Annotated in this window: 49 protein-coding genes; 14 read left to right on the top strand and 35 right to left on the bottom strand. The window is 65.6% G+C overall.

Features of this window, described 5'->3' with window-relative positions; genetic code table 11:
• Positions 1-529: twin-arginine translocation signal domain-containing protein (locus EAO80_RS07910; RefSeq protein WP_122089386.1), on the bottom strand; the 529-nt coding region annotated here is incomplete at its 3' end.
• 295 nt (positions 530-824) lie between these two features.
• Between EAO80_RS07910 and EAO80_RS07905 the strand changes: the two genes are divergently transcribed.
• Positions 825-1313, top strand: a complete 489-nt coding sequence (locus tag EAO80_RS07905; protein WP_122089384.1) for a metal-dependent hydrolase — start codon at positions 825-827, stop codon at positions 1311-1313.
• Here the strand turns inward: EAO80_RS07905 and EAO80_RS07900 are convergent.
• The 10 genes from EAO80_RS07900 to EAO80_RS07855 form a co-directional block, all read right to left on the bottom strand.
• Positions 1310-2086, bottom strand: coding sequence for an HAD-IIA family hydrolase (locus tag EAO80_RS07900; protein ID WP_122089383.1), 777 nt, complete (start codon positions 2084-2086; stop codon positions 1310-1312). The genes EAO80_RS07905 and EAO80_RS07900 overlap by 4 nt on opposite strands.
• Positions 2087-2905: an aldo/keto reductase gene (locus EAO80_RS07895; RefSeq protein WP_122089382.1), complete on the bottom strand. Its 819-nt coding sequence runs from the start codon at positions 2903-2905 to the stop codon at positions 2087-2089.
• 68 nt (positions 2906-2973) lie between these two features.
• Positions 2974-3348: a hypothetical protein gene (locus EAO80_RS07890; protein ID WP_122089381.1), complete on the bottom strand. Its 375-nt coding sequence runs from the start codon at positions 3346-3348 to the stop codon at positions 2974-2976.
• Between the two features lie 49 nt (positions 3349-3397).
• Complete coding sequence (locus EAO80_RS07885) at positions 3398-3958, bottom strand: DUF998 domain-containing protein (protein WP_122089380.1); 561 nt, start codon at positions 3956-3958, stop codon at positions 3398-3400.
• The gene (locus tag EAO80_RS07880; protein WP_122089379.1) at positions 3955-5475 is read right to left on the bottom strand and encodes a PH domain-containing protein; all 1521 of its coding nucleotides are present in this window, start codon (positions 5473-5475) and stop codon (positions 3955-3957) included. Before EAO80_RS07880 ends, EAO80_RS07885 begins: the two co-directional genes overlap by 4 nt.
• Positions 5472-5933: a PH domain-containing protein gene (locus EAO80_RS07875; protein WP_122089378.1), complete on the bottom strand. Its 462-nt coding sequence runs from the start codon at positions 5931-5933 to the stop codon at positions 5472-5474. The genes EAO80_RS07880 and EAO80_RS07875 overlap by 4 nt, the downstream gene beginning before the upstream one ends.
• A 39-nt stretch (positions 5934-5972) precedes the next feature.
• A complete protein-coding gene (locus EAO80_RS07870; protein WP_122089377.1) occupies positions 5973-6674 on the bottom strand; it encodes an MBL fold metallo-hydrolase in 702 nt (233 codons plus the stop codon).
• A 103-nt stretch (positions 6675-6777) separates the two neighbouring features.
• Positions 6778-7983 (bottom strand): ABC transporter substrate-binding protein, encoded by a 1206-nt coding sequence (locus tag EAO80_RS07865; RefSeq protein ID WP_122089376.1) that lies wholly within the window; start codon positions 7981-7983, stop codon positions 6778-6780.
• A 67-nt stretch (positions 7984-8050) separates the two neighbouring features.
• Positions 8051-9079, bottom strand: coding sequence for an LLM class flavin-dependent oxidoreductase (locus tag EAO80_RS07860; protein WP_122089375.1), 1029 nt, complete (start codon positions 9077-9079; stop codon positions 8051-8053).
• Between the two features lie 93 nt (positions 9080-9172).
• Positions 9173-9460: an SIR2 family NAD-dependent protein deacylase gene (locus EAO80_RS07855; RefSeq protein WP_122089374.1), complete on the bottom strand. Its 288-nt coding sequence runs from the start codon at positions 9458-9460 to the stop codon at positions 9173-9175.
• Positions 9461-9543: 83 nt separating this feature from the next.
• Here EAO80_RS07855 and EAO80_RS07850 point away from each other — a divergent pair, with 83 nt between their 5' ends.
• On the top strand, positions 9544-10053 hold the full coding sequence (locus EAO80_RS07850) for a macro domain-containing protein (RefSeq protein ID WP_122089373.1): 510 nt from the start codon (positions 9544-9546) through the stop codon (positions 10051-10053).
• An 81-nt stretch (positions 10054-10134) separates the two neighbouring features.
• Here EAO80_RS07850 and EAO80_RS07845 read toward each other — a convergent pair whose 3' ends face one another.
• Positions 10135-11112: an aldo/keto reductase gene (locus tag EAO80_RS07845; protein ID WP_122089372.1), complete on the bottom strand. Its 978-nt coding sequence runs from the start codon at positions 11110-11112 to the stop codon at positions 10135-10137.
• Positions 11113-11272: 160 nt separating this feature from the next.
• Here EAO80_RS07845 and EAO80_RS07840 point away from each other — a divergent pair, with 160 nt between their 5' ends.
• Both EAO80_RS07840 and EAO80_RS19600 read left to right on the top strand, forming a co-directional pair.
• A complete protein-coding gene (locus EAO80_RS07840; RefSeq protein ID WP_122089371.1) occupies positions 11273-11518 on the top strand; it encodes a hypothetical protein in 246 nt (81 codons plus the stop codon).
• A 42-nt stretch (positions 11519-11560) separates the two neighbouring features.
• A complete protein-coding gene (locus EAO80_RS19600; RefSeq protein WP_162993920.1) occupies positions 11561-11716 on the top strand; it encodes a hypothetical protein in 156 nt (51 codons plus the stop codon).
• On the opposite strand, the gene EAO80_RS07835 is transcribed toward EAO80_RS19600, so the two are convergent.
• The 5 genes from EAO80_RS07835 to ggt all read right to left on the bottom strand — a co-directional run bounded on the left by EAO80_RS07835 (position 11713) and on the right by ggt (position 18497).
• Positions 11713-12177 (bottom strand): transporter, encoded by a 465-nt coding sequence (locus EAO80_RS07835; protein WP_122089370.1) that lies wholly within the window; start codon positions 12175-12177, stop codon positions 11713-11715. The two genes, EAO80_RS19600 and EAO80_RS07835, sit on opposite strands and share 4 nt — an antisense overlap.
• 45 nt (positions 12178-12222) lie before the next feature.
• Positions 12223-14922, bottom strand: a complete 2700-nt coding sequence (locus tag EAO80_RS07830) for a TRAP transporter permease (RefSeq protein WP_122089369.1) — start codon at positions 14920-14922, stop codon at positions 12223-12225.
• On the bottom strand, positions 14912-15379 hold the full coding sequence (locus EAO80_RS07825; RefSeq protein ID WP_211330663.1) for a DUF1850 domain-containing protein: 468 nt from the start codon (positions 15377-15379) through the stop codon (positions 14912-14914). The genes EAO80_RS07830 and EAO80_RS07825 overlap by 11 nt, the downstream gene beginning before the upstream one ends.
• A 102-nt stretch (positions 15380-15481) precedes the next feature.
• On the bottom strand, positions 15482-16576 hold the full coding sequence (locus EAO80_RS07820) for a TAXI family TRAP transporter solute-binding subunit (protein WP_122089368.1): 1095 nt from the start codon (positions 16574-16576) through the stop codon (positions 15482-15484).
• A gap of 145 nt (positions 16577-16721) precedes the next feature.
• Positions 16722-18497, bottom strand: a complete 1776-nt coding sequence (ggt, locus tag EAO80_RS07815) for a gamma-glutamyltransferase (RefSeq protein ID WP_122089367.1) — start codon at positions 18495-18497, stop codon at positions 16722-16724.
• Between the two features lie 115 nt (positions 18498-18612).
• Here ggt and EAO80_RS07810 point away from each other — a divergent pair, with 115 nt between their 5' ends.
• Positions 18613-18981 carry a hypothetical protein gene (locus tag EAO80_RS07810; protein WP_122089366.1) on the top strand — a complete coding sequence of 123 codons (369 nt, stop codon included), beginning with the start codon at positions 18613-18615 and terminating at the stop codon, positions 18979-18981.
• Here EAO80_RS07810 and EAO80_RS07805 read toward each other — a convergent pair.
• Both EAO80_RS07805 and EAO80_RS07800 read right to left on the bottom strand, forming a co-directional pair.
• The gene (locus EAO80_RS07805) at positions 18978-19187 is read right to left on the bottom strand and encodes a hypothetical protein (protein WP_122089365.1); all 210 of its coding nucleotides are present in this window, start codon (positions 19185-19187) and stop codon (positions 18978-18980) included. The genes EAO80_RS07810 and EAO80_RS07805 overlap by 4 nt on opposite strands.
• Positions 19188-19210: 23 nt before the next feature.
• The gene (locus EAO80_RS07800) at positions 19211-19438 is read right to left on the bottom strand and encodes a hypothetical protein (protein WP_122089364.1); all 228 of its coding nucleotides are present in this window, start codon (positions 19436-19438) and stop codon (positions 19211-19213) included.
• A gap of 70 nt (positions 19439-19508) precedes the next feature.
• Here EAO80_RS07800 and EAO80_RS07795 point away from each other — a divergent pair, with 70 nt between their 5' ends.
• A complete protein-coding gene (locus tag EAO80_RS07795) occupies positions 19509-20057 on the top strand; it encodes a DUF6663 family protein (RefSeq protein WP_122089363.1) in 549 nt (182 codons plus the stop codon).
• Positions 20058-20102: 45 nt separating this feature from the next.
• Complete coding sequence (locus tag EAO80_RS07790) at positions 20103-20549, top strand: peroxiredoxin (protein ID WP_122089362.1); 447 nt, start codon at positions 20103-20105, stop codon at positions 20547-20549.
• A 105-nt stretch (positions 20550-20654) separates the two neighbouring features.
• On the opposite strand, the gene EAO80_RS07785 is transcribed toward EAO80_RS07790, so the two are convergent.
• Together EAO80_RS07785 and EAO80_RS07780 are read right to left on the bottom strand one after the other, a co-directional pair.
• Positions 20655-21020: a hypothetical protein gene (locus EAO80_RS07785; RefSeq protein WP_122089361.1), complete on the bottom strand. Its 366-nt coding sequence runs from the start codon at positions 21018-21020 to the stop codon at positions 20655-20657.
• Between the two features lie 27 nt (positions 21021-21047).
• Complete coding sequence (locus EAO80_RS07780; protein ID WP_122089360.1) at positions 21048-23372, bottom strand: ATP-dependent DNA helicase; 2325 nt, start codon at positions 23370-23372, stop codon at positions 21048-21050.
• Between the two features lie 85 nt (positions 23373-23457).
• On the opposite strand from EAO80_RS07780, the gene EAO80_RS07775 reads away from it, so the two are divergent.
• Positions 23458-23865 (top strand): SRPBCC family protein, encoded by a 408-nt coding sequence (locus tag EAO80_RS07775; RefSeq protein ID WP_122089359.1) that lies wholly within the window; start codon positions 23458-23460, stop codon positions 23863-23865.
• A 149-nt stretch (positions 23866-24014) separates the two neighbouring features.
• The gene (locus EAO80_RS07770) at positions 24015-26303 is read left to right on the top strand and encodes a heavy metal translocating P-type ATPase (protein ID WP_122089358.1); all 2289 of its coding nucleotides are present in this window, start codon (positions 24015-24017) and stop codon (positions 26301-26303) included.
• Between the two features lie 40 nt (positions 26304-26343).
• Here the strand turns inward: EAO80_RS07770 and EAO80_RS07765 are convergent, their stop codons facing one another.
• Genes EAO80_RS07765 through EAO80_RS07750 form a run of 4 tightly spaced genes read right to left on the bottom strand, consistent with a single transcriptional unit; the run spans position 26344 to position 29126 of the window.
• Positions 26344-27387, bottom strand: coding sequence for a hypothetical protein (locus tag EAO80_RS07765; protein WP_122089357.1), 1044 nt, complete (start codon positions 27385-27387; stop codon positions 26344-26346).
• Between the two features lie 35 nt (positions 27388-27422).
• Positions 27423-27998 carry a flavin reductase family protein gene (locus tag EAO80_RS07760; protein WP_122089356.1) on the bottom strand — a complete coding sequence of 192 codons (576 nt, stop codon included), beginning with the start codon at positions 27996-27998 and terminating at the stop codon, positions 27423-27425.
• Position 27999: 1 nt separating this feature from the next.
• Positions 28000-28476, bottom strand: a complete 477-nt coding sequence (locus EAO80_RS07755; RefSeq protein WP_122089355.1) for a VOC family protein — start codon at positions 28474-28476, stop codon at positions 28000-28002.
• A gap of 29 nt (positions 28477-28505) precedes the next feature.
• Positions 28506-29126, bottom strand: coding sequence for a VOC family protein (locus EAO80_RS07750; protein ID WP_122089354.1), 621 nt, complete (start codon positions 29124-29126; stop codon positions 28506-28508).
• A gap of 155 nt (positions 29127-29281) precedes the next feature.
• Between EAO80_RS07750 and EAO80_RS07745 the strand changes: the two genes are divergently transcribed.
• Positions 29282-29614 (top strand): winged helix-turn-helix transcriptional regulator, encoded by a 333-nt coding sequence (locus tag EAO80_RS07745; RefSeq protein ID WP_122089353.1) that lies wholly within the window; start codon positions 29282-29284, stop codon positions 29612-29614.
• A 7-nt stretch (positions 29615-29621) separates the two neighbouring features.
• Here the strand turns inward: EAO80_RS07745 and EAO80_RS07740 are convergent, their stop codons facing one another.
• From EAO80_RS07740 to EAO80_RS07730, 3 genes are all read right to left on the bottom strand, one after another.
• Positions 29622-30083 carry a DoxX family membrane protein gene (locus tag EAO80_RS07740; RefSeq protein WP_122089352.1) on the bottom strand — a complete coding sequence of 154 codons (462 nt, stop codon included), beginning with the start codon at positions 30081-30083 and terminating at the stop codon, positions 29622-29624.
• Positions 30084-30144: 61 nt separating this feature from the next.
• Complete coding sequence (locus EAO80_RS07735) at positions 30145-30549, bottom strand: CBS domain-containing protein (RefSeq protein WP_245998528.1); 405 nt, start codon at positions 30547-30549, stop codon at positions 30145-30147.
• Between the two features lie 98 nt (positions 30550-30647).
• Complete coding sequence (locus EAO80_RS07730) at positions 30648-31682, bottom strand: tyrosine--tRNA ligase (protein ID WP_122089350.1); 1035 nt, start codon at positions 31680-31682, stop codon at positions 30648-30650.
• Positions 31683-31780: 98 nt separating this feature from the next.
• Between EAO80_RS07730 and EAO80_RS07725 the strand changes: the two genes are divergently transcribed.
• Both EAO80_RS07725 and EAO80_RS07720 read left to right on the top strand, forming a co-directional pair.
• Positions 31781-33052 (top strand): MFS transporter, encoded by a 1272-nt coding sequence (locus EAO80_RS07725; protein ID WP_122089349.1) that lies wholly within the window; start codon positions 31781-31783, stop codon positions 33050-33052.
• A 202-nt stretch (positions 33053-33254) separates the two neighbouring features.
• Positions 33255-33836 (top strand): HalX domain-containing protein, encoded by a 582-nt coding sequence (locus EAO80_RS07720; protein WP_122089348.1) that lies wholly within the window; start codon positions 33255-33257, stop codon positions 33834-33836.
• A gap of 4 nt (positions 33837-33840) precedes the next feature.
• Here EAO80_RS07720 and EAO80_RS07715 read toward each other — a convergent pair whose 3' ends face one another.
• From EAO80_RS07715 to EAO80_RS07700, 4 genes are all read right to left on the bottom strand, one after another.
• On the bottom strand, positions 33841-34986 hold the full coding sequence (locus EAO80_RS07715; protein ID WP_122089347.1) for an acyl-CoA dehydrogenase family protein: 1146 nt from the start codon (positions 34984-34986) through the stop codon (positions 33841-33843).
• A gap of 135 nt (positions 34987-35121) precedes the next feature.
• Entirely contained in the window at positions 35122-36384 is a 1263-nt protein-coding gene (locus EAO80_RS07710; protein ID WP_122089346.1) for a Zn-dependent hydrolase, read from the bottom strand.
• A 58-nt stretch (positions 36385-36442) separates the two neighbouring features.
• A complete protein-coding gene (locus EAO80_RS07705) occupies positions 36443-37678 on the bottom strand; it encodes a PQQ-dependent sugar dehydrogenase (RefSeq protein WP_245998526.1) in 1236 nt (411 codons plus the stop codon).
• Positions 37679-37721: 43 nt separating this feature from the next.
• Positions 37722-38759, bottom strand: a complete 1038-nt coding sequence (locus EAO80_RS07700; protein ID WP_122089344.1) for an NAD(P)-dependent alcohol dehydrogenase — start codon at positions 38757-38759, stop codon at positions 37722-37724.
• A gap of 113 nt (positions 38760-38872) precedes the next feature.
• Here EAO80_RS07700 and EAO80_RS07695 point away from each other — a divergent pair, with 113 nt between their 5' ends.
• A complete protein-coding gene (locus EAO80_RS07695; protein WP_122089343.1) occupies positions 38873-39934 on the top strand; it encodes an amidohydrolase family protein in 1062 nt (353 codons plus the stop codon).
• A gap of 1 nt (position 39935) precedes the next feature.
• The gene (locus EAO80_RS07690; protein WP_122089342.1) at positions 39936-40685 is read left to right on the top strand and encodes an iron-sulfur cluster assembly protein; all 750 of its coding nucleotides are present in this window, start codon (positions 39936-39938) and stop codon (positions 40683-40685) included.
• A gap of 4 nt (positions 40686-40689) precedes the next feature.
• Here EAO80_RS07690 and EAO80_RS07685 read toward each other — a convergent pair whose 3' ends face one another.
• From EAO80_RS07685 to EAO80_RS07675, 3 genes are all read right to left on the bottom strand, one after another.
• A complete protein-coding gene (locus EAO80_RS07685; RefSeq protein ID WP_122089341.1) occupies positions 40690-40872 on the bottom strand; it encodes a hypothetical protein in 183 nt (60 codons plus the stop codon).
• A gap of 265 nt (positions 40873-41137) precedes the next feature.
• Positions 41138-41575 (bottom strand): PTS fructose transporter subunit IIB, encoded by a 438-nt coding sequence (locus EAO80_RS07680; protein ID WP_122089340.1) that lies wholly within the window; start codon positions 41573-41575, stop codon positions 41138-41140.
• Positions 41572-41794, bottom strand: a 223-nt coding sequence (locus EAO80_RS07675) for a putative PEP-binding protein (protein WP_303645840.1), incomplete at its 5' end; no start/stop codon positions are given. The genes EAO80_RS07675 and EAO80_RS07680, both read right to left, overlap by 4 nt.

Raw genomic sequence — 41794 nt, 5'->3', positions numbered from 1 at the left:
ACCACGCGGCCCGGCGCAGCGGAAAGCTCCCGTCGCGCGTCAGGAGGTACTCGCCGGGTTCGAGAGCCATGTCGAGATCGATCGTGTTGAGTCCCGCCTCAACGCTGATGTCGCGTTCGTGGACGGCATCGAAGTTGGTGCCGTCGTACTCACCGACGACGGCATTGAAGGTGCCGGCCTGGTCGGCGTCGACGGTCGCCTCGCCGAGATGAATCGCGTGTTCGGTTTCGAAGTGGATACCCCAGTGGGTCGCGCCGTGCTGGGTGCCCCGGGGGTTAGCGCCGATGCGTCGGGCGGGGAATTCGAGGGCGTCAGCGGCGGCTTCGAGCCGTCCGAGCACCTCGTCGAACGCCCGTAGATCCACGTTGCCGTCGGTCGCCGTCTCGGCGTTCGCGAGGGCGTCCCCGTCCTGGGCCTGTACGCTCGCCGTCGAGCCCGCGACGCCGGCCGCACCGGCCGCGCTCATGAACGTTCGACGCGTCCACTCGTTATTCGGTTCCGTCTCGTCGGTAAATGCTTGTCGTGGCATATTTTCCACACAGTTATAAAAAGTATAATAGCATATAAGTATAAGATAACTAATGAGTTGTTTCGGACATTACCTTCGGGTAACCGATGTTACAGCCAGCCACGCCGGCCCAGAAAGACGAGGACGACATACCCAATCGCCCCCGCAGCGAAGACGGCGACCGGGATGAGAAACGGACCGAACAGTTCGAGGATCGACTCGATCATCGGTGGCAGTTCGGTCGGGAGTTCCCTAACGCTACTGATCGTCCGGAGGGGGTGACAACGTGATATATCTCGCACGATCAGGTGTCCGTATGTACAAGACGGGTCACGTCGGCGTCGGGCTGCTTGTGTACTCGCCGGTCGGGTTCGTACTCTTGCTCGCGGGGCTCGACGAGCTCGCCGTCCTCGGTGGGGTCGGAACGGTCGCGCTCGCGACGCTTCCGGACTGCGATCACCGGCTCCCGCTCGTCGCTCATCGCGGTCCCACCCACTCGCTCGCGTTCGCCCTCGCGCTCGGTGTGGTGTTGGGGGGTGCGGGCGTCGCGTTCGGCGAGGCGATCTTCGGGATCGCGGCGACGACGATGGGCGCGTTCGCCTTCGGGGTCGGCGCCCTCGCGGTCCTCTCGCACCTGGCGGCCGATTCGATCACACCCATGGGAATCCGCCCGCTGTGGCCCCTCTCGCGGTGGCGCTACTCGGCGAACGTCGTCCGCGCGAACAACCCGATCGCGAACCTCCTGTTGCTCGCGGCGGGGATCGCGGCGGCGACGGCCGCACTGGCCCTCGCCACCATTATCTAGAGCAGCGAGTCGAGTTCGGCGACCGAATCGAGAACGTGATCGGGTTCGATCTCCGATTCGGCGAGGGTCCGCTCGTCGGTGACGCCGGTTCGAACGAGGGCGGTCGTCATCCCCGCGCGTTCGCCCATCTCGATGTCGGTATCGAGGCGGTCGCCGACGATCAGACAGTCCGCGGCGTCGAGTCCGAGAGTTCGTTCGAGGGCCTCGACCGCGCTCGGGGCAGGTTTGCCCATGATCGCGTCGGGTTCTCTCCCCGCGACACCCGCGACCGCGTTGATGATCGCGCCCGAACCCGGCACCTCGCGATCCTCCGTGGGAATCGTCCGGTCGGGGTCGGTGCCGATGAAGCGCGTCGAACCCGACAGCGCCCACAGCGCGTGGGTCAGGTCGTCGTAGGAGAACTCCCGGTCGATCGAGGCGATCAGCGCGTCCGCCCGGTCGTACTCGTCGGTGAGCGTGAGGCCCGCCTCGCGAAGCTGGATCTCGAGGCCCGTCTCGCCGATCACGTACAACTCGTCGGCGGCGTGCTCGCGTGCGAGGTACTCGGCAGTGATCGTCCCGGCGGTGATCAGTTCGTCGGGGGAAAGCGAGAAGCCGTGACTGGTCAGTCGATCAGCGTAGGCCTCGCGGGTCCGAATCGGGTTGTTCGAGACGAACGCAACCGGGAGACCGCGCTCGCGGATGGTCTCGACGGCCTCGATCGCACCCGCGATGGGCTCACTGCCCCGGATCAGCGTGCCGTCGACGTCGAGGACGACTCCATTGTAGTCCATTCACTCGGCGGCCGGCGGCTCGTTCCACGGCGCGCTCTCGGGGTCGATCAGGCGCTCGCGGTCGTCGAGCCCGTTGATCTTCGCCATGTCGCCCTCTGAGAGGTCGTCGACGATATCGAGCGCGCGGTAGTTCTCCTCGATGTGGTCGCCGCTGGCCTTCGGGATGGGGTAGATCCTCCGGTTGATCAGCCACGCCAACGCGACCTGCGTGGCCGTGGCGTTGTGCTTGCCCGCGATGTCGTTGATCTCGGGGATCTCGGTCACCTCGCCGCGGGCGATCGGCGAGTACGCCACGAGGCGGTGGTCGTTGTCCTCGGCGAACCCCGCGAGGCGGTCCTGTGGAAGCAGGGGATGACACTCGACCTGATGGGCGAAGATCGGCGCATCGAGGATCCGTTTGGCCTCTTCGAGCTGGTCGACCCGGAAGTTGCTCAGGCCGACGTGCTCGATTGTGCCGTTCGCGACGAGGTCGTCGAACGCCGCGAGCGTGTCCTCGGCGTCGTACTCGCCGGTCGGCCAGTGGACGTAGAGGAGATCGATCGTGTCGACGCCGAGTTTGTCACGGCTGTTCTCGACCGATTCGAGGACGTCCTCGTAGGCGAGGTTCTCGGTGTCGACCTTCGTCGCGAGGAAGACCTCCTCGTGCGGGACGTCGCTTTCGGCGATCGCGTCGCCGACGTAGGCCTCGTTCTCGTAGACCTGTGCGGTGTCGACGTGTCGATAGCCGGCGTCGAGCGCACGTGTGACGTTCTCGACGCAGTCCTCGGGGTCTTCGAGCTTGTACGTCCCGAAACCGAGTGCAGGAAACGAGCGTGACATGGCTCGAAATGGGGGCGCGATTCATAAACCGACTGTGGTTGCAAGGTCAACCGGACGGCCCGAAGAACTCAATCGGCCGTCACATCCGGGTTGGACGACCTCTCGACGGAGTGGCGACCGATCTCGACGCCGATCAACATCGCGGCCAGACCGATCCCCATGACGAGAAACCACAGCGCTATCCTGAGGTCCGAATCGATCGGGAGGTTCATGTGGATCCCGAACTGGGATCCCCCGACGATCAGAAGCACGAAGAGGGTGTTCCATCGTCGATCACCACCACGCAACACGGCGCGACGGCGAACCAGCAACCACCCGGCGATCGTAAAGGATACCCACACGAAAAAGACGAGCCACGGGTCCCAGAACCCGTCGAGAGAGAGTACAAATGGGGGGATGATCCCGATCACGAGCCCACCGGTGAGGGCTTCGTTGTCGATCATATTTCGGTATATTTCGTATGGATTAAATAACCTACCCAACGCTTCACAATCAGTCCACACGCCCGAGCACCCAGACCGCGAACAGGGCTGCGCCGATCGTCTCGGGGATCGCGAGGCCCGGCCCCACCCGGAGGCCGGCGGCCCACGCGAGCCACTGGAGGACGTGTAGGTTCGCGAGCCAGATCGCCGCGAGCCCGAATCGTGGCTCGTCGGTCAGGACCCCGGTCGTCCCGTCGATCCAGAGCGTGAGCGTCGCCCCCAGATAGAAGCCGGCGGCGACCGGGAGGTGGTACGGATGACCGCTCGGAAAGAGGCCAACGCCCGCCAGTGTCCCGAGGGTGAGAGCCAGCACTGCGGCGACGAGCCAATCGAGGCGGTGGCGGGCACTCGCGACGAGGACCGCCGCGAACGGGAGACCCAGCACGCCGGCGACGATCAGCCCGCCGTTGAACAGCCACGCGGTCGGCGCGCCCGGTGCGCCGAGATCCGAGAGGGCGTCGCCCGCCCACGAGAACTCCGGGGCCGAAAGCGTCGCACCGACGATGGCGACGGCCGCGACCGCGGGCGCGAGGAGCGCCGAGACTCGGCCCGCCAGAACGCACCGGCTCATGCGTCCTCGAATCGCGGAATCGCCCGGTCGATCCGTCGCTCTCGCCCGGCGCGTGCGCTGTCGCGCTTTCGCTTTCGAAGGGCCGTCTGAAGCCGGTCGCCGACCGTCTCCCGGAGTCCGGTGGCCCCTCCGCTGTCGAGGTCGAGCGCGCGGGCGTCACCGCCGACGAGACCGCTCGTGCCCGCGGTGTCGACGAGCACTGACGCGAGGCGCCACCGGCGCTGGAGGAACGTCTGGGTCTCGATGACGTTCTGGACGCGGTAGTAGGGTACGACCCGCGTAGTGCGGTTCCAGAACCCCGTCCGGGTACCGACGTGGTCGGCCCCCAGAAAGTACCCGCGCGAGGCCCACTTGTAGTGGGCGGCGACCGGTGCGAGGGGCACTCCCAGGAGGGGAACGTACCAGTACATCTCGAACCCGAGCGCCCAGGTGGCCGCGTAGACAGCCGTCGCGAGCACCGCGAGGACGAGCAGGTAACGGAACGCGTAGCGTCTGCGTGCGCGCTTTGGCGGGCGCGTGATCTCGACCTCCTCGAACGGTTCGATCTCGCGGGCGATTCCCAAGGTCGTCTCCCGGTCGGCGATCGGGACGGCGGATTCGGAGCCGACGCTGCCCTCCTGTCCGGGCGCGTAGCCCGCGGTCTCGACCGAGAGGCTCGCATAGCCCAGTAGACGCTTGAGGAGGTTCTCGCGCACCACGAGCGACTGGACCTTATCGAGGGGAATCGAACCGTCGTAGCGCTGGATCAGCCCGCGTTCGTAGCGCAGTTCGTCGCCCGACCGGGAGAGCCGAAAGCCGTAGGTGTTGAGGACGGCGTTGGCGCCGCTCAGAAGCGCCGAGGCGACCACCACGAGGACGATCACCGCTCCGAGGACGAGGAAGGGACTGACCGGCAGATCCGTCAGGAGTTCGATCAACACCGGCGGCCCGGCAAAGGAGAGCGCCACCGAGAGAAACGAGGCCAGCCGGAGGTCGAAGGAGGCGATCGCGAGCACGCCCAGGTCCTCGGGCGTGATCGCGTAGAGCAACGCCTCGTCTTCGTCAGGCCGGTCCTCGTCGGTCGTCGCCGTGGAGTCGGCGCGCTTTCGCCGCCGAAGCTCGTCCTGAAGGCGTTTGGCCTCCTCGTAGCCGACATACCGGAGGACCGCCTCGGTCTCGCCGCCGCCGGCGGTCTCGATCCGGAGTTCAGCGATGTCGAGGGCTCGCTGGACGACGTTTCGCGAGATATCGACGTTCTGGACGCGCCGGTAGGGGATCTCTCGGTTGCGCCGGGAGATCACGCCCGACCGGATGTCGAACGTGTCGGGCGTGGTCACGTACTCGAAGCGCCGGTAGTAGGCGACCTGCCAGCCGGCGACCGCCACGAACCCGACGACGGCCGCGAGGACCGCGAGTGCGATCCCGATCCCGCCGAAGGCGGGCCCCGAGGCGACCGTGGCGAAAAACACCAGCGGGAGGTAGCCGACCACTGACTGGGCGACCCGGTAGGGGATCGACAGCGGGTGGAGCTGACTCATACCGCGTCGTCACCCTCGGCGTCGATCGCGAGTGCCTTCAGCCGGCGCTGGAGGTCGTCGGCCCCGTCGGGCGTCAATCCCGGCACCGTCACGTCAGCGCCCCGCGAGCCCGCCGTATAAACGACGGTGCTCGCCAGTCCCGTCACGCGTTCGAGCGGACTGCGCCGCGAGTCGACGTGCTGGATGCGCACGAAGGGGACGACCGTCTTCACCCGGGTGAAGACGCCGCGTTCGAGGTACAACGCGTCCTCGCGGACCTCGTAGCGCCAGATTCGGTAGCGAAGCAGGCTGTGAGCGGCGAAGAGGACGAACAGCCCGGCAAAGACGGCGACCGGGAGCCAGAGTCCGATATCAAGTGCGAAAAACCCGACCAGTCCGACGATGGCCGCGAGTACCACCGCGGAAAGGGCGGCCTGAAGCACCCAAACGATCCGAATCCGAGGGTGGAGCGAATGCATTACCTGCCGTTCGAACCGGGGGGAAATGAAGGGTCTGGATCAGACCTCGGGACTGAGGAGTTCGACGGTCAGCCCGCGTTCGCGCGCGCTCGCGGCGAAGGCCTCGTCGTCGGCTTCCAGTGCCTCGAAGGTGTCGTAGTGAACCGGCACCACGAGCTCGGCACCGATCCGTTCGGCGAGATCCAGAACGGCGCCGGGCGACATCGTAAAGGCGTCGTCGATGGGCGCGAGGAAGACGTCGGCGGTGAGCCCCTCGTACTCCTCGATCACGTCGCTGTCGCCGGGGTAGAAGACCGTCGTGTCCCCGAAATCGAGCCGGTAGCCCACGCCCTCGCCCTCGGGGTGGTACGGCGTGCCGTCCGCGCGGACGTGCCCCTCGGACGTGTTGTAGGCACTGATCGCCTCGATTTTGATTCCATCGACCGCGAACGAGTCGCCGGTTCCGACCCGACGGATCTCGTACTCGAGATCCGAAACGGGCCGCGACTCTCGGTCGATCTCCTCGCTTCGAATCTCCTCGAAGACGCAGACCACGGCGTCGTCCGCGGCGACGCGCTCGATCCCGTCGGGGTCGTAGTGGTCGTCGTGGGTGACGAGCACGAGGTCGCCGTCCCGGGCGTCGTAGCCGTCCAGAACGCCGTATCGACCGGGGTCGATGTAGACGACCCGTTCTCCGTCCGTGATCCGCGAGGTCGCGTAGCCGAGCCAGTCGATCGTCAGGCCGCCGTAGGTGGTGGACACGGGTTTCGGTACGCAGAGGAGGGGCAAAAAGCCACGAGAAGCGGCACCACTAGAGACGCGCTCGATACGAAACGACGATTTGGCAAAAACGTCCAGAACCGATTTACTCCTCGCCGGTGACGATCTCCGCGACCCGCTGGCGGTCGAACAACTGCTCCTCGGCGGGGATCTCCGGATACGGCTCGCCCTCGGCATACTCGGGCCACTCGCCGAACTGGTCGGGATAGAGCTGTTTGGCGCCCATTTCGAGCTGGAAGAGGTTCATGATCGGGCCCTGATAGCGCATTCCGGCGGGATAGACGCGGTCGTTTTCGACCGCCGAAAGCTGGCCGCCGACGGGATGGGACGCGAGATCCGACCGCACCTGCTCCATGTCGTAGTCCGGGCCGAGCCCCCAGAGATGCAGGATCACGTCGGGATCGGCCTCGAGCATCGCCTCGTAGCCGACGGTGCCCCACAGCTGTGACCAGTCCTCCTCGGCGAAGGCGTCGACCGCGCCCAGCGGCCGGGTGTCCGCGAGCCAGTAGCCGGGTTTGTTGAGGTGATAGGTGAAGAACTCCTCGCCGTTCTGGGTCACGCGCACGGCCGTGGGTCGTTCCTCTTCGGGTGGTAGGTCCGCCTCGATCGTCTCGAGGAGGTCGCCGTGAATCCCGTTCAGCGCCTCGTAGCGCTCTCCCTCCTGAAACACCTGCGCGACCTTTCCGAACAGCTCCCAGAGCGTGTAGTACTGATACTCGCCGTCGTACTCGCCGGCCGGTTCGGCGTGAGTGCCGCTGTAGAAGTTGCCGAAGAAGGGGCCGATGCTTCCCGCGATCTCGTCGATGTCCGACTGCGTCCAGTTGTCGAGGCTCGTGACGTACGTCGGATCGACGAAATGGGCGTCGCTGTCGAGTTCGTACAGCCGCTCCTTGGGGAGCCCGTTCTGCCACGGGTTCGAGAGCCCCTCCCACTCGAAGGACACCCCTGGAAGCCGCTCGTAGTAGTGGTTCATCGTCGTCCCGGCCATCTCGGTCGAGAACATCGAGTTCACCGCATCCCCGTGGCCGAGCGCGACCGCCATGTCGGCGTACTGGGGGAAAACCGTAAAGACGTTCTCGGGAACGCCCTCGAACTCGACCTCGCCGACCGGCGAGAGCTCGACGGTCGAGGCGCCGCCCCCGTTCGAGCCCGCCGAGTCCGTCGAGTTCGAGTCGTTCGAGCCACCGGATCCACCGATACAACCCGCGATCGCCCCGGCGACGACGGTCCCGCCTGCTCCCTTGATGTATCCTCGTCGCGTCAGCGTTCCGTCCGTCTTTCCCCTCGTCATATGATTTAGGCTAGCCTAACACGTTGATAAGCCCTCCGGAACATGATCGATACCTAGTTCGCGACCATCATCGAGGAGTGAGTCCGACGCCTTCAGCCAACAGTTCATGGGAGCGAAGCACGTCGTCGTGGTCGGCGAGGATCTGCTGGATCATCACCTCGTCGACGCCGACGCGTCCGGTGAGCTGTTCTAGCAGGTCAGCAAGCGTCTCCGGGCTTCCGGAGATCGCTCGCGGCCACTCGTCGGAATCGAGCGTGGCGGGCGTGGGATCGGGGACGGCGCCGAGTTCGTCGATGGCCTCCTCGACCGAGGGCGTGGTTCCCACGACGCCCCGTTGCATCCGTTTGTACGACGCCTCGGCCACCGCCCGGAGCCGCGCCGCCTTCTCGTCGGTTTCGGCGCAGACGGCGTTGACCGCGAGTATCCCCTCAGGGGAGTCGGCGCTCCCGGCCAGTGTCGATGCTTGGAACTCCTCGCGGTACTCCTCGAAGGCGTGAGTGGCGAACTGCGGTCGGATGAACGCCGCGAAACAGTACCGCAGCCCGAGTTCGCCGGCAATGGCTGCGCTCGACGGGCTCGATCCGAGCGCCCACGGTACGGCCGGGCCCTCACCCGAGCGTGCGATCGCGAGGTCGGTGTAGGGGTGCTCATCTGGATAGTCGTCGTAGAGGTGGTTGACGACGGCCTCGATCTTCTCGCGGTGGTCCTCGTCGGGGTTCCGGACGTGGCGGTCGGTCCCGAGCGCGCGGTCGGCAGCCGGCGAGCCGTTCGCCCGGCCCAACCCCGCGTCGATCCGACCGGGCGCGAGCGCATCGAGTGCGCCGAACGCCTCCGCGACCTTGAACGGGCTGTAGTGGTTGAGCAACACCGCCCCCGATCCGAGGCGGATCGACTCGGTCTCGGCCGCGAGATGTCCGAGCAACACCTCCGGCGTCGTCCCCGCGAGGGAGTCGGCCATTCCGTGGTGTTCGGCCACCCAGACTCGCTCGTAGCCGAGTCGCTCGGCCTGCTGTGCGATTTCGACGGTGTTCGCGTAGGCATCAGTCGCCGTACCGTCGTCGGGCACCGGAGAGAGATCGACGAGGGAAAGGTCCATGTCCCGGTTCGGAGGGTGGGCGGGATAACGCTTCGGCTCCAGCCCGATCGCGAGGCGTCGCCACTGCGTCGACGGGACGCCACCGAGGGGAATTCAGTCCGGTTCGTCCTCGATGGTCCTGACGTTGTTCGCCCCGCAGTCCGGACAGACCAACTGGCCTTTCGTCTCCGTCCTCGCCTCGCTTCGCGGGAAGGTCGCCCCGCAGCTCCCACAGCGGGCGCTGTCGCGCTCGGTCAGCGCGGTGTGCTGGGCGGGGATCCCCCGGACTACCCCACAGCCACAGACCGGACAGGCCAGCTCGTTTTCCGACCCCGTGGTGGCCTCCTCGCGCGGGAAGGTCGCCCCGCAGTCGGTACAGGCCGCGTTGATCGCGGTGTCCATACCGCATGCTACACCCACACACGCATATATCCTCGGTGCGGTCTCGCCCCGGGATTTATCGACCGGGCGATCCAGTTTCGAGTATGGAGTTCAGCGTGATTCAGGGTGATATCGCAGCACAAAAAGCCAACGCGCTGGTCAACGCTGCGGGGACGAGCCTACGGATGGGTTCGGGAGTCGCGGGCGCGCTCCGACGCGGCGCCGGCGGGCCGATAAACGAGGCGGCGATGGAGAACGGACCGGTCGATCTGGGTGGGGTCGCCGTCACCGACGCCTACGAGTTGGACGCCGAGTACGTGATCCACGCCGCGGCGATGCCTCACTATGGGGACGGGCGAGCAACCTCCGAAAGCATCCGCGAGGCGACCCGGAACGCCCTCGAGGCGGCCGACGAACTGGACTGTGAGTCGGTGGTGGTCCCAGCGCTGGGCTGTGGAGCCGCCGGGTTCGATCTCCGGGAGGGTGCACGTGTCGTCGCCGAGGTATGCGCCGCCTACGATCCCGATTCCCTCGAAGACGTGCGCTTTATCGCCTACAGCGATGCGGAGTACGACGTCGTCCGGGAGGTCGCGGACGAGGTCCGCAGGGGCTGAACTCCCGATCGTCCGGTGCGAATCAGTCGTCGTCGGTCGGCGCGTCTAGAGGACGACGTAGAAAACGACTAGACGGCCGCGTCAGTGGTGGCCCGACACGCGCACGGGCTCGTAGGGCTCTTCGAGGTACTCCATGTCGCCCTCGGAGAGGTCGATGTCGAGGGCTTCGACGGCCTGTTCTAAGTGTTCGACGCTGGTCGTCCCGATGATTGGGGCGTCGACCCAGTCCTTGTGCAGCAGCCACGACAGCGAGATCTGGGCCATCGTGACACCCTTTTCGTTCGAGAGTTCCTCGACTCGCTCGTTGACCTCGCGGCCACCGCCCTCCCGATACGGATGTTCGTACATGTGTTCTTCCGATTCCCCGCGCGTGGTCGCGTCGATCTCCTCGGCGGGACGGGCGAGATACCCGCGTGCGAGGGGGCTCCACGGCATCACGCCGATCCCTTCCTTTTCACAGAGCGGCAACATCTCGCGTTCCTCCTCACGGTAGACGAGGTTGTAGTGGTTCTGCATCGTGACGAACCGATCGAGGCCCAGCGAATCGCTCGTATGGAGCGCCTCGGCGAACTGGTGGGCCCACATCGACGATCCCCCGATATACCGGACCTGTCCGCGCCGTACCGCGTCGTCGAGCGCGCGCAGGGTCTCCTCGACTGGCGTGTCGTCGTCCCAGCGATGCGTCTGATAGAGGTCAATCGTCTCCATTCCCAGCCGGTCGAGGCTGTTCTCGAGTTCCTGCTCGATCGCCTTCCGGGACAGTCCCTGCGCGTTGGGGTTGTCGTCGTCCATCGGGTTGTAGGCCTTCGTGGCGACGACGGGCCAATCGCGGTCATAGCCCTCGAGGGCGTTGCCGAGGATGCGCTCGCTTTCGCCCCGCGAGTACATGTTCGCGGTGTCGAAGAAGTTGATCCCCAAGTCGATCGCCCGCTCGATGATCTCTTCACTCTCCTCTTCCTCGAGGACCCACTCGCGCCAGTCGGGATCCCCGAAGCTCATACAACCCAGACAGAGTCGACTGACCGACATCCCGGTCGACCCGAGCGTGGTGTACTCCATGGTACTGCTCCTCGACGCCGGGGCAAAAACCTGTGGTCGGCGACAGCGGCCTCTAGCTCGCGTCCCTCGTACCGGCTCCGTCGAGCCCGCATGGGAGAGTCGACCGCCGGGCGGTAGGCCGGCGGCGATAGTTAAGTGCCCGGCGGGCGAACCGCCGGGCATGGAGACGCTACGGCTGCTCAAGATCGCGGGCTACGCCCTCGTGGCGATCGTCGCACTGATGGTCATCAGCGCGCTGGCGAGCCTGTTGTTGTCACTTCTGGGGATCGTCGTCGGAATCGCCCTCGTCACCGGTATCGCGTATCTCGCCTATCGGCTCTATACGATGACGAGCGGCGAGGGTGCGGCCGACGAACTGGACGTCGGGTCGACGGCCGAAGACCTCCAGCGCGAGTTCGAGCGCTGAGGCCGGGGTCAGAATTAGGTGGCTAGCGAACCAATCGGAGGTATGGTCCTGTCGAAACTGCTCAGAGCGTTCGGACTGTTCGTCCTGGTCGTCCTCGCGATCCTCGGGGTCGTCGGCTACAAACTGTACAGCGCGTTCGCGGAACACGGCGAGTTCGAGTTCGGGTGGGCGGTCAGCGACCCCGAGCCCGAAGCCTAAACCGGGATCGCCGTCGGCACAGAGAGGAAGCCGGCGTCGACGAACAACAAGACACCCACCAGCGAGGCCACAAGGAAGTATGGCCGCGCCTCGTGGGCTGGCTGGCGGACTTTTCGCTGGGCGAAACCGGTTGCCAGTTTTTTCGAACCGAGTTCGACGAGCAGGGCAAGCAGGAACCACAGCGTGAGCATCACGAGCACGAGATGGCCCTGGGCGCTCCCGAACAGCGAGTCGACCGTATAGCGCGTGCCAGCCAGATGCCCGCCGCTCGCGAACAGCGCCAACGCGCTGATCCGAGAGATCCACTGCAGTCGGGAGGTGACGGTTTCGAGCGGAGCGGCGTCGAACGCCCCTTCCCGTGCCAGCGGGAGAACGGCGACTGTCAGGAAGATCACGCTGCCGACCCAGAGTCCGGCGAACCCGAGGTGGGCCCCGTTCATCGCGGCGTCGAGAAGCGACATAAGGTGCGGTTCGAAACCGCCGAAGACAGGTCTTGCGGTTCGGGACTACTCGGCGCTGGTCGTGCCTGCCGTAGGCCGTTCGTCCTCCTCAACGCCGCCACGGTTGCGAAACATCAGCGCCACTAGCAGGACGGCACCCGCTCCCCGTAGCGCGAAGTCGAGGGTCATCGTATCGAGCACGAGCCAGACGCCCATCGCGCGGCCGATCCCCTGTATCGTCAGCAACACCAGTCCGGGCGCCATCATCGCGATCGAACTCAGCGAGAACAGCGTACGGTCGATGTCGGAGACTTCCTCGGTGTAGTAGCCGATTATCCCGATACCCAGCGCGTAGACGCCGGCGAACATACCGACGATGGGGATCACGACCTCCGGGACGAAGAAGCCGAGATCGAGGATATCGGCCGTTCCAATGGTCGAGACTTCGCCGTCGGTGGTACGAAGCAGTAGGATCCCCGGCGAGAGGACGAACGCGAAGGGGACGAGGATCTTGTTGAGCGAGAGCATGAACGCGGTCACGCCCGTCGAGAACTCGTCGGCCTTCGCGATGCCGGCGGCGGCGTAGGCCGCGACCGCGACCGGCGGCGTGACGTCGGCCATCAGTCCGAAGTAGAGGATGAACAGGTGCGCGGCGAGGATCGCGACGCCGAAGTCCTCCAGGGCCGGCCCGAGCATCGAGACGAGGATGACGTACATGACCGTCGTCGGCATCCCCATCCCCAGGATGATCGCAGTGATCCCCGCAAGCAGCATCAGCACGAGGAGCGATCCGCCGCTGACCGAGATGATCAGCGCGTTCAGGTTCGGTCCCAGCCCCGTTGCGCCGATGATGCCGGGGATCACGCCTGCGGCAGCGACCGCGATGACGACCGTCGTCGCGGTGCGAGCACCCGAATCCAGCGATCGAAGGAGGAAGGTGACGAACCGCCCCGGCTGGGAAGTCGCGATCCGCCGGTTGCCGATCGACCCGTCGATCCGTTCGGCGGCCTCGTCGACCGAAGGATCGAGGTCGAGCAGCGGCCCGTTCATGGACGGTCGAGCGAGGATGACCAGCAGGCTGATCAGAACGATGATGAGTCCCATATCGCCGACGGCAGCCCCGAGGGCGGCGGTTGGGGCCAGCCCCGCACCCGTACCGCCCGTGAGGGCGTCGTAGACGTTACCACCGACGACGGCGTAGGAGACTGCCTGTATCCCGAAAACCGCGAGGATCGAGCCGACGAGTGGCACGCGGGTTCGCTCGTCGTACGCCGCGAGCACCGCGACCAGGGCGATGATGACGATGATCGTATACCAGCCGGCACGGGCGATCGAGAGGCGTGCCCCGATGATGAAGTACAGCAACAACACCAGCGGCAGGACGTAGAACCAACCAGACTTCAGATGCGTCCCGATGTCGACCAGGTTCGAGCGGGCGATCCCGCCGATGTCCTGGCGGACGGCCTCGAAGTGGACCATTACCCACATCCCGAAGAAGAAGGCGATGGCGGGCAGCGTCGCGGCGATGATGACCTCGGAGTACGGCGTGCCGGTGAACTCGATGATCAGGAACGCCGCGGCACCCATCACCGGCGGGAGCACTTGCCCGCCCGAGGACGCCGAGGACTCGACCGCGCCGGCGAACTCCGGCGAGTAGCCGGAACGCTTCATCAGCGGGATCGTGAAGGCACCGGTGGTGACGGTGTTGGCCACCGACGACCCCGAGAGCATTCCCATGAAGCCGCTCGCGACGACGCTGGCCTTCGCCGGACCGCCCTGTCGGGTGCCGGTCAACCCGTAGGCGAGGTCGATGAACCACTTGCCCGCCCCGCTCATCTCAAGGAACGCCCCGAAAAGGATGAAGATGTAGATGAACCGAACGCTCACGATGACTGGGATTCCGTAGATCCCCTCGGTGGTGAACCAGAGGTAGCTGACGACCGTGTCCCAGGCAACGCCGCCGATCGAGAGCGTCCCAATCAGCGGCGCATCACCCGGAATCACGTAGCCCCAGCGGGCGTAGACGATGAACAGTGAGACCAGCGACATGAGGAAGAACCCCAGCGCCCGACGCGTCGCCTCCAGTACCAGCAGGATGCCAATGACGCCCACGATGAACATATACGACGTTTCGTCGAGCGGGAATCCAAGCGCGGAGACGGCCGCGACGGGTGCCTCAAGGAACGTGTACACCTCGTCGATCGGCCGACCGATACTGAGGCCCCGAACGCGCGCCTGTCGGATCTCGTCGAACTGCCCGATCATGTAGATCGGCGAGAGGAGCGCGAGACCGATAAGCACGTAATCGACGGGCGTGATGCGGTCGCGATCCGGATCCGCTGCGGCCCAGCGGACACCTCCACGAACCCGGCGGAGGGCCGACGTGACGGCGTGATCGTCGCCAAGCCGGTCGCGGGCGGCGGGGACAACGCGTGACAGAGTTCGAAAGACGAACCCGTCGCGCGAACTCACCGGAAACATCAGGAATGCGAGCACGAGCGCGAACGCGACGTGGATCGCGTTGATCTGGAGCTGCTGGAGCCCGGCGATCTCGTATTCGGTTCCGGTGAAGGGAATCGGGACGTAGAAGACGAACCCGCGGGCCGCGATCCAGACCTGAAAGAGCGAGAAGACGATCCCGATGGTCGCAACGGCGATCGCACCCCATCCGCGGAGGGATCGTTTGCGCTCGATCTCCTGTAAGATCTCGTTCGGATCCTCTTGACCCGATTCGTCCTCGTCGGCAGGGGTCGTATTAGATGACATCGTCGATCACTCGCGTTTCGCGTTCCGTGACGTAAATCGAGACCGATCGCCCGTCGGATCGTTCGACGAGATCGTATTCTTCGCCGTCGATTACGAGGCGATGGCCGGCTCGTTCTCCGGGTGACACTACGATTTGGTCGTACGTTCGATTCAGTTCGTAGACGTAGCTTTCGCCATCGGCCGCCCGTTCGACCGGAGCAGTAGCGGGGAGGCCTGCACCGTACGAGTTGAACTCCATGTGCGTCATTCGAAGTACCGTTCCATCGACGGAATATACGTCGGCGACGGGCGTTTTCTCGACGCTGTGGGTGTACTCGAGTCGAACCGTGGTGTCATCGGTGACTGATTCGGTAAGCAGTACCTTACCATCATCGGTCGCCACCACGAGGACGCGCTCGGTGGTCGACACGCTCGCCGCGACGCCCAACGAAACGACGAGAAGGAGGAGAGTCAGCACTACTAACAGTCGAACGGTTGAACGCGATTGGAGTCGTTTCACACTCGTCGTACTGGGAGGTTCCGAAACGAAAACGCCGTCGCCGTGCCGATTGCGAGTTCGCTACCCGCTGGCGTTGTCCGTTCCGTTCTCGTCGCTGGCGTTGTCGCTCTCGTTGCCACCGGTTTCGTTCCCGCTGCCGCCCTGTTCGTCGAAGTACGCCTGGGCGCCGGGGTGGAGATCGATCGACATGCCATCGAGGGCGCTGTCGGCCGAGATGAAGTCCGCCTTCGTGTTGAGCGAGTCGGTGTTGTCGAAGATCGCGGAGGTGACGTCCTGGACGAGGCTCTCGTCGACGCCCTCGTGGGTGGCGATCATCGCCTGGACGGAGACGGTATCGACGTCCTCGTCGATCCCCTGGTAGGTGCCGCTCGGGATCGTGTCCTCCGCGAACCACTCGGCGCTGTCGAGGACCGCCTGGCGGTCCTCCTGAGCGAGGTTGAGGATCTGGATGTCGGTGGTGGTCGCGAGCTCCTCGACGGCGCCGACCGGCCAGCCGCCGACGACGAACGCGGCGTCGATGTCGTTGTCGCTCAGCTGATCGGCCGCCTGCGAGAACCCGGTGTTCTGCTCCTCGAAGTCGTCCTGCGAGAGGCCGGCGCTCTCGAGTATCTGGAGGGCGTTCACCTGCGTTCCGCTCCCGAGGTCGCCGGTGTTGACGGTCGCGCCCTCCATGTCCTGAAGCGATCCGATGTTCGCGCCGGGGCGGGTGATGATGTGGATCGTCTCGGGATAGAGCGTCGCGACCCCAAGGAGGTTCTCGACTGGGGACCCCTCGAACTCCTCGAGGCCCGTCCCGTTGGCCGCGAAGTAGGCGATGTCGTTCTGGATCAGCGCGAAGTCGGCGTCCTCGTTCGCGAGGCTCCCGACGTTCTCGACGCTGGCACCCGTCGAACGGACCTGGAGGACGTGGGGCGTGTTGTCCTCGACGATCGTCTTGAACTCACCCGACAGCGGGTAGTACGTCCCGCCGGTACCGCCGGCGTCCCAGACGACGTTCTGCCCGCCCTCGCCGGGCTCTTCGCTCTCGTTTCCGCCGTTCCCTCCCTCGCCGTTCTCGGGCTCCTCTCCGATACAGCCGGCCAGCCCGATGACCCCGGTGGCACCCGCGGCCTTCAGGAACGTACGGCGATCCACTGACGCAATATCACGCGACATACATGTTATTGACTTCGGCCACAATATATATGTATCGGGATACGACCGTGTTCGACTAGTTATATAAAATGAATAATATATTGAAACTTAGTCAGGTCCGATCGATTCTCTCCAGAAACGTCCGGCGGGCACGGGGAGGAGCCGATCAGACGTCGTCTAGACCGACCGCGAGCCCGTCGCGGGTCTGGTCGGCCGCTCCCTCGTAGCCGTCCTCGGCCCTGAGCACGTTGACGTTGCCGATCGGACCGGGTTCGTCGCTCCACTCGTTACCGAGAGTGGCGGCCTCCTCGCGGGCGTCCTCGGGAATCGCCTCCTCCCAGAGGGTGATCTCCGGCGACTGGGGCGCGTAGATGCTGGGTTCATCGATCGCGTCGATGGGCTCGAGACCGTACTCGAGGTGATGGAGGATCATTTGAGCGACCGACGTGATGATCGTCGGTCCACCCGGTGAGCCGACGGTCATGAAGGGCTCGCCGTCCCGAGTCATGATCGTCGGACTCATGCTCGACAGGGGCCGTTTGTTCGGTTGGACCTGGTTCGCGCCGCCGGGTTCGGCGTCGAAGTCGGTGAGCTCGTTGTTGAGCATGAACCCGTACTCGGGGACCATGATCCCCGAGCCGAACAGCTGTTCGATCGTGGTGGTATAGGAGGCGAGATTACCCTCGGAGTCGGCGACCGTGAAGTGGGTCGTGTGCCCGAGCGCGCGGGGCGTCTCTTGAGTCATCGAGGCCGCGTTGCCGGACTGGTAGGCCCACGGGTCGCCCGGCTGGGGCTCGGCGTTGAGCGAGTCGGGCCCGATCAGTTCGCGGCGCTCGGAAACGTACTCGGGATCGAGCAGCCCCTCCATGGGGACGTCGACGAACTCGGGATCACCCATGTACTCGCCGCGATCCGCGTAGGCCAAGCGCATCGCCTCGGCGAGCAGGTGGTACTTCGTGCCCGAGCGCACGTCGTAGTTCGTCCCCAGATCGAACCCCTCCAACAGGTTGAGGATCTGGATCACGGTCAGCCCGCCGGAACTCGGCGGGGGCATCGAGTAGACCTCCGCACCGCGATAGCAGCCCTCGACGGGCTCGTCGATGGTGGCCTCGTAGCGACAGAGGTCCGAAAACTCCATGCTCCCGCCTTCCTCTTGAACGGCCTCGGCGAGCGCCTCCGCGATCTCGCCCTCGTAGAGCTCGCGGATCCCCCGATCGCGCAGCAGTCGAAGGGTGTCGGCGAGGTCCGGCTGTTCGAGGGTGTCGCCCTCCGAGAGCGGTTCGCCCTCCTCGTCGAGGAACACCTCGCGGGCGGCGTCATTGAACTTCCACTCGTTGGCCGCGATCTCCTCGGCCAGGACGCCGTCGACCTCGGCCCCCTCCGCGAGGGCGATCGCGGGGTCGATCAGCTCCCCGATGGGGCGCGACCCGTAGCGTGTGGCCGCACGCTGGAGTCCGCTCGCGGTCCCCGGTACCCCAACGGCGTCCCCGTGGGTGTGGCGCTCGTCGAAGGGGATCGGCTCTCCGTCCTCAAGGAACATCTCCGGATCCGCCCCGGCCGGCGCGCGCTCGCGGCTGTTGACGATCTCGACGTCCCCCTTCTCGGCGTCGTAATACAGCATGAACCCGCCGCCGCCGATTCCCGAGGAGTGGGGTTGGGTGACGTTGAGCGCGAACTGGACCGCAACCGCGGCGTCGACGGCGTTGCCACCGTCGCGAAGCACCTGCGCGCCGACCTCGCTCGCGGCGGGGCTGACCGAGACGACCATTCCATCCGCGCCCTCGGCGACCGCCCCACAGTCAACGCCGGGTGCCCCACAGATCTCGCCCTGCCCGAGCACGGGCTGGGTGGCCAGCGGCAGCGCCGCACCCGCCGCGACCCCACCCAAGAACCGTCGTCGGCTCAGCTTGCGCGTCCTATCGAGATTGGTATTATCTCCCATCAGTAACTGATCCCGCTGCAGCCGTGGTAGTTCTAACTCTTTCGTTCCGATAATAATATCGGGATATAATTACGAATGCCAGCAGATTGAAGGCGCTCGCGGCCGTTTTCGACCCATGAGCGGCGAACCGGCCTTCGAGATCCCCGTCCGCCCCGAGTGCGATTATAGTGGGGGTGGGATCACGCGCACGGGTGGGACGGTCTTTTCGCTCGTCCCCGAGGACGGGGCCGTCGGGGAGCGTCTCGGCCGGGTGCTCGCACGCGAGCGTTACACCGCGGGCGACTGGTTCGACCTCCCCTCGCCGGTCTATCTGGTCCACGACCGCGAACTGGGGACCGTCTTTCGCGTCGTCGGCTACGAGGACCGTGTCGAGCTCCACGTCACCACGACCACCGAATCGGCGGGTTTACGGGCGTTCTACGACGCGCTTACTGAGGAGAGCGACACCGAGTGGGCGGTCGACTGCGAGACCATCGAGGGTTAGCGCGATCGGCGCGGGTCGTCCGAGCTACCGAGAATGATTCGATAGACGACGTAGCCGACAAGCAGCGCGAACGCGGCGAGCGAGAGGGTTTCGATCAGGAGAACGACCGAGTAGAACAGTCGCGTCAGGACGCGGATCGCGACGAACCCGCCGAGGATCAAGACAGCGAAACCGAGGCCGCCCACTGCCGCGCCGAGTCGGTCCATGGCGTGTGGTAGCGGTCGAGCACTTACCGCTCGTCGATGTCACGCTCCATCGGTCGCAGGCCGACAAGCGAGAGGAGCGCCACCACGAACAGGACGACGAGCACGGCGAGCGCGCCCAGTCCGACGGGCGCCGACAGGACCGTCGCGGTTCGGTCCCCGAGAAACAGACGAGTCGATCCCCTGATCACGAACGTGAAGAGGACGAGCCCAAAGGCGAGCAGTCCCCACTTCACGAACGTCGACTGCTTCATGCGGTCGCTGGGCACGCCCGGGCTCTCACTCTTTCGGTCGGCTTATCGGTCCACACGGGCTATCGTGGGTATGCAACCGACGACGAGTGGGACGTTCAGAGTGTTTCCCGATCCCCGCGGGGAGTGGCTGCTCGTCGACCCCGAAAGCACGGAATCGATCGCCGTCTCGGGCGGCGACCTCGAACCGGGGAACCTGATCGAGGCCACAGTCGAATGGGACGATGGAGAGGCCCATCTCGGCGAGTTCGAACTGCGCGCCGCCACGCGGATCCACTTCGTCCGGGAGGTGACCGACCTGTTCGAGGTCGCTCGTGAGCTCTGTCGGGACGCCCGGATGCAGGACGAAGGAATGCTCGGCGAGACGACCTACAGCACCGACAACCAACCGAACGGCGCCGTCTACGTCTTCGCCGAACAGTCGGGCGCGCGCGATATCTGGACCGAGATTCGCACCGGGGCGGTGCCTCTCGACCCGCTGATCGCCCGCCTCCGGGAGGTCGAAGACGAGCCCCACGAGGTGTTCGTCCTCGATCCCGTCGACGAGCCGTTCGTCGTCGTCTATTTGGTTCCCGACCCCGATTCGATGCTGGCCGATACCGTCCGCGATACCTATCTGTGATGTGGTGACCGCAAGCGATTTTCCTCGCCCGGGTGTAGGTCGGGTATGCTCGACCCCGGCACCGACGCCCCGTCGTTCACCCTCGACAACCAGCACGGCGAACCCGTCAGCCTCGACGAGTTCGACCGCGTGGTCGTCTACTTCTACCCGCGGGCCGACACCCCCGGCTGCACCACCGAGGCCTGCGGTTTCCGCGACTCCTGGACCGATTTCGAGGAGCGCGACGTCGCGGTCGTTGGGATCAGTGACGACCCCGTTTCGGATCTCGAACCGTTCGCCGAGGAGTACGACCTGCCCTTCGACCTGTTGAGCGATCCCGACGGCGAGGTCGCGGCGGCCTATGACTCCTATGGCGAGAAGAACATGTTCGGAAAGACCTTCGACGGGACCTTCAGGAACACCTACGTCGTCGAGGACGGCGAGATCGTCGCGGCCTACGAGGGCGTCTCGCCTGAGGACCACGCCGAGGAACTCCTCGACGATCTCGAGTGATCACTGCTCGAGGAGGTTCGGGAAGTCGGTGATGAGGCCGTCGACGCCCGCATCAGCCAGTCAGCCAGCACCCGAAGACGGACGTCGATCGGTGTCGACCCCTCCTCAGTGGCTCGGTTCCTCGAGGGTATCGAGGACGCGCCCCGAGAACTCGACTTCCGAGAGCTCGCCGTTTTCGAGCGCGAGTAGCCATTCTTCGTCCATCCGCCAGCTCCCGCGGTGGTGGCCGTCGTCGACGTCAGCCACGGTCGCCTCGATGGTCGTCGGCTCCCAGCCCTGCTCGATGACGTCCCGGAAGGTGTTGATCACCGTCCCGATCTGCTGGTGGGGAACGCCGTCGCCGGGTGCGAGCGTTTCGTATTCGAGGGTGAGGCGCTCGTCGTCCCGGTCGGCGTCCTCAATGTAGACGCCCTGGCTCATGAGCCGGCTACTGACCTGTTCGAGCATCGCATCGTCGGTTTCGAGCGGCATACCCCGAGTTGGAGCGCCCGCGTATAGTCAGTGGCGCTCCCAGAATTGTTTGAGACCGAACCCGAGCATGTCAGAACTCACGGGCTGGAACTCCTCGCGTTCGCCCTCGGGGAAGTGCTTTCTGACCCCGTCCCACGACTCACGGGCATACCGGGCGTCGAGTAGCACGCGCACGCCGACCTCCTCGGGCCCGCGGATGACCCGCCCGATCGCCTGGCGGGCCTTGCGCACCGCCGGCACCGTCAACGCGTACTCGAACCCGTCGCCGAAGGCGCGCTCGTAGGCGGTCCGAACGGCCTTCGTCCGCGGACTCGCGGTGTTGATGATCGGCACGCCACAGATCACGGCCGCCGAGAGGCGGTCGCCGCTGTAGTCGACGCCCTCCGTTAGGGTTCCTCTGAGACTCGTCACCAGCACCTTCTCCTCGCCGCCGAAGAACTCGCGTTTCAGGGCCTCCGTCTCGCCGTCGCCGGAGCTCTCGTCGAGCAGTACGGGTCCGTCGATTCGGGCTTCGAGCACTCCGGCGGCCCAGGCCGCCTCCGCGTAGTTCGGCATCCCGACGAGGACGTTGCCGGGGCTGTCGGCGACCTCGGCAAGCAGATCGCCGTAGAGCCGGCGCGTCGGGTTCTCTTCAGCGGGGTTGCCGCGATTCGCGTAGGTGAACTTCGGGGCGTCCACCGCGAAGCTCGCGCGGTTCTCGGCGGGGAACTCGATGGGGAAGGTCCGCTCGACGACCGGGCGGTCCTCCGCGAGCGCGTCCAGCCCGGTGACCTCCCGAAAGACGTCGAGCGGTTCAAGGGTCGCACTCATCAGCACGCCGCCGCCGAACTCCGCGAGTCGGTCGCCGATGGCGTCGCCCGGCACGCAGTTGAACAGCGCCAGCCGGGCGCTGTAGGCCCGCCGCCACGACCCTTCGGGTTCGAGGTCGTTCCACGTCCGTTCCAGCTCGATCTCGCGGAAGTGTTTCTCGTGGTCGGCCTGATACCAGCTCCCGAGCAGGCGGCCGACTACCGGGGTCGCCCGGGTGCGTTCTTCGTCTTCCGCAGTATCGAGAACCCGCTCGACGATCGCGCCGACCGATCGGGCGCGTACCCACGTCCCGCCGTCGTAGCCCGCCTCCTCGGCCCATTCCGAGATGCCGTCCCGTCCCGGCTCCTCGGGGTCGCGAAGCGGGATCTCGTCGTCGGGAAGGACGGAGAGGTCCGCCTTCCAGCCACCGTGTTCGCGCTCGAGGTGGTCCTCGACTCGCCGGTCGAGTTCTTCGCGGAGGTCAGCGAGAAACGCCCGCAGCTCCTTGCACTCGGAAAGGGTGACGTCACTGTCCTCTAACTCCTCGCGGACGAGCCGGGCGTCGGCGGTAGCGCCTTCGGAGGCGGTCTCTGGGGCCGTCTCGGCGGCCTGGATCACCCGCGTGAGCTCGGTCTCAGCGTCCCGGAGGGTGGTGTCTGCTACTCCGTCGCTGACGAGGTCCCGAACCCGCGGTTCGAGCATGTGGGCCTCGTCGCAGATCAGGAAGGTCGACTCGTCGAGCAACGCGCCGGTAAACGAGCCCGTCGTGAGAGGGTCGAACGCGTGGTAGTAGTTTCCCACGACGACTTCGACATCGGGGAGCAGCGCGCCCATCATCGAGTGGGGGCAGGTGCCGTAGGAGGCCGACAGCCCGACGAGCTCCGCGGGCGTCAGATGGCCCTGCTCGGTGATGTCGAAGGGAACGGACTCGATGGCGTCGCCGTCCTCCGGCAGGTCGTCGAGATATCCCGCGTAGAAGGGACAGTACTCGACGTCCTCGTGTTCGGGTAGTTCGGACGGGTACGGCGTCGGTTCGCCCGCGGTTTCGAGGAACTCGCCACCAGCGTTCCCGCTGTCGGCCAGCCCGACCTGCTGGCTTCGCGCCTGGGCGCTCAGCGCGCTCGCGCTCGTGGTCCCGCCGTCGCCGACCAGCGACCGCGTTTTATCGCGTAAGGTCTCACACCGGTCGTAGACGTTCTCCCCATTGATGCCGCCCGCGTTCTCGCGGTTGTACGGACAGACGTCGGCCTTTCCCACCAACGTCAGCCCCGAAACCGGATTCCACCCCTCGGGGAGGTTCGCGTTGATCGTTTCGAGGTCGGTCTCGAACTGCCGGAGCTGCTGTTTGACGCTGGTGAGGACGAGGACCCGCTCGTAGTCGCTGTCGGGGTCGCGCACCCGGTCGATTCCGGCGGTGAGCGCGAGCATCGTCTTCCCGGTTCCGCAGGCGCCTTCGAGGACGGTAAATCCCCGGTCGTCGGCGGTTTCGATCGCGGTTTCGATACCGTCCGCTTGACTCTCGTATGGCTCGTCGTGACCGAAGACGTCGTGCCAAGCGGGCATGGGAGGTACTCCCCGTGGGCGTTGCATAGACCTGTCGAAGGCTGGTCCGCCGACCGTATTTGAACCTTGGCCGCCAACCCCGTTCATGGATCGAACGTCCGGCAGCACCCGGCGAACGGTCGACATCGCCCGAACCATCGACGCGCCGGCCGGGGACGTCTGGGAGCTGCTGATCGACACCCACCGGTGGCCCGAGTGGAGCCCCTCGATCACCGACGTCGAGTGCCAAGAGCGCGGGATCCGAACCGGCTCGACCGGCCGGGTTCGACTCGTCGGCGGGATCGGGCTCCCGTTTGAGATCACCTACTGCGACGGGTATCGCTGGACGTGGGAGGTCGCGGGGGTTCCGGCGACGGGCCACCGGATCGATCCCCGAAACGGCTCCGGCTCCTGTCGGGCGGTCTTCGAGCTACCGCTGCTCGCGGCGGGCTACGCGCCCGTCTGTCGGCTCGCACTCTCGCGGATCGCCCGACTGGCCGAACGAACCGGGTGATCCAGTAGCGTCACCGTTCGTCTGGGAGGACAGGACGTCCGGCCCGCCCGAGTTAATAATTCTGATACCCTCTACTTATGAGTCGCTAGTAAGGGAGATGGCAAGAGTTCACAGTTCGATTAATAACCCTTCGGGGCAAAGAAGGGACAATGAGTGATGCGGATCGAAGCGAGATCGCCGCGTTCGACGTCCCCGAAATGGACTGTCCCTCGTGTGCGACGAAGATCGAACGCAGCGTCGAGCGGCTGGCGGGGATCAAGTCGGTCGAACCGGTCGTGACCGACGGGACCGTCAGGGTCCGGTTCGACCCCGCCGCGACCGACGCGGACGCGATCGCCGACCGAATCCGGCGTGCGGGCTACGCGATCGACTCGGGTGACGGAATCGAGTCGGATGCGGCAGAAGACGAACGCGACGCCATCTGGCGGAGCGGACGGGCGATCAAGACGGGGATCAGCGGGCTGTTTCTCGCGCTCGGGTTGGCCGTCGAGTTCCTCGCGGTCCTCGAGAACGCGGTCGCCGCGACCGTCTTCGGCGTCGAGTTCGCGCTCGCCGACCTGTTCTTCCTCGTCGGGATCGTCGCCGGCGGGCAGGTGATCCTGAAAAACGGCTACTACTCGGCGCGGAACCGCTCGCTGGACATCGACCTGCTGATGAGCCTCGCGATCACCGCCGCCGTCCTCGCGAGCCTGCTCGGGCCCGAGACGCGCCTGTTCTCCGAGGCCGCGGTGTTGGCGTTCCTGTTCAACGTCGCCGAACTCCTCGAACGCTACTCGATGGACCGGGCGAGGAACTCGCTGCGTGAGTTGATGGACCTCGCCCCAGAGGAGGCGACGGTGCGGCGCAACGGGACGGAGCAGACGGTTCCCGTCGACGCGGTCAGGGTCGGCGACCGGGTGATCGTCCGCCCCGGCGAGAAGGTTCCGATGGACGGCGTCGTGCGCGAGGGCGAGAGCGCGGTGAACCAGGCCCCGATCACCGGCGAGTCGGTACCCGTCGACAAGGCGCCCGGCGAGGAGGTCTACGCGGGGACGATCAACGAGGAGGGCTACCTCGAACTCGAGGTGACGGCGACGGCGTCCGAGAACACCCTCTCGCGGATCGTCTCGCTCGTCGAGGACGCCCAGCGCAACCGGACGAAACGCGAACAGTTCGTCGACCGGTTCTCGGGCTACTACACGCCGATCATGGTCGGCGTGGCGGTCCTCACGGCCGTCGTCCCGCCGCTCGTCCTCGGCGCACCGTGGACGACGTGGTTCGTTGCGGGCATCACGATGCTCGTCCTGGCCTGTCCGTGTGCGTTCGTCATCTCGACGCCGGTCGCCGTCGTCTCGGGGATCACGAGCGCGGCACGCAACGGCGTGCTCATCAAGGGTGGCGACCGCCTCGAGGCGATGGGCGAGGTTCGAACCGTCGCCTTCGACAAGACGGGGACCCTCACGAAGGGAGAACTCGCGGTCACCGACGTGCTCGCGCTGAACGATCACGACGAGGAGGACGTCCTGCGGTGTGCCCGCGGGCTCGAAGAGCGAAGCGAACACCCCATCGGGCAGGCCATCGTCGGCCACGCCGGCGAGTCTGCCATCGAGTCGCGTGCAGTCTCGGGGTTCGAGAGCCTCACCGGCCGGGGCGTGCGGGCCGACCTCGACGGGATCACCCACTACGCCGGAAAGCCGGGGCTGTTCGGCGACCTGGGGTTCGACCTCGAACACGCCCACGTCGTCGGCGAGGGGGCGCTCTCGGCGGACGTCAGGGACCTCTGTGACCGGCAGGGCTGTCTGAACCTCGTCGAGGACGCGATCCCGCGGCTCCAAGACGAGGGGAAGACGGCGGTCCTCGTCGGGCGGGAGGACGAGCTCGAAGGGATCATCGCGGTCGCCGACGAGGTCCGCCCGGGCGCGCGGCGGACGGTCGAGCACCTCCGGGAGGCGGGCGTTCGGACGGTCATGCTGACCGGCGACAACGAGCGGACCGCGCGGGCGGTCGCGGAGGCCGTCGGCGTCGACGACGTTCGCGCCGAACTGCTGCCCGAGGACAAGGTGCACGCGGTCGAGGACCTCATCTCCGAGGACGGGACCGTGGCGATGGTCGGCGACGGGATCAACGACGCACCCGCGCTCGCGACCGCTGACGTCGGGATCGCGATGGGTGCGGCGGGCACCGACACGGCCCTCGAAACGGCCGACATCGCGCTGATGGGTGACGACCTCTCGAAGCTGCCGTACCTCTACGAACTCTCACACCGGGCCAACGGCGTCATCCGCCAGAACGTCTGGGCGAGCCTCGCCGCCAAGGCGCTGCTCGCGGTGGGCGTCCCGCTCGGCTACGTCACCGTCGCGATCGCGGTGTTGGTCGGCGACGCCGGGATGACCGTCGGCGTGACCGGGAACGCGATGCGCCTCTCGCGGATCGATCCCGAGTCGTTCGGCGCCGACTGAAGGCCGGTCAAGTCGGGACCCGACGCCGGGCATGGGCCAATCACCATCGGAAGCCTGCCGACTCTTCGGGCGGCGAGAGCGGGCTCGTCGGGAGGTCCTCTGGGATCTCGGGATCGTTGTACGCGCCGGGCGCGACGTCGTTCGGGTTCTCGGAGTAGAACAGCGAGGCGATCGCCTGGATCTGGCCCCGTCCGACGTCGAGTTCGAACTGGCCGCCGCCGTACATGGTGATCTCGCGCTCGTCGCAGTGCTCGATCGTCTCGAACAGCGATTCGATCGAGCCAAAGCGCGAGGGCTTGATGTTGAGCCACTCGGGCTCCCAGGGGAGCGATTCGACGTCCGCGAGCCCGTGGATAATGGCGTCCCACGAGACGCGGTTTTCGTGGCCCTCCAGTACGGGCCGGGTTCCCTCGGTGAGCGCGGGATCCTCGATCACGGCCTCGGGGATCCCCTCGACCACCCGCTCGTAGAGTTCAGGATCGGGCGCCTGATCGACCTCCGTCCCTTTGTACTGACCCTTGAGGTCGACCACCCGGACCGCGTCCGTCTCGGCGAGGTGTTCGATCAGCGCCTCGTCCCACTCGCTCGTGGGGTCGAGTTTGAACTCGATATCGGGGTCGTTCTCGAGGAATCGCTCGACGCGGTCCGTACTCGGGGGATCGCCCAGCCGCATGCTGGCGATGAATCGAACGGGGTCGTACTGGCGATCGAGTGCGCTCGGGAGGTCTGTGTCGGCCTGTCGGAGCGCGAGGTCCAGCGCGGCGCTCTCGAATCCCCATCGGCGGTAGTTCTCGAAATCAGGTCGGCTCGGCCCCTCGGGGAAGAGGTCCAGATCGCCGACCGTCTCGGAGAACTCCTCAAGGGTGTACTCGCCCGCCAGATTCGGCGCACCCGCCTCCAGAAGCGCGTCGTGATCGGCCGTCTCGTAGGTGACGTTCTCGCCCTTTCCCTCCTCGCCGCCGCCCGACAACGAGATCACCGTAGTGACGCGGGTGAACCCGCTTGAGGTGTCGCGTTCGCGCCGGGACAGCGAGACGTCATCGATCTCGACGGACAGGTCCGAGACGGCATCGTAGAGTGCCATACCTCCGATAGGGACGCCAACGGCTTAATCCCCGGTCAGGGCGGACGTTCCATCGAGAAGCGATCGCGCGTGCTCGCGTAATAGCTCCCCGAGAGCCGCCCGACGGCGTCGAGCTTCGTCACGTCGACTTTTCCTCCTGTAGTCGCGTCCTCGGCGACGTGCGCGTAGACGATCTCGCCGAGCACCATCGACGAGCGGCCGATCTCGACGAAGTTGTACAGTTCACACTCGAAGGCGACTTTCGCCTCCGCCACCCGCGGGACGTCGACCCGGACGCCTTCCGCGCGTTCGAGGTCGGCGTGTTCGAACTCGCTTTTCTCGACTGTGGCGCTCGTCGCGTTCATCGCCTCGACGAGGTCCATCGTCACGACGTTGACGACGAACTCCTCGGTGTCGAGGACGTTTCGCGGCGTGTCCTTCAGGTCCTCGCCGACCCCGACGGGCGCGAACATCACCACGGGGGGAGCGACCGAGACGACGTTGAAGAAACTGTAGGGTGCGAGGTTCTCGCCGTCCTCGCCGCGCGTGCTGACCCATGCGATCGGCCGAGGGATCACGGAACCGGCGAGCAGGCGATAGGCCGAATCGAGTTCGTCGATATCGACCTCCATCTCACTCACTCCCCGCGAAGGGGTCGATCTCCTCGTTTCCGGGTACCTCCTCGTCGACGCCGAATCCCGGCCCCTGCGTCGCGAGTTCGAAGACGAGTCCGTCGGGATCGCTGAAGTAGATGCTCTCGAAGTACGTGCGGTCCTTCACGGTCGAGACCCGCACGCCGTGCTCCGAGAGATGCTCGCGCCACTCCTCTAAGGTCTCGCGGTCCTCGACGCCGAACGCGAAGTGATGGGACGCGCCGGGACCGGGCTGGCCACGGGAGTTCGGATACTCGAAGTAGGTGACGTTCGTTCCCGGTTCGCCCTCGGGCGTCGAGGAGAAGTAGTAATGCGGCGTCCCGGGATCGTCGTAGTTCTGGGTACGCTTGACGGTGTGCCAACCCAGTACCTCCTCGTAGAACGCCTTCGTCTCCTCGATGTCGGTGCAGATGTTCGTCACGTGGTGCAGTCCGGTGGTCGGTGGTGCCTCTGTCATTGGTTGTGTCGGTTTCTGTCGGAACGCGATTATCGGTCGTAGCCCGCGCCGGTCGGCGCGTCGGGCAGGTCGTAGGGATCGATCTCCATGCCGAGCTCTTCGAGCGCCGCTTCCATGTGCTCGTCCTTGACGTAGTCGGCGCCCGCTTCAACTCGGATGCGCTGGGCGGTCGCGAGCACCTCCGCGCGCCGGTCGTCGGGAACGTGGAACTTGTCGGTCGCGAACTCGAGGACGAGCCCGTTGTGATCACGGGTGTAGATCGAGTGAAACGCTCCGCGGTCGAACTCGTTGTAGTGGTGGTCGGCCTCGTCGAAGGCCGCCTTGGTCTCGACGAAGCGTTCGGGTTCGACGCTGAAGGCGAGGTGATGCACTGCGCCCAGTCCCGTCCGTTGGGGTCGAGGATCCGACTCGCGGTCATCGCTCACGAAGAAGGTGAGGATCCGCCCGTCGCCGGTGTCGAAAAACAGGTGTGTGACTTCCGGTTGGTCGAGATTGGGCTGGCGAAGCACGAGCGGCATTCCGAGCAAGTCGCGATAGAATTCGACGGTATCGGCCTCGTTGCTTCCGATGAGCGTGATGTGGTCGGTTCCCGAGAGACGGATCGGACTGTCGGGTAGTTCGGCGCTGACGGGTGTGGGTTCGTCGGGCATGGTTCGTATATCGAGTTCGGTGTGTTTTTGCGTGTCGATCGAACTTCAACCGGATGAGCGCTCCCAGTGCGACCATACGGTAACACTCTGTAACCTGCTATACGAACCGAACCCATATATCGGTTTGCGGACGTACGGGTCACCAGGTAACACCGATGTCATCCGTCACCGAAAACGAAGTCGAGCGCAATGCCGACGGCCCCTGTGCGGTCGTCGACTCGCTGGGACAGATCGGCTCGCAGTGGCGACTCGTCGTGCTCCACGACCTGCAGGGCGGCGAGAAGCGTTTCAACGAACTCAAGCGCTCGACGGACGCCAACGCCCGGACGCTCTCGCGTGTGCTCGACGATCTGCGGGAACTGGGGTTCGTCGAGCGACGGCTGGAGGAGGACGCTCCGGTTGCGACCTACTACAGCCTCACCGAGAAGGGGCGGTCGCTCTGTCCGGTCTTCGACGAGATCGAGTGCTGGGCCGAGGAGTGGCTGTAGGCCCGACTCACAGCGCGTAGGGCCACGCAGTCGCACTCAACGCCAGCAACACGAGGGCCGCCCCGAACATGGTGGCGTTTTTCGTAAAGTGGATGACCTCCTGGTCCCGCTGGGCGGCCGGGATCGCCCAGAAGTCGTGCATGATCGGCGTCACCACCAGCAGGAAGGTCGCGACCGCGCCGGTCGAGAACGTCGGTACCAGCCCGAGGGCGGTCCCCAAGCCGCCGACCACCAACATCCCACCGGTCGTGACGACCGCACCCCTCGGTTTGGGAACCCCTTTCGAGTCGGCGTACTCGGTCATCCCCTCGACGTCGAGGAAGTGGTTCAACCCGTTGAACGCGAGGACGCTGCCGAACAGGACCCGACCGATCAGAAACAGTTCGGCGGCGAGCGGAGCGTCGAAAACGGTGGCCTGAGCGAGGGTCGTGGAGACGACTCTCAGCACAACGGTAAGCTCGAAACCCATCGATTGGATCGGGGCTATGACTGCCGACGGTATAACCCTTCGCGACCGACTCCGACACAGGTCACTCGAACTCCCCCTTTTCGATCTCCGGTTCGGGCTGGCGAGACATCCTGACGGTGCTTTCGGGGACGAACCGCGCTAGGTCGGTGGTCGTCACGATCCCGACGGGTCGGCCGTCTCGCGAGACCGGCAGTTTCTTGACGTTGTTCCGACCCATGCGTTCGCCGGCCTCGCGAACCGAGTCGCTTGGCGAGATCGTGACGACGGGATCGCTCATCAGCGCCGCCACGGGCGTCTCGGAGAGGTCGATCCCCTCGGCGACCCCGGCGACGATGTCCGTCTCGGTGACGATCCCCTCGATACGGTCCTCGCCCACGACGAGCGAGCCGATCCCACGGTCCGTTAGCTCCCTCGCCGCGGCGACTCCCGTCTCCTCGCGGTCGATCGTTCGAATCGGTGCCGTCATGAGGCCGGTAACCGGCGTATCTATCATTATTAATCGTTCATTACGAGAACGGCCTCAGTAATAAACGGTGGGACAGCGCACAAAAATTGCCGAGCGGATCAGTCGTCCTGTTCGGGATAGGCCTCTCGCAGGAGTTCGGGTTCGCGCTCGAAGCGCTCGCGGATGGGGGTGATGATCTCTCCGATGGCTTCGCCGGTTGCCCCCTTCAGGTCCTGAGGGTGGAGTTCGCCGGCGAGGAAGTCGTCTTCGAGCGTGCCGTAGTCCTCGTAAACGATATCGCCGCCGTACTGGTCGGGGCGCTGGATGACGAACGGTTCGTCGTCGAGTTCGAGGATCGGAAAGACGAGGTGCTCGAGATATTCGAGGACACCGTTTTCCTCGACCTCGCCTTGCGGGCAGTACGCGCCATCGATCTTTTCGCCTACGGTCTCGGGGTCGTCGGTGAGGTTCACTTTCGAGCCGGCCTCGCTTGCGCTCATCTTCCCGCCCGACAGGCCCGACAGAAGGGGTGCGAACAGACACAGCGGTTTGTCGTGGCCGTGCTCGGGCAGGATCTCGCGCGCGAGCATGTAGATCCCCCGCTGGTCGATCCCGCCGTAGGCGATGTCGGCGCCGAGCGCGGCGACGTCGAGGCTCTGCATCAGCGTGTAGACCAAGCCACCGAGTTTGGGGTTGTCGGACTGGCGAACGACCTCGCTGCCGGCTCGCTGGGCCCGTGAGATCGTCGTATCTGCGAGCAGGCGGTAGAGTTCGAGGGTGTATGGCTCCTCGAGTTCGAACTCCGTCCCTCGGACGAACTCGATCTGGTCCGGGTCCGCACCCGCGGCCTCGACCATCGCCTCGATGGCGGCGCGGTAGTACGCCGAACGCGCCTCGAGGAGTTCGAAGGGGCTCTTCTCGTCGTCGAGATGCGCATGGAGGTCGGCGACGAGAACGGTGACGTCGATATCCGCCCTGAGGAAGTCCGCGAGCTTGCGGATGGTGGTGAAGTGGCCGATGTGCATCTGGCCGGTCGGCGCGTAACCGATGTAGACGCTGGGATCGGACTCCTCGAGGAGGTCGTCGAGTTCCTCCTCGGTGACGACCTCCTCGGTGTGGCGGGTGACGAGGCGTTTTCGCTCCGCGGTGTTCATACCGGGGGGAGCCAACCGACCGGGGTAAATGGTTCGATTCGGCGAGTCGCTCCAAGCAACGGGGCTAAATAGCTCGACCGGCCGACTAGAGGTACCGAATGGCGCTCTCCGCGAACGACAGGTCGATCGCCGGATTCACAATGGCGGGCCACTCGCTGGTCCACTGGTTCGAGACCTCGATTCCGATCTTTCTGGTCGTGTGGCTCGCCGAGTTCGACGTCTCGGTCGCCGTCCTGGGGCTCGTGCTCGCGCCCAGCTACGGACTGTTCGGATTCGGGGCGCTTCCCGCGGGCATCCTCGCGGACAAGTACGGCCCGAAACGTCTCGTGCTGGCGTGTCTCGCCGGCATGAGCCTCGGTTTTCTCGTCCTCGCGGTCTCGACCAGCATCTACGCCATCGCTGCCGGACTGATCGTCTGGGGACTCGCCGCGAGCGTCTACCATCCCTCGGGGCTCTCGCTCATCAGCACTGGCGTCGCCGAACGGGGCACCGTCTTCGCGTATCACGGCATCGCGGGCAACGTCGGCATCGCGCTGGGCCCCTTCGTCGCCGCGACACTGCTCATCTTCTTCCCGTGGCAGCTCGTCGCCGCGCTGCTGGCGATTCCCGGGCTGTTCGCGGTGGTCTACGGTCTCTCCGCGGACTTCGACCCGACTGGTGGCGTCGAGGGAATGGACGCCTCCGAGGCGAGCGACAAGGCGCTATCGCTGTCGGATCTGCTTGGCAACACCCGAACCCTCTTCACGAGCGTTTTCGCGCTCGTGTTCGTCATCGTCACCTTCGAGGGGCTCTTCTATCGCGGGATGTTGACCTACCTGCCCGAGATCCTTCAGGGGCTGCCCGCACTAGAAGGCTTCACCGTCGGTCCCGACCTCGAGGGGATCGAGCCCTCGCGGTACATCTACGTCGGCTTCCTCGTCGTGGGCATCGTCGGCCAGTACGCCGGCGGCAAATTGACTGATCGCATGATCCCTTCCCGGGGTCTGCTCGGAATCTTCGTCGTTCTCGCAGCCCTCGCACTGGCCTTCATCCCCGTGACGGGGATGGGAATGGCACCTTTGCTCGTCCTCTGTGGTCTGCTCGGCTTCTTCCTCTTTGCCATCCAACCCTTCTATCAGGACGCCGTCGCAGTCCACACGTCCGCCGATAGCCGCGGGCTTTCCTACGGCTACACCTACCTCGGGGAGTTCGGTCTCGGCTCGGGCTCGATCGCTATCGGGGGATTCCTGCTCGACGCCTTCTCCCTCGCGACCTTCTTCGCCGTTCTCGCCGCGTTCGCGCTGATCGGTGCGGGCCTCTCGGCGGGCCTGCTCACGCTGCTCGATCGGTCCGAGTCGCCGCGAGCCGCCGAAACCGGTTCGGACGACTAGGGACCACGTTTTCGTTGCCGGCTTCGGGTCACCATGGATACCGACACGACCGAACAGTCCGCATGTCTGTATGACGTCTCCGAGGCCGTCGCGCTTTTCGACGTGCCGCCGGATGAAACACGCCGACGCTGTCGCCTGAACCCGACACGAACCGACGCACCATCGAATTTATATCTATAGAGAATCATACCACAATTAGGAAATGTCAATCGACGCAGGAACGGACGCGTCCGTCGTGCTCGTCGTCGACGACGAGCCCCAGCTTGCGGAGCTGTTTGCGGCCTGGCTCGACGACGAATGGGAGGTACGGACGGCCCACGACGGCGACGAAGCCCTCTCAGCGATGGACGAGGACGTCGCCGTGGTACTTCTCGACCGCCGAATGCCGGGCAAATCCGGCGACGAGGTCCTCGATTCGATCCGCGAGCGGGGCTACGACTGCCGGGTGATCATGGTCACCGCGGTCGATCCGGATTTCGACATCATCGAGATGGGCTTCGACGACTACCTCGTCAAGCCCGTCAGGAACGACGAACTCGCCACGACCGTCGAGCGGGTCTACCGCCGCCAGGAGTACGACGAAACGATGCGCGAGTACTACAGCCTCGCTTCGAAACGTGCCGTCTTGGAGACCGAAAAACCCCGCTCGGAACTCGAACGAAACGAGGAGTTCCGGCAGCTCGAACAGCGCCTGACGGTCCTCAGAAAATCCGTCGACGAGACCATCGAGGGGCTTCGGACCCACGAGGACTACGCCGCCGCCTTCCGCGACATCGACTCGTAGCGAGTTAGGACTGGCGGTAGATCAGGTTGCGCTGGATCTCGTTTGCGCCCTCGTAAATGACCGGAATGCGCACGTCGCGGTAGACACGGGCGATCCGACGGTCGGTGAAGATCGAGCGCCCGCCGTGGAACTGCATCCCCTGTTCGGCACACATCGTCGCCGTCTCCGTGGATTTCGTCTTGGCCATCGCCGCCCACAGCCCCGCGTCCTCGCCGTCACGGACCTTCTTCGCCGCCCGGTAGTTGAGCGCGCGGGCGGCCTCGAACTCGAGGCGCATGTCCGCCAGCCCGTGTTGGACGGCCTGAAACTCGTTTACCGTCCGGCCGAACGCCTCCCGGTCGTGGACGAACTCCCAGGCCTCCTCGATGGCCGCGGCGGCCATCCCCAGTCCGTGGCCGCCGACGACGACCCGACCGTGGTTGAAGAAGTCCGCGAGCATGAGAAAGCCGCCGTTCTCGTAGCCCACGAGGTTCTCCTCGGGGACGCGTACGTCCTCGAAGGTGATGTGGGCCTGCTTCGAGGCGCGCATCCCCATCTTCTCGGGGATGTGCTCGGCCTCGTAGCCGTCGGCGTCCGTCGGGACGATGATCATCGAGTGGTTCGAGTAGCGGTCGTTCTCCTCGCTGGTCCGGACGAACACCGTAACCCAGTCGGCCTCCACGCCGTTGCCGATCCAGTACTTCTCGCCGTTGATCACGTATTCTCCATCCCGCTTCTCTGCGGTGGTCGTCATCCCCGCGAGGTCGCTTCCCGTATCGGGTTCCGAGACCGCGAGGCCGGTGATCTGCTCGCCCGCAGCGACGGGTTCGAGATACTCCTCCTTTTGCTCCTCGTTGCCGTACTCGTAGACCATCTCCGCACCGAAACTCGCCAGTTGGAGAGTCAGGGCGATGCCGGCGTCAGCCTTATAAAATTCCTCGGCGATCGCGAGCATCTCGACGAGGTCGAACCCGCGCCCGCCCAGTTCCTCGGGGATGTCCTGGGCGACGAGGCCGGCCTCCTGACCGGCTTCGAGGATCTCCCACGGGTACTCGCCCTTCCGGAAACACTCCTCGGCGTTCGGGGCGATGTGTTCGTCGGCGAACTCGCGGGCCTCGGCTTTGACCTCGCGGGCGTACTCGGGGACGACGTCCTCGGTAAGCAGTTCCATAGCTCCTTATTGATTCGGAGGAACAAATAACTCGTGAAACGAGGCTAAACAAATGAAACGTTTATCGTTTGTTTTGGCAGGACGTTCGTTTGCGAGGTGTGCCATACCGACCCTACACGAGCCGGGGCCAAGAAATCAGCCCTCCATCGTCGTCCCCGCGAGCCGCGCCATTCCCCCCGCAAGCACCTGCGTCGCACTCGCACAGTCGTCCCAGTCGGTCCACTCCTTTGGGGTATGCGAGTAGCCGCCGCGGGACGGCGCGAACAGGAGGCCGGCGTCGGTGACCCGTGCGACCTGCATCGTGTCGTGGGCCGCCCCCGAGTGCATCGCCATCGTCGTGATCCCCGCGGCCTCGCCGGCCTCACGGGCGGCCGTTCGACAGCGTTCGGCCATCGATACCGGCTCGACGTCGAACTCCCGTTCGAGGGAGGTTTCGACCCCCCGGGAGGTTTCGAGGCGCGCGAGGCTCGATCGCGCCCGCGAGACGATCTCGTTCATCGAGTCGGACTCGATGTCCCGAACGTCGATCCCACACTCGATCCGTCCGGGGACGACGTTCGTCGCGTTCGGGCTCACGGAGAGGCTGCCGACGGTGCCGACCGCCGTCTCACTCTCCCTCGCGACCACCTCGTTTGCCGCCCGCTCGATGTCGAGGACGAACTCGCTCGCCGCAGCCAGCGCGTCGGTTCGATCGTCCATGGGCGTCGCGCCCGCGTGGTTCGCTTCGCCGGCGATGGTCACGTCACAGTGGGTGATCCCGGTGATGTCGGTGACGACCCCCACTGGAACACCGACCGTTTCGAGGCGTTCGGACTGCTCGACGTGGAGTTCGAGCCACGCGTCCCAGCCCGCGGCGTTGAGTCGCCCCTCCCCGCGGAAGCCGATCGATTCGAGGGCGTCTTCGAGGCTCACTCCGTCGTCGTCTTCGAGCGCGAGCGCCGCCTCGACGCTTCGTCCTCCCACCGCGACCGAGGAGCCGAGCATCCCCGAACCGAAGCGTCCACCCTCCTCTTCGGTGAACGAAACGACCGCGATCGGGCGTTCCGGTTCGGCTCCCGCTTCCTGCATGGTCCGGACGGCTTCGAGGGCAGCGTAGGTCCCCAAGGGTCCGTCGAAGATGCCGCCCTCGGGCACCGAATCGAGGTGGCTTCCCGCCGCCACGGGCGGCAGATCGGGGTCGGCGCTCTCGGGCGTCCACCGACCCACGACGTTGCCCACCGCGTCGATCCGCACGTCGAGACCCGCGTCCTCCAGCCGCTCGACGAGATACTCGCGGGCCTCGCCGTTTTCCTCGCTCGCGGCCCTGACGGTCCGTCCCCGCCCCTCGTCGCTTTCGATCGCTCCGAACTCTGCGGTTCGCTCGATGTCCTCGCGAAGTCGGTCTCCGTCGACGTTCATACTCCGTCTGCAGAGCGCGGGACAATTACCGTTGTGTTGTGTAGCTTCGACGAGTCGATCACGCCGGCCGCAGGCGGACGACCGGGGCGTCCTCGGCGTCGACGGCGACGTAGAGGTGGCCCGTATCGGGTGCGACCGCGACGTCCCGGACCCGCCAGCCCTCGCCCTCTAATAGGGATTCGCGCTCCTCGACGGTCCGGCCGTCGACGGCGAAGCGCCCGAGGTACTCGCCCGCGAGGGTCCCGACGAACAGGTCGCCCCGCCAGTCGGGGAACGCCTCGCCATCGTAGAACGTCATTCCGCTGGGTGGGAAGCCCCCCGATCCGCACTCCCAGTAGTATACCGGCGCGACGGTGTCCTCGCGTTCGTCGGGATCGTCACCGACCGGGTCGTCGGTGCCGTACTCGCAGGCGTAGCTCGCGACCGGCCAGCCGTAGTTGCCCCCGGCCTCGATCACGTTGATCTCGTCGCCGTCCTCCTCGCCGTGTTCGGCCTGCCAGATCGCGCCCGTCACCGGGTGGGTCGCCATGGCCTGCGGGTTGCGGTGGCCGTAGCTGTAGATCGTACCGAGCGCGTCAGGGTCGTTAACGAACGGGTTGTCCCCGGGAACCGAGCCGTCGAGTCCCAATCTGAGCGTGCTTCCGAGTTCGTTCGTGGTGTCCTGTGCGACGTGGTCGGGGCCGAACTCCTTGGACTGACGGTCGCCGACGGTCATATAGAGCGCGTCGCTTTCGACGAGCAGTCTAGATCCGAAGTGCCCGTCCGAGTCGACGAACGGCTCGGCGACGTGCAGCACCTCGAACCCCTCCAACCGCCCGCCGTCGCGGTCGAGACGCCCCCGGCCGAGGTGGGTCGCCGACTCGCCGGCGTCGTTGACGGCGGAGTACGTCAGGTAGACCCACGGTTCGTCGGGGTAATCGGGGTGAAGCACCACGTCGAGCAGACCGCCCTGCCCGACAGCGTACACGTCGGGGACGCCCCCGACGGTCTCGGTGGTGCCGTCCTCCCGGTCGACGATCGAGAGCCGTCCCTCGCGTTCGGTGACGAGCATCCCGCCGTCGGGGAGGAACGCGATGGCCCAGGGGTTCGCGAACCCCTCGGCGACCGTCTCAACCTCGTACCCGGCGGGCGCCCCATCACTTTCGTTACCGTCGGTGCCGTTCCCGCCGCCGGTATCGGATCCCGGCTCGTCGTCGGACGGGCCGACACACCCCGCGGCCGAGAGCGCGCCGATCGCGGCGGCGCTGTGCAGGAATCGTCGTCGGGTCGTCGCGTGGGTGGCGCGCTGGCTCACGATCGTCCGTTGGGGGCTAGTCGTATCACGATTTCGACGCCGTTCAGGGAACGATGACGGCCCGGCCCTCGATCTCGTTGTGTTCGAGCGCCTCGGCCACGTCGTTGATCTCATCTAGGGAGTACTCGGACGTCTCGAGGTGCATCTCGCCCCCCTCGACCAGCGCGACGAGCTCCTGCAGTTCGGTGTACTTCCCGACGATGTTCCCGACGTACGAGAACTCGCCGTTGACCAGCGCCTGCGATGGCTCGTGGATGTGCCCGCCGTAGCCGATGACGTGGTGATCACCACCCGGCGCGACGATGTCGGGAGCCAGGGCCGTCGTCTGGTCCGCGCCGACGAAGTCGAGCACCTGCTCTGCGCCCGCGCCGTCGGTGATCGCCTCGACGGCCTCGGCGACGTCCTCGTCGGCGGAGTTGATCGTGTGATCCGCGCCCAGCCGATCCGCAAGCGACAGTGCCTCCTCTTTGAGGTCGACGGCGATCGTGGTGGTCGCGCTCATCGCTTCGACCGCTTGGAGCCCGATGTGACCCAGTCCACCGATCCCGATCACGACCGTATAACTCCCCGGAAAGAGGTTCGGGGTCGCCTTCTTGACCGCGTGATACGCGGTGATCCCGGCGTCGGCGTGGGGCGCGATGTCGACTGGGTCCACCGAATCGAGTGTGATCGTCGCGCGCTCGGAGGTCAGCAGGTACTCCGCGAACCCGCCGTCGGTGTTAAGCCCGGGGAAGGCCGCGTTCTCGCAGTGCATGTCCTCGCCCAGCCGGCAGGCTCGACACTCCCCGCAGGTCACGTGGGGGTGACAGAGCACCTTGTCGCCGACCTCCACGGTCGAGACCTCCCCGCCGATCTCTACTACTTCCCCGGCGTTCTCGTGGCCGAGCGTCATCGGGAGGTCCTGCTCGACGTAGTCGGTCCACATCCCCTCGATGATGTGGTTGTCCGTCTGGCACCAGCCCGCTCCCTCGACCTCGACGACGACGTGGTCCGATCTCGAAGGGGTGGGCCGATCGATCTCGTCGATCGAGAGCGCCTCCCCCATCTCCTCGGTGTACTCGTGGAGTCTCGCGGCGTCCATAATACGGCTCGATACTCGACTGATACCGCCAAAAAGATTGTGTACGAGGCGATTCGGGTCGAACCGCCGGTGTACGAAACTATAATTATAATGGATCCTTAGCCACTCACGGAATGTATCAGTACGAGGGAGAGGACGTGTTCGTGCTCGACGGGCACGTCCACTGGTGGGACGCGAGCAAGGACAACATCAGCCACGAAGGCGGCGAGCAGTTCATTCGCTGTTTCTACGACTATCACACGGGGTTCACACCCGAGGAGCGCCAGTGGAGCCTGGAGGAGTACCGCAAGTACGACAAGGAGCGGATGGTTCGGGACATGTTCGGCGACGGCCACGCCGACATGGGGATCCTCCAGCCGACCTACCTCAACGAGTTCTACACGGAGGGGTTCAACACGATCGACCGGTGTGGGGAACTCGCCGAGGACCACCCGAGCCGGTTCATCGTCAACGGCCGGTTCGATCCGCGCGAGGGCGAGGCAGGCCTGAAGGAACTCGAACGCCAGGCCGAGGAGTTCGACGTCCGGGGCGCGAAGGTCTACACCGCAGAATGGAACGGCGACTCGAAGGGGTGGCGTCTCGATTCCGAAGAGAGCTTCGAGTACCTCGAGAAGTGTGCCGAACTCGGCATCAAGAACATCCACGCCCACAAGGGCCCGACGATTAGGCCGCTGAACCGCGACGCCTTCGACGTAGCCGACGTCGACGACGCGGCGACGTCGTTCCCGGAACTCAACTTCGTCGTCGAACACGTCGGCCTGCCCCGACTCGACGACTTCTGCTGGATCGCCGCCCAGGAGCCGAACGTCTACGGCGGGCTCGCGGTCGCCGCGCCGCTGGCCGAAAGCAGACCCAGAAAGTTCGGCGAGATCATGGGCGAACTGCTCTTCTGGCTCGGGGAGGACCGGATCCTCTTCGGCAGCGACTACGCCATCTGGGAGCCCGAGTGGCTCATCGAGGCGGTGATGGAGGCCGAGATGACGCCCGAGCAACGCGAGGAGTACGGCGTCGAACTCGATCTGGAGGTCAAAAAGAAGATCATGGGCGAAAACGCCGCCAAGCTCTACGACATCGACATCGAGCGCCAGAAGGAGATCCTCCGCGACGACGGGGTCAGCGAGGAGTTCGGGCTTGCAGAGCAGTACGGGGAAGGAACCGCAGTAGCGGACGACTGACATGAGCGAAACCCACCGAATCAGTCCCGAGACGATCGAGGAGCGTCTCGAAGTGGTAACTGATCCCGAACTCGACCGCTCGATCGTCGAACTCGACTACATCGAGGACATCGAGATCGACGGCGGGTCGGTCGAGGTCGCGTTCACGCTGCCGACGGCGTGGTGTTCGCCCGCGTTCGCGTGGATGATGATGGCCGATGCCCGGGACGCCATGGCCGCTCATCCTGCGGTCTCGACGGCGAGAATACGCCTTCGGGACCACATGCACGCCGCGGAGATCAACGAGGGAGTGAATGGAGACCTGGCGTTCGGGGAGGCGTTCGAGGACGCCGACGGCGAGGTCGAATCGGTTCGCCGCGAACTCGACGGGAAAGCGCGCGTTGCACGCCAGTACCGGGCGACGGAGTCCCTGTTGGATGGGGGCCTACAACCCGAACAGATCGCCCGACTCCGCCGGGAGGACCTCGCAATCGATCCCGAATCGAGCCGTGCGACGATCCGGCTGAACCACGATCTCTCGGTCTGCGTCGAGGCCGAGTCGCTCGAACGTTACCTCGAGAAGGCGCTCGCGACCGGGATCGCCGACGAAGCGGAAAAACGGCTGTTCGTTACGCCCGAGGGCGAGGCCATCCAACCGAGCGAGTTCGAGACGGTCCATAGTAGGGGCCGGCTCGCAGCGACGAACATGACCGGCCAGGGCCACGTCTGTGAGAACCTCGGCGCGTCGCGGATCGGCTCCCCGAGCGACTGAGCGGTCAGGCCTCGCCGAGCCCGTAGCGCCCCCCGTCGACCCACTCGGATTTCTCCCAGCCACAGTCCGGACAGCTGTCTTCGGTCCATTCGAACTCGCTCCCACAGCGCTGGCAGAGCGCGGTGTCGGGTTCGGTGCCGTGGGCCAGTCGGGGTTCGTTCTCGTCGGAGGTGCTCTCGTCGGCCATACGCGAACCGACGTATCCGTCAGTATTAAACACCGGGTATGCGCCGTGATCCACGATCGATAGCACGAAAGGGGTGACCAGGGGACCGAAGGACCGAAACCGAACCGCAAACGCCGAGTCGATCCATCAGTGACCGGCGTTCTCGTCTATCGCTCCGTCGGCTATGCCCGTTCCGATACCAGATTTCGCTCAACGACGACAATGAAAAAGAACGTGTCGTCAGTCGGACGGCGTCGATTCCCCGTCGTGGCGCAGCCGGTCGTGATCAGCTGAAGAGGCGCTTGAGACGCTTGAACAGCCCCTTCTCGGGATCACCGCCGCGGCGCTGTTGCTCGTCCCCATCGTCACCGGCGGCCGGTTCCCCGCCGGTGGCCACGGATTCGGCGGGGTCGCTCGACCCGCCCGCACGCTCGACGGCCTCCTCGATCAGCGATTCGGCGTCGTTGACGGCGTCCTTGACTGTGCCTTTCACCACCGTCTTTTCGGTGAACCGGTCTCGGTTCACTGATGTATCCGACGCGATGATGACGGCGTCGGCCGCCACGATCTCGTCACTACTCAGTTCGTCCTCGGCACCCATCGCGCCTTGGATCTCGACGCGGATCTCGTGGCCGAGTTTGTCGGCCGTCTGCTCCAGGTTCTCGGCGGCCATCTGGCTGTGTGCGATACCTGTCGGACAGGACGTGATTGCTACGAGTTTCATGGTTCGAGTCGTTCCGTGAGTTCTCCTTTCGTCTCCGATCCGAGCGCGCGATCCGCGAGCCCCTCGGCCTCGGCGGCGTCGAGGGCTCGTACCCCGGCTTTCACCTCGGGGATCGTCACCGCGCTCATGCTCAGTTCGTCGAGTCCGAGCCCGACGAGCAGTTCCGTGAGATCGGGATCGCCCGCCATCTCCCCGCACATCCCGACCCACGCGTCGTTC

Origin of the sequence: Halalkalicoccus subterraneus (assembly GCF_003697815.1) — an archaeon.
GTDB classification, from domain to species: domain Archaea; phylum Halobacteriota; class Halobacteria; order Halobacteriales; family Halalkalicoccaceae; genus Halalkalicoccus; species Halalkalicoccus subterraneus.
The sequence above is the reverse complement of the archived record's forward strand: the minus strand, read 5'-3'. Positions and strand labels throughout refer to the sequence as shown.

Coding starts and splice junctions, on each gene's coding strand:
- EAO80_RS07710 (WP_122089346.1), bottom strand. CDS start 36,384: ATGAACGTCGACGGAGACCGACTTCGCGAGGACATCGAGCGAACCGCA.
- EAO80_RS07845 (WP_122089372.1), bottom strand. CDS start 11,112: ATGGAGTACACCACGCTCGGGTCGACCGGGATGTCGGTCAGTCGACTC.
- EAO80_RS07765 (WP_122089357.1), bottom strand. CDS start 27,387: ATGGCACTCTACGATGCCGTCTCGGACCTGTCCGTCGAGATCGATGAC.
- EAO80_RS07685 (WP_122089341.1), bottom strand. CDS start 40,872: ATGGCCGACGAGAGCACCTCCGACGAGAACGAACCCCGACTGGCCCAC.
- EAO80_RS07840 (WP_122089371.1), top strand. CDS start 11,273: ATGGAGACGCTACGGCTGCTCAAGATCGCGGGCTACGCCCTCGTGGCG.
- EAO80_RS07885 (WP_122089380.1), bottom strand. CDS start 3,958: ATGAGCCGGTGCGTTCTGGCGGGCCGAGTCTCGGCGCTCCTCGCGCCC.
- EAO80_RS07700 (WP_122089344.1), bottom strand. CDS start 38,759: ATGGACGCCGCGAGACTCCACGAGTACACCGAGGAGATGGGGGAGGCG.
- EAO80_RS07810 (WP_122089366.1), top strand. CDS start 18,613: ATGAGCGGCGAACCGGCCTTCGAGATCCCCGTCCGCCCCGAGTGCGAT.
- EAO80_RS07720 (WP_122089348.1), top strand. CDS start 33,255: ATGTCAATCGACGCAGGAACGGACGCGTCCGTCGTGCTCGTCGTCGAC.
- EAO80_RS07725 (WP_122089349.1), top strand. CDS start 31,781: ATGGCGCTCTCCGCGAACGACAGGTCGATCGCCGGATTCACAATGGCG.
- EAO80_RS07800 (WP_122089364.1), bottom strand. CDS start 19,438: ATGAAGCAGTCGACGTTCGTGAAGTGGGGACTGCTCGCCTTTGGGCTC.
- EAO80_RS07805 (WP_122089365.1), bottom strand. CDS start 19,187: ATGGACCGACTCGGCGCGGCAGTGGGCGGCCTCGGTTTCGCTGTCTTG.
- EAO80_RS07880 (WP_122089379.1), bottom strand. CDS start 5,475: ATGAGTCAGCTCCACCCGCTGTCGATCCCCTACCGGGTCGCCCAGTCA.
- EAO80_RS07740 (WP_122089352.1), bottom strand. CDS start 30,083: ATGGGTTTCGAGCTTACCGTTGTGCTGAGAGTCGTCTCCACGACCCTC.
- EAO80_RS07745 (WP_122089353.1), top strand. CDS start 29,282: ATGTCATCCGTCACCGAAAACGAAGTCGAGCGCAATGCCGACGGCCCC.
- EAO80_RS07865 (WP_122089376.1), bottom strand. CDS start 7,983: ATGACGAGGGGAAAGACGGACGGAACGCTGACGCGACGAGGATACATC.
- EAO80_RS07895 (WP_122089382.1), bottom strand. CDS start 2,905: ATGTCACGCTCGTTTCCTGCACTCGGTTTCGGGACGTACAAGCTCGAA.
- EAO80_RS07855 (WP_122089374.1), bottom strand. CDS start 9,460: ATGGACACCGCGATCAACGCGGCCTGTACCGACTGCGGGGCGACCTTC.
- EAO80_RS07900 (WP_122089383.1), bottom strand. CDS start 2,086: ATGGACTACAATGGAGTCGTCCTCGACGTCGACGGCACGCTGATCCGG.
- EAO80_RS07860 (WP_122089375.1), bottom strand. CDS start 9,079: ATGGACCTTTCCCTCGTCGATCTCTCTCCGGTGCCCGACGACGGTACG.
- EAO80_RS07835 (WP_122089370.1), bottom strand. CDS start 12,177: ATGTCGCTTCTCGACGCCGCGATGAACGGGGCCCACCTCGGGTTCGCC.
- EAO80_RS07830 (WP_122089369.1), bottom strand. CDS start 14,922: ATGTCATCTAATACGACCCCTGCCGACGAGGACGAATCGGGTCAAGAG.
- EAO80_RS07680 (WP_122089340.1), bottom strand. CDS start 41,575: ATGAAACTCGTAGCAATCACGTCCTGTCCGACAGGTATCGCACACAGC.
- EAO80_RS07715 (WP_122089347.1), bottom strand. CDS start 34,986: ATGGAACTGCTTACCGAGGACGTCGTCCCCGAGTACGCCCGCGAGGTC.
- EAO80_RS07850 (WP_122089373.1), top strand. CDS start 9,544: ATGGAGTTCAGCGTGATTCAGGGTGATATCGCAGCACAAAAAGCCAAC.
- EAO80_RS07730 (WP_122089350.1), bottom strand. CDS start 31,682: ATGAACACCGCGGAGCGAAAACGCCTCGTCACCCGCCACACCGAGGAG.
- EAO80_RS07775 (WP_122089359.1), top strand. CDS start 23,458: ATGGATCGAACGTCCGGCAGCACCCGGCGAACGGTCGACATCGCCCGA.
- EAO80_RS07750 (WP_122089354.1), bottom strand. CDS start 29,126: ATGCCCGACGAACCCACACCCGTCAGCGCCGAACTACCCGACAGTCCG.
- EAO80_RS07760 (WP_122089356.1), bottom strand. CDS start 27,998: ATGGAGGTCGATATCGACGAACTCGATTCGGCCTATCGCCTGCTCGCC.
- EAO80_RS07770 (WP_122089358.1), top strand. CDS start 24,015: ATGAGTGATGCGGATCGAAGCGAGATCGCCGCGTTCGACGTCCCCGAA.
- EAO80_RS19600 (WP_162993920.1), top strand. CDS start 11,561: ATGGTCCTGTCGAAACTGCTCAGAGCGTTCGGACTGTTCGTCCTGGTC.
- EAO80_RS07755 (WP_122089355.1), bottom strand. CDS start 28,476: ATGACAGAGGCACCACCGACCACCGGACTGCACCACGTGACGAACATC.
- ggt (WP_122089367.1), bottom strand. CDS start 18,497: ATGGGAGATAATACCAATCTCGATAGGACGCGCAAGCTGAGCCGACGA.
- EAO80_RS07890 (WP_122089381.1), bottom strand. CDS start 3,348: ATGATCGACAACGAAGCCCTCACCGGTGGGCTCGTGATCGGGATCATC.
- EAO80_RS07735 (WP_245998528.1), bottom strand. CDS start 30,549: ATGACGGCACCGATTCGAACGATCGACCGCGAGGAGACGGGAGTCGCC.
- EAO80_RS07905 (WP_122089384.1), top strand. CDS start 825: ATGTACAAGACGGGTCACGTCGGCGTCGGGCTGCTTGTGTACTCGCCG.
- EAO80_RS07820 (WP_122089368.1), bottom strand. CDS start 16,576: ATGTCGCGTGATATTGCGTCAGTGGATCGCCGTACGTTCCTGAAGGCC.
- EAO80_RS07690 (WP_122089342.1), top strand. CDS start 39,936: ATGAGCGAAACCCACCGAATCAGTCCCGAGACGATCGAGGAGCGTCTC.
- EAO80_RS07780 (WP_122089360.1), bottom strand. CDS start 23,372: ATGCCCGCTTGGCACGACGTCTTCGGTCACGACGAGCCATACGAGAGT.
- EAO80_RS07695 (WP_122089343.1), top strand. CDS start 38,873: ATGTATCAGTACGAGGGAGAGGACGTGTTCGTGCTCGACGGGCACGTC.
- EAO80_RS07790 (WP_122089362.1), top strand. CDS start 20,103: ATGCTCGACCCCGGCACCGACGCCCCGTCGTTCACCCTCGACAACCAG.
- EAO80_RS07875 (WP_122089378.1), bottom strand. CDS start 5,933: ATGCATTCGCTCCACCCTCGGATTCGGATCGTTTGGGTGCTTCAGGCC.
- EAO80_RS07785 (WP_122089361.1), bottom strand. CDS start 21,020: ATGCCGCTCGAAACCGACGATGCGATGCTCGAACAGGTCAGTAGCCGG.
- EAO80_RS07795 (WP_122089363.1), top strand. CDS start 19,509: ATGCAACCGACGACGAGTGGGACGTTCAGAGTGTTTCCCGATCCCCGC.